Here is a 56,439-nt window from a genome sequence, read left to right on the forward strand (position 1 = left end):
TAGCGCACCTTGAGCGCGCGGCTATCCACCACCGGATCGCCAAAGCCGCAGCGCTGGAGCAACTGTCCGCCCGCGCGCACATCCACTTGCGGATGGATCCGCGCCGCCGGCCGTTCGCCATCGGCTTCCAGCATGATCGCGCGCAGCGTGGCGAGGCTGCCCGCACCCGGAAAGCTGATAATCGCCAGCCCGTCGGGTCGCAGTGCGCGCCGCAGGTGGACCATCGCGCCGGGCAGGTCGTTCACCGTGTCGAGCGTGCCGAGGCTGGCGATGAAATCGAATCCTTCCGCGAAGGGCAGGGGCTGTTCCTCGTCGACCCGTATTTCGCCCGGCATCGGCAGCGGATCGGCGCGGACAACTTCGGCGCCCTGCGCGGCAAGGCCGGCCGCGACAGTTCCGGTCAGGTCGCCGATCACCAGCGCGCGGCGCGGCTCGTGGCGCAGGAAGGAAAGGCGGTCGAGCACGTCCTCGGCCATGTCCTCGGCCAGGAAGCGCGCGGCGCCGGGCCGCGTCTGGAGCACGTGCATCCGGCGGCGGAGTGCAAGGCGGCGGGCGGGCGAGAAGATCGTGGGGGGAGCGGATGCCATCGCCGCTGCCTGCCCGCCCGCGGCGCACTTGCCAAGAGGGCGCGTCAGGCGGACACTGCCTCACGATGGTCAGGATGTCCGCTCTGGAGCCGGTGGTCGATCTGGTGTTCCCACCGCGCTGCCCGCTATGCGGCGCGGCGCTGGCGTCGCAGGGTGGCTTATGTGCCGAATGCTGGCACACGCTCGTCATTCCGGGGGAGCCGAGTTGCGCCCGCTGCCAGCGCCCTCTCGTGGACCGCGCGGAAGGTCAGGATCACGAGCCTGAGGATCACAAGGCTGAGGATCTCCAGGGGATGGGAAGCGCCTTGGTTTGCGCCCCGTGCCTCGCCCATCCGCCGCGCCACGACGGTATCAGTGCGGCGACGCTCTACAACGATGCTTCGCGCCGGCTGGTGCTGGCCTTCAAGCATGGGCGCCGCGTGGCTCTGGCCGGGCTGCTGTCGCGCCTGATCGTGCCGCGCATTCCGGTGCTGGAGGGCGAATGGCTGGTCGTGCCGGTGCCGCTGCATCGCTGGCGGTTGTGGACGCGTGGCTACAACCAGTCGGCGCTGCTGGCGGCCAGGATCGGCAAGGCGCTGGGCCAGCCCGTGCTGGTGGATGGGCTGGTGCGGGTGAAGCGTACACCTTCGCTGGGCGGGCTGGGGCGGAAGGCGCGGGCGGCGGCCCTGTCGGGTGCGATTCGCGCAAAACCCGCATGGGCCGCGCGACTCAACGGCGCGCGGATCCTGCTGGTCGATGACGTGCTGACCAGCGGCGCAACGACCGATGCCTGCGTGCGCGCCTTGCGCAAGGCGGGGGCGGCGCGGGTGCGCATCGCCTGCTTTGCGCGCGTGCTGGACGAGTCGCTGGATGATGCCGCGAAAGGTGGCTCGGACCTGGGGGCGTGACGGCAGGGATCGGGAAAGGACCGGAGACTGAAAAAGGAAACGCCCGGAACCGAAGTCCCGGGCGTCCTCGTGACGAATTCGTTAGCGTTCGCGTTATCGCGATTTCAACAGTCCCCCCGACTGTCACGCCATGACCCTCATCATCCGATGCCGCGCCGCCCGGTGTTACCTCGGGATCGGCACAGCAATCGGCCCCTCATTTTTTCCCTGAACTTTGGCGCTTTTGCGCCGCCTTGCGGCGGTTCAGCTGCGGCTCCCTCAAACCGCAGGGTCTTAATCGGACATCATCGCCCCGGACGGAAGGGTCTTGTGAACGCCCCATGGATTTTGCACCCCATCTGTGGTTATCCTGCAACAAATGGCCGCAGGTTGCGGCGCTACCGGAAAGGTTCGACCGATTTCCGCCTCCAGTTCCGACACCGCCCTGCGCGAGCAGGGCACCGCGTTCATGCCGAAGTTTGACGCCGCCGGCCTTGTCACCGCCGTCGCGGTCGAGCACGCCACCGGGCAACTGCTGATGCTGGCGCACATGGATGCCGAAGCGATCGCTAGGACGGTCGAAACGGGCTTTGCGCACTTCCACTCGCGCTCGCGCGGACGTCTTTGGATGAAGGGCGAAAGCTCCGGCCACGTGCTCAAGGTCATCGAGATTCGCGTCGACTGCGACCAGGATGCGCTCGAACTGCGGGTCGAGGCGGCCGGGCCGGCGTGCCACACACTGGCGCCGACGTGCTTCTACCGGCGCCTTGCGGCGGATGGCACGCTCGAGCGCATTGCTGGTTGACGCTTACGTAAAGGTTAGTTAACTTCCGGGGCATGTCGTCGCAGCCCCTGGCCCCCAATTCCGATCACACCGGCCATCTCGATCAGCCGGATGCGCTGGCGCGCGAGCACTTCACGATCTCGGACCTTTCGGCCGAGTTCGGCGTCACCGCCCGCGCCCTGCGATTCTACGAGGACGAGGGCCTGATCGCCCCGACGCGGGTCGGCCTGTCGCGCATCTACAGCAAGCGCGACAGGGCGCGGCTCGCATGGATCATGCGCGCAAAGAACGTGGGCTTCAGCCTTTCCGAAATCCGCGACATGATCGACCTCTACGATCTGCACGATGGCCGCGCCGAGCAGCGCCGCGTGACCATCGCCAAGTGCCGCGAGCGGATCGAGAACCTGCAAAGGCAGCAGGCGGACATCGCCGCGACGATCGCGGAGCTGACCAGTTTCGTCGACCTTGTGATGCAGCGCGAACGGGCCGACGGCCGCGACGCCGACTGACCCTTTCATTCAAGGACAAAGCCATGCCCGTTTACAAGGCACCCACGCGCGATACCCGCTTCGTGCTCAACGAAGTCGTCGGCCTCGACAGCTACAGCCATCTCCCCGGATTCGAGGGCGCCACCCGCGACATGACCGACGCGGTGATCGAGGAAGCCGGCCGCTTCACCTCCGAGGTCCTGGCGCCGCTGAACCAGGTGGGCGACCGCGAGGGCTGCACGCGCCATGCCGATGGTGCGGTGACCACGCCAACCGGGTTCAAGGCTGCGTATGACCAGTTCCGTGAGGCGGGCTGGGGCACGCTGACCGCACCGGCCGAGTTTGGCGGACAGGGACTGCCGCACGCGATCGGCTTCGCGTTCGAGGAATACATGGGCGAGGCCAACCAGGCTTTCGCGATGTATCCGGGCCTTGCCGCCGGCGCGATCTCGGCCATCCTCGCCAAGGGCTCGCCCGAGCAGCAGGCGAAGTATCTGCCGAAGATGGTGTCGGGCGAATGGTTGGGCACGATGAACCTGACCGAGCCGCAGTGCGGCACCGACCTTGGCCTGATCCGCACCCGCGCGGAGCCCAATGCCGACGGTTCCCATGCGATCACCGGCACCAAGATCTTCATTTCGGCGGGCGACCATGACCTGACCGAAAACATCATCCACCTTGTGCTGGCCAAGACTCCGGGTGCGCCGGATTCGACCAAGGGCATCTCGCTGTTCATCGTGCCGAAGGTGCTGGTGAATGACGATGGCTCGCTGGGCGCACGCAATGCCGTGTCGGTCGGCTCGATCGAGCACAAGATGGGCATTCACGGCAATGCCACCTGCGTGATGAACTACGACGGCGCGACGGGCTGGCTGGTGGGCGAGGAGAACAAGGGCCTTGCCGCAATGTTCATCATGATGAACGCTGCGCGCCTTGGCGTGGGCATCCAGGGATTGGCGCAGGCCGAAGTCGCCTACCAGAATGCGGTGATCTACGCCGGTGAGCGGCGACAGGGCCGTTCGCTGACGGGTGCCAAGGATCCCCAGGCCAAGGCCGATCCGCTGTTCGTCCACCCCGATGTGCGGCGGATGCTGATGGACGCCAAGACCTTCATCGAGGGGATGCGCGCGCTGTGCCTGTGGGGCGGCTTGCAGGTTGATCTCGCGCACAAGGCTGCGACCGAGGAGGAACGGCAGGAAGCCGACGACCTGATCGGCCTGCTGACCCCGGTCATCAAGGGCTACGGCACCGACATGGGCTACAAGACCGCGACCGATATGCAGCAGGTCTGGGGCGGTCACGGCTACATCGTAGAAAACGGCATGGACCAGTTCGTGCGCGATGCGCGCATCGCCATGATCTACGAAGGCGCGAACGGCGTGCAGGCGATGGATCTCGCCGGGCGCAAGCTGGCGCAGAACGGCGGGCGTGCCATCCAGCGCTTCTTCAAGCTGGTAGACGATGAATGCGCTTCGGTGGGCGATGACCCCACGTTGAAACTGGTGGCGGAACGGCTCGCCAAGGTGAACGGCGAACTGAAGGCATCGACCATGTGGTTCATGCAGAATGTCATGGCCACTCCCGACAACCTCGGCGCCGGTGCCTATGCCTACATGACGCTGGCCGGGATCGCCTCGCTTGGCCTGATGTGGCTGAAGGTGGGCAAGGTCGCGGCGAAGGCCCAGGGCGGCGAGGACGCTCTGTTCTATCAGGCCAAGCTGACCTGCGCGAAGCACTGGGCGCTGCGCTTTGCACCGCAGGCGGGCGCGCTGCGCCGCGAGATCGAGGCCGGCGCCGAAACGATCATGGCGCTGCCGCCGGAGGCATTCGCGGCCTGATCCTCGCACAGAACCTAAGGGGAAGGGCGGTCCATCGCGGGCTGCCCTTCGCCGTTTGTTCATTGGTCGGCATTGACCATACCGGCGTTTCCCGCTTAATCGCGTGATTAAGAACGGGAGAGAAGAATGGCGCACCGCAGCCCCAAGGAGCTGATCGAGCTTTACTGGACCGAGGTCTGGAACAACCGCCGGACCGAGATGATGAAGGAACTGTGCGCCGATCCGATCATCCGCCACGATCCGGGCAGCGTGACTGCGCTTTCGCTTGAAGACCAGATGGCGCGGGTGCGCCAGCAGTCGGAGCGGCTGGAACCCTATTTCGAGCACGAGGTGCTCCATGCCGACGATACCTACGTCACCTCTGTGTGGAACATGCACACGCGAAAGGGCGAGCGTATCGAACTGTGCGGGATCGAGGTGTTCAAGGCGGTAGACGGCAAGTTCACCGATTGCTGGAATTCGAGCTATGAACCGGGCCGGTGGGGCCGCGAGGGTGATGCGGCGGTGCCGGACAACCTGCCCGAGCCGGCCATGATCGCGGGCGCCGACCAGATCACTGCGCCGTGGGTGCAGGCGATGTTCCAGCACGCCGGGGTCGATGCGCCCCGCGTGAGCATGGTGTCCACCCGCGCGATCGGCCACGGCAACATGTCGCAGACGATCCATGCCCAGATCACCTACAACGCCAATGCCGCCAATGCGGTGAACTCGGTGGTGTGCAAGCTGACCTCGGCCGTGCCGCAGGCGGTGGAAATCGCGGGCGCGCACAATGTCTATGGCCGCGAATGCGCGGTCTATGAATACCTGGGCGATACGCCGCCGCTGTCGGTCCCGCGCGCGTTCTGGCGCAACGTTGGCGCGGAGGGCCGCGCGATCAACCTCGTCCTCGAGGACCTGACCGAGCGGACGCGCGCCGGCGACCAGATCGCCGGATGCTCCGTGGCCGAGGCCGAAGCGGTGGGTGCGGAACTGGCCAAGCTCCATGCCGCCAGCTGGAAGGATGCACGGCTCGACAACGCGGACTGGCTCTACGACCGGCGCGGCGGCGCGGCGCAGGCGGCCGAAGGTTTCGCGCTGGCGGCGACCGAATGGCGGCGGCGCTTTGCCGGGCGGATCGATCCGGCATTGCTGGACGCGATCGACGCCTTCGTGCCGAAAATGCACGACGCAATCATGGCCGCATCCGATGGGCCGACGCTGATCCATGGCGAGCCGCGCGTGGACAATATCCTGTTCGAGGACAGCGCCCAAGGGCCGCGTGCCTGGCTGATCGACTGGCAGTTCGCCGACCGGGGAAGCCCGATGTTCGACCTCGCCTATTTCCTTTCCGGCTCGCTTTCGCCGGAAGACCGGCGTGCCTGCGAGGCAGGGCTGATCGAACGCCACGTGGCAACCATCGCGGCGGTTGATCCGGCCTATGGCGTGGAACAGGCACGGGCCGAATACGCAGCATCGCTGCCGGTGGCCCTGCAGTTCACCGTGGGAGCGGCGCTGGCGATGCCGGAAACCGATCACAACGACCGGCTGCTGCTGGCGCTGGCCGAACGAAACGTCGCGGCCCTGCGCGACTGGGGGCTGGTCTAGGCCAGCACTTCGTCGAGCAGATTGACCAGCGCCGACCACGATTGACGGTCGGCGCTGGCGTCATAGCCGATGGCGGGAACGCCGCGTGCGTCGCTGCCGGGATCGGTGAAGCCGTGCTTCACGCCGCTGTAGCTGTGGAAGTGCCAGTTGGCGCCCGCCGCGTCCATTTCCTCCCAGAAGGCCAGCACCTGGTCGCGCGGGGCGAGCGGGTCGGCATCGCCGTGGCAGACGAGGATACGCGGACGCACCGGAACGTCGGCACTGGCCTTGCGTTCGGTGTTCAGTAGTCCGTGGAAGCTTGCCACCGCGACAAGGTCCTCGCCTGCGCGCGCCGCTTCGAGAACGGCCTGCCCCCCCTGACAATAGCCGATGGCGGCAATCGGCAGCCCTTGCGCTTCCGGCCGCGCGCGCAAGGCGGCAATGCCCGCCGAAATACGCGCGCGATAAACGTCGACCTCGGCCTTGAGCGCGGCGGAAAGCTGCTGCGAATGGGCGAAGTCGGCCACGGGCGTGCCGTAGAAATCGGCTACCATCGCCAGATACCCGGCGTCCGCGAGCATCTTCGCCCGTCGTTCCATCGGCGGGTTGAAGTTCATGATCGTGGGGAAGATCAAAACGGCGGCGCGCGGCGCGCCTTCGGGGCGGGCAAGCCACCCCGTCAGCGCGGTGCCGCCATCGGCATAGGCGATCTTCTCCAGCGCCATGGTCCGCTTACTCCGGCAGGAAGTCCGGCACCGAGAGGTAGCGCTCGCCGGTGTCGTAGTTGAAGCCCAGCACGCGGCTGCCCGCGGGAAGCTCCTTCAGCTTCTGCGCGATGGCTGCCAGCGTCGCGCCCGAGCTGATGCCGACAAGCAGCCCTTCCTCGCGCGCGGAGCGGCGTGCCCATTCCTTGGCGTCGGCGGGATCGACCTGGATCGCGCCGTCGATGGACTGGGTGTGGAGGTTGCCGGGGATGAAGCCCGCGCCGATGCCCTGGATCGGGTGCGGCGCCGGCTGCCCGCCGGAAATGACTGGCGACAGCGTGGGTTCGACCGCCCAGGCAGTGAGCTTGGGCCACGACTTCTTCAGCTCCTCGGCGCAGCCGGTCAGGTGACCGCCGGTGCCCACGCCGGTGATCAGCGCGTCGATGGGCGAATCGGCGAAGTCCTTGAGGATTTCCTGCGCCGTGGTGCGGACGTGGACCGCGATGTTGGCCGGGTTGTCGAACTGCTGCGGCATCCATGCGCCGGGCGTGCTGTCGACGATTTCCTGGGCGCGGGCGATGGCGCCCTTCATGCCCTTTTCGCGCGGGGTCAGGTCGAACGTGGCGCCATAGGCGAGCATCAGGCGGCGGCGCTCGATCGACATCGAATCGGGCATGACGAGGATCAGCTTGTAGCCCTTGACCGCCGCGACCATGGCCAGGCCGATACCGGTGTTGCCCGAGGTCGGTTCGACGATGGTGCCGCCGGATTTGAGGCTGCCGTCGGCTTCGGCCGCTTCGATCATCGATAGCGCGATGCGGTCCTTGATCGAGCCACCGGGATTGGTGCGCTCGCTCTTCACCCATACCTCGTGGTCGGGAAACAGGCGGGACAGGCGCACGTGCGGGGTGTTGCCGATGGTGGCGAGGATGGATGCCGCTTTCATGTCGCTTGCTCCTTAGGTGTGAGCTTCAGGTGTACTTTGCGGAAAAGGTCCGGGCCCGGCGAAGTTCCGGGTACCAGACTGCCCACAATATGGTGACGACTATCGCACCCACGCCGCCGAATACAACTGCGCCCGTTGCACCGATCAGCGCAGCGGCGACGCCGGACTGCATTTCGCCGAGTTCGTTCGAGGCAGAGATGGCGAGGCCCGAGATCGAGGACACGCGCCCGCGCACCGCGTCGGGTGTATGCAGCTGGACCAGCGTGTTGCGAATAAAGACGGAAATCATGTCCGCCGCGCCGATCGCCGCAAGCAGCGCCAGCGAGAGGAAGAAATTGCGCGAGAAAGCGAAGGCGACCGTAGCCGCGCCGAAGGCCGCCACTGCGACCAGCATCTTGGTGCCGACGTCGCTCTCGATGGGCTTTCTGGAAAGCATCGCCGCGACCAGCGCCGCGCCAAGGCCCGGCATCGCGCGCATGAAGCCGAGGCCATAGGAGCCGACCGCATGACCATCGATGGTGAGGATGTCGCGCGCGAAGACCGGCAGCAGCGCGGTGGCCCCGCCCAGCAGCACGGCGAACAGGTCGAGCGTGATGCAGCCCAGCAGGAACCGGTCGTTCCACACGAAGGACAGGCCCTCACGGATCTGGCGCACGGGGTGGACGTTGCGGTTGCCTTCGGGCGGGGGCAGGCGGCGGATACCGAACACGCCCACGGCCGCGACCGCCAGCAGCACGGTCGAAAGCCAGTAGGGCAGCGAATCGTGCGCGGCGAACAGCAGGCCGGCGATGGCCGGGCCGCCGACCGAGCCGGTCTGCCACGCCATCGAGTTGATCGCGATGGCGCGCGGCATCAGCGGCGCGGGAACGATATTGGGCGCGATCGAGGCCAGCGCCGGCCCGATGAATACGCGCGCCGTGCCGTGCAGCGCACCCAGCCCGAACAGCAAGGGCAGCGTGAGCAGGTGCATGGTCGTTGCCAGTGCCAGCGTGAGCGCCACGGTCATGTCCAGCAGGACCGCCACGCCTGTCACCGTGCGCCGGTCGAAGCGGTCCGCCACGACGCCGGCCACCGGCGTCAGCAGGAACAGCGGCAGGAACTGCGCGAGGCCAAGCAGGCCGAGTTGGAACGAAGCCTCGCCGATGCTCATCCCGTAATGGCTGCGGGCGACGTCGTAGAGCTGGTATCCCAGGATCACGACCATGCCGGTGGTGGCGACGACCGAAGTAAATCGGGCGAGCCAGAAGCGGCGATAGTCAGGGATCTGGAGCGGCGAGGTGGGTTCGGGAGCAGACACGCGCCTTACGTGGCAGCGCGCCGCTCCCTTGCCAAGCAAGCAATTCTAATCGGTTCTCAAATCTTCAGCGAGACCGTGAGGCGCACATCGCGGCCCGCGACGGGGACGAAATCGCGCGTTTCCGAAGTGGCGAGGCGGCCTGTCACGTCGAGCAGGTTGTCGCCCGACAGGATGAGCGAGAGCGGGCCGTCCTTACCCTGCGGCCGCCAGGTGAGGCTGGCATTGACGAGCGTGAAGCCGTCCACGCGGTTCTCGTTGGCGGCGACGCGGTTCTGCGCGGCATTGCGGATCACTTCGCCGCGCGCGCCGAACCGGTCGCTGTCGAACTCGATCCCGCCGCGCAGGCGCATCGGCGGGATGCGCGGGGCGGGGCCAATGTTCTTCAGCTGCGCATGGACATAGTCCAGCCCGCCATCAAGCGAGACCGAATTGCCGTCGCCCCATTCCAGCGCCTTGACCGAAGCTTCGGCCTCGATTCCGCGGAAGTTGGCGGGCACCTGCACGAACTGGTAGACAGGATAGCCCTCGATCGCGTCGCCGGTGGGAAGCGGTGCGATGTAGTCCTTGAAGCGCGTGGCGTAGGCAGTGACCGATCCGGCGAAGCGGTCTCCGTGGAAACGCACGCCGCCTTCGACCGAATCCGAACGCTCCTTGCGGAAGTTCGGGTTGCCGCGCTCGTAGGACTGGGTGGCATCGTGGATGCCGTCGATGAACAGTTCCTCTGCGCTCGGCGCGCGTTCACCGTGCGTCGCGGACAGGCTGACGGTGACGGATTCAACCGGGTGCCAAGCCAGGCCGAGGCCGGCGGAATACTGGTCATAACCACGATGCAGGCCGTCCTTGGTGGCGATCTTCGTGTTTTCGTAGCGGGCGCTGCCTTCCAGATCGACCGGGCCGAGCGAGACCTGCTGCCGGGTGAAGGCAGCGAAACGGTCGGTCGTCGAATCCGGGATCAGCCGCTCGTCGCCCACCACTGTCAGGTCACGGGTGGAGAACTGCACGCCGCTCTGGCCGCGCCATGCCCCGTGCTTCGCCTGCACCAGATCGAGGCGGCTTTCGATGGCCTTGTTGAAGAACTGCGTGGCAGGCACGCCGCCGTGAATCTCCGCGTGGGTGTAGTCGCCATAGGCCGCGCGCAGGTCCAGCCGGTCAAGGAAGCCGGTGAGGTTGACGCTGCCGCGCAGGTCATAGCGGGTCTGACGCAGCGAGATGGAAACCGGGTCGGGATTGCCCACGGCGGGGCGCGGCGGAATGCCGTAGTCGCTGGCCAGCCGTTCTACCGAGATGCCCAGGCTGCCGCCCGCGTCGATGAAGGCGAGGCCGCCGCCCACGGTATAGCCATGTGCCCACGAATTCGACAGGCGCCCGCGCGCATTGACCTGTGTGGTAAGGTCGGCCGCGCCGGCAAGGTCGCCAGTGTCGGCAAGGTCCGCGGCGGCGACCAGCGTGCTCGCGCGCAGTTCGGGCGAGAGGACGTTGCCGCCCACGCGCAAGTCATTGGCGTGATTGTAGCTTGCGTCGAAGTGGGCCGCGAGGCGCGGGGCCAGTGCGACATCCACCGCGCCGCCCACGTTCACCGCGTCGGCCGCCGTGCCGTAGGAGCCAAGCGCTGTGACGGAGACGGGCTTGTCCGGCATGGCGCGCGGGATGCGGCGGTCGATGGCGTTAACCGCGCCGCCCGCCGGGTCGCTTGCGTAGAGCAGCACGGCAGGGCCGTGGAGCACATCGATGTGATCGACGTTCAGCGTATCGAGCGCGACGCCGTGGTCGGAGGAAACCGAGGAAGCGTCGAGCGAGCCGATGCCATCGGTCAGCACCTGCACGCGCGGGCCGTCGAAGCCGCGCAGCACCGGGCGCGAGGCCCCGGGGGCGAAACCGCTGGTCGATACGCCGGGCAGCTTGGCCAGCATGGCGCCGATCTGCGGCTGGGCGTTGCGGGCAAGCTGGTCTCCGGTCATCACCACGGGTGCGGAAATGCTGTCACGGTCGCCGGTGATCAGCCGCCCCGAAACGATGATCGGCGTGTGGCCAGCGTCATCCGGGACGGCAGGATCGGGGTGTTCCGGGCTTTCGCCGGTGGTCGGCGCAGGCGGCGGCGCATCGGCCGCGAAAGCGGCCGTGGGAAGCATGGCGGGGGAAAGCAGCAGGCCGGCAAGCGCGGTGCTGCGAAGAAGCGAGCGCATCGTGAGCGAGGTCAAGGGAGGGGCACCCGTTGTTGATGTTGTGATGCCGCTCTAATGACATGATATAATATATCAAGCCCGATGCGACGTCAGGCATCAAAAAGGGTGGCGCTCGCCTGCAGTGGGGCGATCAGCGTCCCGTGCGCAGGCGTGGGTTGGGCTGTAGTCCCTTGATCAGGCGCATGAAATCATCCTGCCGGATGATCCGTTCGAACTGGAATCCCGCGCGTTCCCCGTCATTCCAGACAAGAAACGCTTCGATCCGTCCGATGTGCTGGAGGCGAATGGTGATGCGCTCCCCACGGCCCAGCTCGGTCGCGCCCCTGATCATGAAGCCCGTGGTCGACAGGTTGGCGATGTTCATCATTACGTCGCCCAGGACGCGATGCTCGGCGATGACCGGCAGGTTTACCGGGTGGCGCGCTGCATGGCGCTGGTCGGTAACGGAAAGCTGGGCGCCGCCGGACATCATTGCTCCTTGCCGAATGGGGTCTTGGAGGCGTTTTGATCCGAAATGGCTTATATTTCGTAAAGTTGCGGCAACGGACTGCCGGGCAGGTGACGGAGCCCGGCAGGAATTTTCCGTTAAGCAGACCTCAGGATGCCGTGCTTCTTCTTGCCCGAAGAAACGCGGATTTCCTTGCCTTCCAGCACGATACGATAGGCTTCGTCGGTCACCGCGGAGCCATCGACGCGCGCGCCGCCGCCAGCGACCAGCCGCTTGGCCTCGCCCCGGCTTGCCGCGAATCCTAGTCCGATCAGCGCATCGACAATGGAGATATCCGCTTCCGCAATGTCGAGCGTAGGCAGATCCTGCCCCAGTCCGCCGCCGGCGAAAGTGGTCGAGGCGGTGGCCTCGGCCGTCTTCGCAGCGTCCTCGCCCCGCACCAGCTTGGTCACTTCGTTGGCCAGCACCACCTTGGCGGCGTTGATCTCGCTGCCTTCGAGCGATTCGAGCCGGGCGATCTCGTCCAGCGGCAGGTCGGTGAACAAGCGCAGGAACTTGCCCACGTCGCGGTCGTCGGTGTTGCGCCAGTATTGCCAGAAATCATAGGCGGGCAGCGCATCTTCGTTGAGCCAGACGGCGCCAGCGGCGCTCTTGCCCATCTTCTTGCCATCGGCCGTGGTCAGCAGCGGAGTGGTCAGGCCGAACACCTCGACCCCGTCCTTGCGCCGGGTCAGTTCGATCCCGTTGATGATGTTGCCCCACTGGTCGGAGCCGCCCATCTGCAAGCGGACCGCCGCCGTCTTGCACAAATGGCGGAAGTCGTAGCCCTGCAGGATCATGTAGTTGAATTCGAGGAAGGTCATCGGCTGTTCGCGTTCCAGCCGCAGCTTCACCGAATCGAAGGTGAGCATCCGGTTGACCGTGAAATGCGTGCCGACTTCCTGAAGCAGCTCGATGTAGCCCAGCTTGCCCAGCCAGTCGTGGTTGTTGACCATCACCGCGTCGGTCGGGCCGTCGCCGAAGGTCAGCAGGCGTGAGAACACCGTGCGGATCGAGGCGATGTTGTCCTCGATCGTCTGGTCCGAAAGCATCTTGCGGCTCTCGTCGCGGCCCGTGGGGTCACCGATCCGGGTGGTACCGCCACCCATCAGCACGACCGGCTTGTGCCCGGCCTGCTGGAGGCGGCGCAGCATCATGATCTGGACGAGGCTGCCGACGTGCAGCGATGGCGCGGTCGCGTCGAAGCCGATATAACCCGGCACCACGCTCTCGTTCGCCAGCTTGTCGAGCCCTTCGGCGTCGGTCAGCTGGTGGATGTAACCACGCTCTTCGAGCAGGCGGAGCAGAGTGGACGTATATTCGGTCATAGCGCGGCGGCGCGTAGCACGGAGAATGGCGCTTGGAAACGTTCGAGCTTGCGGCCCATCCGGCACATCCGCCGCTGGCCGTGCGCGGCGTGGCGGCGCGGATCATCGGGGTGGATGCGCACTGGATGACGGTCCGCTGGCGTGTGGAAGGCGCGGCGCGGCTGGTGGTGCCGCCGTTCGCCGGAAAGGCGCGGGCGGACGGTTTGTGGCAGGCGACCTGCTTCGAGTTGTTCGTCAAGCCAGGGCACGGCGACAGCTATACCGAGTTCAACTTCTCACCGTCCGAGCAGTGGGCCGCTTATGATTTCGCCGGATACCGCGAGGGCATGGCCGAGCGCCCCATGCCGCGCCAGCCCGTCTGCACGCCCCGGCGCGGGCGCGATGTGCTGATCTTTGACGCCGCCGTGCCGGTGGGCGCGCTGCCCGCGTTGCCGTGGCGTTATGGGCTGACGGCAGTGATCGTGGAGGAGGGCGGACATACGTCGTACTGGGCCATCGCGCACCGACCCGAGCGGCCCGACTTCCATGACGAGGCTTGCTTCGCCGCGCGCCTTCCGGCACCGGATGGGCCATGAAATTCGGTATCGATCGCCTGCTGGCGGACCCCAATCTTCGCGCGCCGCTGGCCGGCAAGCGGGTCGCTCTCGTCGCCCATCCGGCCTCCGTCACGGAAGGGCTTGTCCATTCGCTTGACGCGCTGGCGGCCTGTCCGGACATCGCGCTTTCCGCCGCGTTCGGCCCCCAGCACGGGCTGAAGGGGGACAAGCAGGACAACATGGTGGAGACCGAGGACTTCATCGATCCCGCGCTCGGCATTCCGGTGTTCAGCCTTTATGGCGAAGTGCGCCGGCCAAGCGCGCGGATGATGGACAGTGCCGACGTGTTCCTGTTCGATCTGCAGGATCTCGGTTGCCGCATCTACACTTTCGTCACCACGCTGCTTTACCTGCTGGAAGCGGCGGGCGGCACCGGCAAGGCGGTGTGGGTGCTCGACCGGCCGAACCCGGCAGGGCGCCCGGTGGAGGGCACGACGCTGCTGCCCGGCTGGGAAAGCTTCGTAGGCGCCGGGCCGATGCCAATGCGCCACGGCCTGACGCTGGGTGAAATGGGCGCGTGGTTCGTGGACCACTTCAATCTCGACGTCGATTACCGCGTGGTCGCGATGGAGGGCTGGCAGCCTGAGTCCGGACCGGGTTTCGGTTGGCCCGAGAGCCGGATCTGGATCAACCCGTCCCCCAATGCCGCCAGCCTCAACATGGCCCGCGCCTATGCAGGGACGGTGATGATCGAGGGCGCCACGCTGTCCGAAGGGCGCGGCACCACGCGGCCGCTCGAAGTGCTGTTCGGCGCGCCCGACGTGGATGCGAACGCGGTGCTGGCCGAGATGAAGCGGTTCGCGCCGCAGTGGCTGGCGGGCTGCGCGATCCGCGAATGCTGGTTCGAGCCGACGTTCCACAAGCACGCCAAGACGCTGTGCAGCGCGCTGATGGTCCATGCCGAGGGCGGCTTTTACGACCACCATGCCTTCCGGCCGTGGCGGCTTCAGGCGTTGGCGTTCAAGGCCATCCGTCGGCTTTATCCAGATTACCCGATCTGGCGCGATTTCCCTTACGAGTATGTGTTCGACAAGCTCGCGATCGACGTGATCAATGGCGGCACCGCGCTGCGCGAATGGGTGGACGATGCCGGCTCGGTCCCTGCGGACCTCGACGCGATTGCAGGGCCAGACGAAGCCCGCTGGCTCGAAACGCGGAAGCCCTATCTGCTGTATTGAGCGATTGCCGGCGGGCGGCTGCGGTGTGCCAATACGGCAGCGGTAACGTTGCAAAGGCACGTCCAATGCGAGTCGGGGCGTCGTCGGTTCGCCCCGGAATGGCGGCAGTCAGGCTTTTTGATGCGATCCGTTCATGGCACGTATCAGGCTGTGTGCGGGACCGCTCACATCTGTTCGTCGCATACTATGCTCGAACTGACTGCCCGGCCGATCCCCCTGCGGCGCATGTTCATCTGCGAGCAAGGTCAACCTGAACACCCGGGGAGCGGATTTCTTTTATGAGGGATAGCTAAATGGGTGTCGTTTCCAAGAAGTCGGGGGTTCTCGCCCTGATTGCCGCGCCGGTCGTGCTGGCATCGGGCAGTGTCTTCGCGCAGCCGCAGGACCCTTCGCAGAGCCGGATCACAGTTAATGGCGTGGTTCCGGCCCAGGCGGCGGAAGCAGCCACGCTGACTGCCGGCCCCGAGATCAAGGGCAACATTTCGGCCCGCAGTGGCGACCGGATTCAGGTCACCGCTGCCGATGGCACCAACACGATCATCGCGGTCAACGACGCGACGCGGATCAAGGCCAGTTCGGGTCTCTTCAGCAAGAAGGGCAAGCTTGACCGCGGATCGCTGCTCAACGGGCTGCCGGTGACCGTCAAGACGATGCAAGCGGGTGAAGGCCTGGTGGCCAGCCAGATCACCTTCCGCAACAACGACCTGAAGACCGCAGCCATGATCCGGACGGGCACGGCGCAGGGCTTCGCGGAACAGACGGCGGCAACCGAAGCGCTGCGTGGCCGCATGGGCGACATCGACAAGTACAACGTGAAGAACACGACGAACGTCTATTTCGACACCGGCAAGTCGGCTCTGTCCGCCCAGGCCAAGACGGAACTGTGCAGTGCTGCGGCCCAGGCGGAAAGCATGGACAACGCGCTGATCCTCGTGGTCGGCTATACAGATTCCACCGGCAGCGAAGAATACAACCAGCAGCTCAGCGACAAGCGCGCTGGAAGCGTCATCAACTATCTGCAGCAGGCTTGCCACTGGAAGCCCTATCGTATGCTCACCCCCACGGGCATGGCGGAAGCGGACCCTGCTGCGAGCAACGACACGTACGAAGGCAAGGCGCAGAACCGCCGCGTTGCGGTGAATGTCCTGGTGAGCAAGGGCCTGGACGGTATCTGACCTGGCAAGGGCCGGTTTGTATTTCCCCGCAGGCTTCGCGCTGCGGGGAACGGGCCGACCGGCCCTTACCGACGGCGCTGTTGGCGAGGATTGCCAAGGGATGTGCGCGGATAGGCGCCGTTCCGCGCTGCTCCAGCGGTGATGTCGCAGTTATTGCTTTGACCGGCAGGTTCCACGCCGCAGCCGGGGGCCAAGGCCGTCAATCCGGGAACGCGACATTGCGCCCCGAAAAGTACCAACCTTGCCATCCTCGCGCGGTTTGGCGGCCTCGCCTCAGTGCTTCTTGCGTGTGAGTTCGCGCATGGCAGCGTCGAGGCCATCTAGCGTCAGCGGGAACATCGAGCCATTCAACAGGTCGCGGATCATCTTGGTGGACTGTGAATAGGTCCACTGCTTTTCCGGTACGGGGTTGAGCCAGACCGTGGCGGGATAGGTCTGGGCCACGCGCTGAAGCCAGACGGCGCCGGCTTCCTCGTTGAAATGTTCGACGCTGCCGCCGGGGTGGCTGATCTCGTAGGGGCTCATCGCGGCATCGCCGACGAACACGATCTTGTAGTCGTGGCCGTACTTGTGCAGCAGATCCCACGTCTTGGTGCGATCGGACCAGCGGCGCTTGTTGTCCTTCCACACGCCTTCGTAGAGGCAGTTGTGGAAATAGAAGAACTCCATGTTCTTGAACTCGGCCGTGGCCGCGCTGAACAGCTCCTCGACCAGCCGGATGAACGGATCCATCGAGCCGCCGACATCGAGGAGCAGCAGCAGTTTCACGGCGTTGCGCTTTTCAGGGCGCATCCGGATGTCGAGCCAGCCCTGCTTGGCGGTGCCTTCGATCGTGCCGTCGAGATCGAGTTCGTCGGCGTTGCCTTCACGCGCGAAGCGGCGCAGGCGGCGCAGCGCCACCTTGATGTTGCGCGTGCCCAGCTCGCGGGTGCTGTCGAGGTTCTGGAATTCGCGTTTTTCCCAGACCTTGATCGCGCGCCCGTGCTTGCTTTCGCCGCCGATGCGCACGCCCTCGGGGTTGTAGCCGGCGTTGCCGAACGGGCTGGTGCCGCCGGTGCCGATCCACTTGTTGCCGCCCTGGTGGCGCTTTTCCTGCTCCTCCAGCCGCTGCTTGAGCGTCTCCATGATCTCCTCCCAGGAGCCCATGGCCTTGATCTTTTCCATTTCCTCTTCGGTGAGGAACTTCTCGGCAACGGCCTTGAGCCAGTCCTCGGGAATGTCGACCGGGCGCTGGCCGTAGTCGGTAAGGATGCCCTTGAACACCTTGTTGAAGACCTGGTCGAAGCGGTCGAGCAGACCCTCGTCCTTCACGAACGTGGCGCGGGACAGGTAATAGAAGGCTTCGGGCGTCTGCTCGATCACGTCCTTGTCGAGCGCTTCGAGCAGCACGAGGTGCTCCTTGAAGCTGGCCGGAATACCGGCGGCGCGCAGTTCGTCGACGAAGTTGAAGAACATGGGTCAGGTCCCTGAAGGGGAAGGGGGCGGCGCGGGCGGCTGCCGGGGCCAGGATTCGAGCGCCGGGTCGATCACGGCCCATTCCGGTGCGTCGTCGGTCCAGATCGCGACCTGCGGACGAAGCCCGTGGCCCACATCGAGTGCGCCGAAGCGCACCGTCTTGAGCTGCGGGCGCGCCGAGCTTTGCGCGTAGATCTGCGTGCCGCACGCGGGGCAGAAGTGGAAGGTGAGCGTGTTGCCGCTCGCCGCCCGCCAGCTGCCGTGGGCAAGCGTGCCGTTCAATTCCACCGCAGCGGCCGGAAAGATGGCGTTCTGCGTGGGGCCGCCTGCGGCGATCTGCTGGCACTGGCGGCACCAGCACTGGCGCGTTGCGGCCGGTTCGGCGGAAATCGCCAGCGTGACCGCGCCGCAGGCGCATCGCCCGGTGTAAGGTGCGGTCATTCTGGCGGCTCCTTCCGTTTCGATCAGCTCGGACGGCGCGACATGAATGCCAGCCGTTCGAACAGCATGATATCCTGCTCGTTCTTGAGCAAGGCCCCATGCAGCGGCGGAATCGCCTTGGTCGGGTCGCGGTTCTGCAGGACGTCGAGGGGCATGTCCTCGTTCAGCAGCAGCTTGAGCCAGTCGAGCAGTTCGCTGGTGCTGGGCTTCTTCTTGAGACCGGGCACTTCGCGCACTTCGTAGAAGACTTCCATCGCCTTCGCGACGAGCGTCTTCTGGATGCCGGGGAAGTGGACGTCGATGATCGCCTGCATCGTGTCGCGGTCGGGGAACTTGATGTAGTGGAAGAAGCAGCGGCGCAGGAATGCGTCGGGCAGTTCCTTCTCGTTGTTCGAGGTGATGACCACGATCGGCCGTTCCTTGGCCTCGATCCGCTCCTGCGTCTCGTAGACGTCGAAGCTCATGCGGTCGAGTTCCTGAAGAAGGTCGTTCGGGAACTCGATGTCGGCCTTGTCGATCTCGTCGATCAGCAGCACGGGCAGCTTCGGCGCGGTGAAGGCTTCCCACAGCTTGCCCTTCTTGATGTAGTTGCGGATGTCGTGCACCCGCTCTTCACCCAGCTGGCCATCGCGCAGGCGGGCCACGGCGTCGTATTCGTAGAGACCCTGCTGCGCCTTGGTGGTCGACTTGATATTCCATTCGATCAGCGGTGCGCCGACGGCCTTGGAGATTTCATGCGCCAGCACGGTCTTGCCGGTGCCGGGTTCGCCCTTGACCAGCAACGGGCGGCGCAGCAGCACCGCGGCGTTGACCGCGACCTTGAGATCGTCGGTGGCGACATAATTCTGAGTGCCTTCGAAGCGCATCGGCTGCCCCTTGTGAGTCTTGTCTCTGACCGGATTATTAATCGATTGGTTAAACGATAGCAGCCGCGTGGCCGCTGGCAAGTCTCTCTTGCGCGTCATGCACCGACCATTGTCCTGTCACAAAGGCGGGGGTAGGCACGCGGGCGATGGAACCCTCTCAGCTGCCGGCATCCCCTTCGCGTTATGGCGCTTCCCCGCGCAACCGGCCGGTGTCGCTTGCGCTGGCGGTGGCGATCACCCTGCTGCTGGCGCTCATCGTCGTGCGGATGGGCGACTATACCGAATTCGGTGCGCCTGGGCGCGGGCATCTGGTGGCGATCAGCTTGTCGAAGGGCGCGGGCGAGGAGGCGAAGGCCAGCCGCGCGCCGCAGAAGCAGGACGCAGCGCACGACACCGCCCGGGCGACGCGGGCAGTGCCGCACGTACAGCCGCCGCGAATCGTCATTCCGACGCCGCATGCGACGCTGCCGCCCGATTTCGTGGTGATGAGCCGCAAGGACTTCGCCTCGAACGATATCGGACGTATCGCGCCGGCGCAGGGATCGGCGGGGCAGGGCGGCGCGGATCGCGGCGGCGGCGCGGCGGGCGGCGTAGGTGAGGGGCCGGGCGGTGCGACGCTCTATGCCGCGCAATGGTACCGCGAGCCGAACAATGCCGAGATCGGGCCTTATCTGCCCACCTTCCGCGAGCCGGGATCGTGGGCGATGATCGCCTGCCGCACGATTCAGGCTTATCATGTGGAGGACTGCCGCGAGATGGACGAATCGCCGCGCGGATCGGGATTGGCTCGTGCGCTGCGGCTGGCCTCGTGGCAGTTTCTCGTTCGCCCGCCGCGCATCGACGGCAAGCCGCAGCTTGGCACTTGGGTGAAGATCCGCTTCGATTTCAACAAGGCGAAGGGCGAGGACGCCGGCTAACGCCGGCGCAAAAACCGGGCGCTCAGACGGGCGCGAAGCGGTTCGTCCCACAGCTTGAGGCCGGCCCAGCCGAGCGCGACCAGCGCGAATGGCAGGGTCAGGGCGCCGACAAGAATGCCCGTATCGCTCGGCTTTCCGAAGATCGCATAGTCCGCGAACTTGTAGATGAACGGGTAGTGCAGGATGTAGAGCGGATAGGAGAGCCGGCCGAGCGTGCGCGCGGCGGATAGCGTGCGCGGTCCGACTGACGAATGCGCGCCGAGCAACACGATCGCGGGGAACAGTGCGATCACCAGCGCTGCATCAAGCGCGCCATTCGCCATTGCGTTCTTGCCCGCACCGGCCACGGGCAGTGCCAGTGCAGCGGTCATCACCAGCGCGAGCGGGACGAGGCCGACGCGCCACCTGGGCAGGGCGGGCAGCGCGCGGTGGAGCCACAGCCCGAAGATGAAGGGGAACGCGAGGCGGACGAAGGCCATCGCCCAGGTGTCCCAGCCGAAGCCCAGCGAGAGCGTGCCGTGCCGTGTCGCCGCCCACGCGAGGAGAACGCCCGCCACGGCTGCCAGCATGAGCAACGCCGCGTTGCCAAGGCGGCGCAGCACGAGCGCATAGGCGAGGTTGCCTACATATTCCTGGAACAGCGTCCAGGTGGGGCCGTCGAGCGAATGGGTGTCGGTCCAGCGGCCCGGCAGCGTGGGATAGGGCAGCACCAGCAGCGCGAGCGCGACTGTCGTTGCGGCCTGCACGGGGCTGACGTGCCAGTCCGGCCCGCGCCACGGACCGAGGAAATAGGCGGCCGCGCCGATAACGGTCGCCAGAACGACCAGCGGATGCAACCGGATCAGGCGCCGCAGTGCGAATTCGCGCAAAGTCATGCCCTGCGCCCAGCGACGGTCATAGGCGTAGGACACGACGAAGCCCGAGAGGCAGAAGAAGAAATCGACCGCCAGCGCGCCGTGCGGCAGCAGGTTCCTTGTCGGATCCCCCATCGCAAGGATTTCGCTGACGTGGAACACCAGCACGAGCAGCGCCGCCACGCCGCGCAATCCGTCGAGCACTTCGAAGTGTGGTCTTTCCTGCATCCCGGTCCCGCCCCTATTTTTTGACAGCGTTAGACAAAATGGTCCGGTGCGCAAGGGGGAGCCGGGTGGGCGTTGGGGCGTTGAGCGGGAAAGGAGATTGCCGTCATGGCCAAGGCGTTCAAGTTGCCGAAGAAGATCAACGGGTTCCGTTTGCCCAAGGGCGCGCGCAAGGAAGCGAACAAAGTGCTGGGCCGGCTTCAGGGAGAGGACCTTGAAGCGTTGATCGTTGCGGTGCTGGCGGCAGCGGTGATGCATTTCGCCCAGCGCGGCAAAGCCGGGGGCGAGCCGCTATCGCGGCGTTTGGTGATCGCGGTGGGCAGCCACCTGAAGCACTAGTCGCTCAGGCGTCGATCAGTTCGGGGTCGATTTCGCTGGCTCGGTTCTGGATGAACATGAAACGCTGGGCAGGATCACGGCCCATCAGGCGGTCCACCAGATCCTTCACTGCCGCGCGGCCTTCGTATTCGGGCGGCAGGGTGATGCGGATCAGACCCCGGGTGGCGGGCGACATCGTGGTTTCGCGCAGCTGCGCAGGGTTCATTTCGCCGAGGCCCTTGAAGCGCGAGACCTCGACTTTCTTGTTCTTGAACTTGGTGGCTTCCAGTTCGGCGCGGTGCGCGTCGTCGCGGGCATAGGCGGAGGTGCTGCCCGAGGTGAGGCGATAGAGCGGCGGCTGGGCTAGGTAGATGTGTCCGCGCCGGACGATGTCGGGCATTTCCTGGAAGAAGAAGGTCATCAGCAGCGTGGCGATGTGCGCGCCGTCGACATCGGCGTCGGTCATGATGATGATGCGGTCGTAACGGAGCGCGTCAGCGTTGCATTCCTTGCGCATGCCGCAACCGAGGGCGAGCGCAAGATCGGCGATTTCGGAATTGGCCCGAATCTTGTCCGCCGTGGCGCTGGCGACATTGAGGATCTTGCCGCGGATGGGCAGGATCGCCTGCGTCTTGCGATCACGCGCCTGCTTGGCGCTGCCGCCTGCGCTGTCGCCTTCGACGATGAACAGTTCGGTTTCACCGCTGCCTTCGCCCGAACAGTCGGTGAGCTTGCCCGGCAGGCGCAGCTTGCGCGCGTTGGTGGCGGTCTTGCGCTTGACCTCGCGCTCGGCCTTGCGGCGCAGACGATCGTCCATGCGTTCCATCACCGCGCCCAGCAGAGCGCGCCCGCGCTCCATGTTGTCGGTGAGGAAATGGTCGAAGTGATCGCGCACCGCGTTTTCGACGAGGCGCGCGGCCTCCGGGCTGGTGAGGCGGTCCTTGGTCTGGCTCTGGAACTGGGGGTCGCGGACGAAGACCGAGAGCATTACCTCGCTGCCCGTGATCATGTCCTCGGGCGCGATGTCCTTGGCCTTCTTCTGGCCGACGAGTTCGCCGAAAGCGCGGATGCCCTTGGTCAGCGCTGCGCGCAGACCTTGTTCGTGGGTGCCGCCATCGGGCGTGGGAATGGTGTTGCAGTACCAGCTGTAGGACCCGTCGGACCACAGCGGCCAGGCGATGGCCCATTCGACGCGGCCCATTTCCTCTCCGCCCGGGCCGAGCGGGAAGTCCTGCCGCCCGGCGAACGGCACGCTGGTGACGCATTCGCGACCCGCCACCTGCTCGGCGAGGTGATCGGCAAGGCCGCCGGGGAACTGGAACACGGCTTCCGCGGGCACGTCGTCGCTGGCGAGACTGGGCGCGCACTTCCAGCGGATCTCCACCCCGGCGAAAAGGTAAGCTTTCGAGCGGACGAGGCGGAACAGGCGCGCGGGTTTGAACCTGGCGTCGGCACCGAAGATTTCGGCATCGGGGACGAACGTGACCTGCGTGCCGCGCCGGTTGGGCGCATTGCCGATTTTCTGCAGCGGCCCGGTGGGAAGCCCGCGCGAGAATTCCTGCGCGTAAAGTTCCTTGTTGCGGGCGACTTCGATGCGGGTGAGCGTGGACAGCGCGTTGACCACCGAGACCCCGACGCCGTGGAGTCCGCCCGAGGTGGCATAGGCCTTGCCCGAGAACTTGCCGCCAGAGTGCAGCGTGGTGAGGATCACCTCGAGCGCGGACTTGCCCGGATATTTGGGGTGTTCGTCGACCGGGATGCCGCGGCCGTTGTCGCTGATCGTCAGCCGGCCGGCGCTGCCGGGCTCTTCCTCGAGCAGGACTTCGATGCGGTTGGCGTGGCCGGCCACGGCCTCGTCCATCGCATTGTCGAGCACTTCGGCGGCGAGGTGGTGCAGCGCGCGTTCGTCGGTGCCGCCGATGTACATGCCCGGGCGACGACGGACCGGTTCGAGCCCTTCGAGGACTTCGATCGCGGAGCCATCGTAGCTTTCGGCAGGATTGCTGGCGGGCAGCTTGTCGAACAGGTCATCGGACATGGGAACGGGTATAGAACACGGACGAATCCGCACGCAAGCACGCAGGCGTGCTTATCCGCGTCCTTTTGGCGGCTGGGTGCCCTTCAGAAGCGTGCTGGCGCCGGGCTGACGGTGGTGAAGGTGCCGCCCGACACTTCGCGCACTTCCATCGCGCGTTCGGCGGCGCCGAACTGGTTGAAGCGGAACACCCCGTCGAGCCCGATGAAGCCCTGCGGATCGTAGAGCTTGCCGGTCGGGAACAGCGTGCCGGGCTTCCAGTTCCGCGCGACATTGAGCGTCAGTAGCACGGAATCGTAGCCGAGCGTGGCCAGCCGTGCGGGCGTGGCGCCAAAGCGCTTCCGATAGGACTGTTCGAATTGGCCGAACCGCCTGTCGGACACGGCGGCGAACCATGCGCCCTTCATCGCCGGGCTTTTGGCGATGGCTGCTTCGCCGCTCCACAACTCGGTACCGAGCAGGCGGGTGCCGCCCGCCTGCGGTGCGGCCTGGAGCGCGATGCGCGCGCCGTCCGCGATCAGCAGCGCATCGACCGGCCCCTTGGCCTTGACCCGGCGCACCGCGCTGGCGACCGAGGTGTTGGCGCGCTCGTAGGTCTCGACGCCGGTGACGGTCATGCCTTCGCGGCGGGCGACGTCCGCCAGTGCCGTGGTGACGCGCTGGCCGTAGACGCCGCTGGGTATGATTGCGCCGACGCGCGAGACCCCGTGTGCCTTGGCATAGCCGAGCACGCGCGCGACCGACTGTCCCGGCACCTGGCCCAGCACGAACACGTCGCGGTCGGCCACGCCGACATCGTTGGAATAGGTGATCATCGGCACGTGCGCGGACCGCGCGACCGATGCCACGGCGACCACGTCGTCCGACAGAAGTGGGCCGAGGATCAGACGGTTGCCGTCGGCCACGGCCTTGCCAGCCGCATTGGCGGCGCCGGTGGCGGTATCATAGGTGGTGATGCGGATGGTCTGCGCGTTGGTATCGAGCAGCGCCATGGTGGTGGCATTGGCGATGGCCTGCCCGACAGCGGCGTTGGGGCCGCTCATCGGCACCAGCAGTGCGACGCGGTGGCGGTCGGCATCGGTGGGCAGGACGTTGGAATCGGGCGCGGCTTCGCTGGGGGCGGGGGCGGGGCCGGCGGGGCCGCCCTTGGGGATCACGGTACAGCCGGCAAGCAACGCCAGCGTGGTCGCCACGGCGACGCGCCGGGTGATGCCGCCTGCCTGCCAGAGATTGCCCTTCATCATGCTCTTGCCGCTCCCCGAGACCCGGTCCATTGGGAGGCGCATGGACACGCCTTCGCTTGAACCCGGCCTCTATATTGTTGCCACGCCGATTGGCAATCTTGGCGACCTGACGCGCAGGGCCGTCGAAGTGCTTTCGGCGTGTGCGGTGATAGCGTGCGAGGATACGCGCGTCACTGGCAAGTTGTTGAATCATATCGGCATAAAACGACCGATGCGGCGTTATGACGATCATGCCAGCGATGAGGCACGCGAGAAGCTGCTCGCCGAAATGTGCGAAAAGCCGGTCGCTTTGGTTTCGGATGCGGGCACGCCGCTGATTTCGGACCCCGGCTACAAGCTGGTGCGGACCGCACGTGATCGCGGCATTCCCGTCACCAGCCTGCCCGGACCGAGCGCGCTGGTGACCGCGCTGACGCTGGCAGGGCTACCAACCGACCGCTTCATGTTCGCGGGCTTCCTGCCATCGAAGGACAAGGCGCGCGGCGATGCGCTGGCGGGGCTGGCGGCGGTGCCGGTGACGCTGGTGTTTTACGAAACCGGGCCGCGGCTGGTCGACAGCCTGGAGGCGATGGCGCGGATCATGCCGGGGCGCGAAGTGGCCGTGGCGCGCGAGCTGACCAAGCTGCACGAGGAATGCCGCACCGGCACGGCGGAAGAACTGGCCGCGCATTACACGGCGCATCCGCCGCGGGGCGAGATCGTGCTGCTGGCCGGGCCGCCGCCCGCGCCCGGCGCGCCGGACGAAGCCGATGTGGATACCGAGCTGCGCGCGGCGCTGGCGGAAATGCCGCCCTCGCAGGCTGCTGGCAAGGTGGCCAAGGCGCTGGGGCTGGACCGCAAGACGCTTTATGCGCGGGCGATGGAGCTGAAGTGAGCGCCAGCCGGGCCGAAGCCGAGCGCCGGGGTCGGCGCGGTGAGGCTCTGGCGGCGCTATGGCTGCGGCTGACCGGGTGGCGCGTGCTGGCGCGGCGCCAGCGCGTGGGGCCGGGCGAAGTGGATATCGTGGCACGCAAGGGCCGGACGGTGGCCTTCATCGAAGTGAAGTGGCGCGCGAGCGGCGCGGCGCTCGATCTGGCGATCGATGCGCGGCGGCTGCGGCGCGTGGCGCGGGCGGCGGAAGTTCTGGTGCCGCGCTACGTTCGATCGGGAGATGACGTGCGGATCGATGTGATCCTGATTGCGCCAGAGCGCTGGCCGCGCCGGATCGTCAATGCATGGCAACCCGGCGCGTAGGCGAAATGATCAGTGCGGCTTGTGCTCGTCCTTGTGCTCGCCGTCCTTGCCGTGATCGTCCTTGGGGTGTTCGGTCGGGTGCGGCTCGGGATTGGCGACAGCGGCGGCGCTCCAGCCGAGAACGACGGCGGTGCAGGCGATGGCAGTAAGAGCTTTGCGCATGGAAGGTCCCTTTCCGTTAGCGTGCGTCATCGCATTTGCGGCGCGCCTCGCGAAAGTGGTCGCTCTCCCCATAAATCGGCTTTAAAGCGCGGCTCAGAGAAAACACCTGAGGTTGGATAACCTATGACGCTTCGTGTCGCGGTTCAGATGGACCCGCTCCAGTCGATCAAGATCGCCGGAGATTCGAGTTTTGCGCTGATGCTTTCGGCTCAGGCGCGCGGGCACGAGCTTTACTATTACGACGTGAAGTCGCTGGCGTGGAAGGCTGGCCGTGTCACCGCCGAAGGCGCGCCGGTGACGGTGCAGCGCGTGGAAGGCGATCATTACCGCATGGGCGAGGTGCGCAAAATCGATCTCGGTAGCGACATGGACGTGGTGCTGATGCGCCAGGACCCGCCGTTCGACCTGGGCTATATCACCGGCACCCACCTGCTGGAGCGGCTGGAGGGCGAGACGCTGGTGGTCAACGACCCGCGCTCTGTCCGCAACGCGCCCGAGAAGGTTTACGTCCTCGACTACGCGCGGTTCATGCCGCCCACGCTGATCACGCGCTCGGCCGCCGATGTGCGGGCCTTCCAGCACGAACTGGGCGAGACAGCGGTGGTGGTGAAGCCGCTGCACGGCAACGGCGGCAAGGCGGTGTTCAAGGTGGAAGCCGATGGCGGTAACCTTTCCGCGCTGGCCGAGCTGTTCGGGCAGGTGTGGCCCGAGCCGTTCATGGTCCAGCCGTTCCTTCCCGAAGTGGCCGAGGGCGACAAGCGCATCGTGCTGGTGGACGGCGTGGTCGCGGGCGCGATCAACCGCAAGCCGGGCGAGGGCGAGTTCCGCTCCAACCTCGCGGTCGGCGGTTATGCCGAAAAGTGCGACCTGACCGCGCGCGAGCAGGAAATCTGCGAAGTGCTGGGGCCTGAGCTGAAGAAGCGCGGGTTGATCTTCGTTGGCATCGACGTGATCGGCGGCAAGTGGCTGACCGAGATCAACGTGACCAGCCCGACGGGCATCGTGGCGATCGACAAGTTCAACGGCACCGATACGCCGGGCATGATCTGGGATGCGATCGACGCCCGGCTTTGATGCTTTTCCCCCTCCTCTGAAGGGGGCTTCAGGAGCCGGTCTCCTCTTTCAGCGTTGCCCATGACATGAACGACTGGATTATCCACCTCATCGAGGGCGGCGGCTATTGGGGCATCGGCTTCCTGATGCTGCTCGAGAACGTGTTCCCGCCGATACCTTCGGAACTCATCATGGGTATCGGCGGCATCGCCGTGGCGCACGGGCGGATGGACGTGGCGCCGCTGATGATCTTCGGCACGATCGGGTCGACGCTGGGCAACTACGCTTGGTTCCTGCTGGGGCGGGCGCTGGGCTACCAGCGGCTCAAGCCGTTCGTCGATCGCTTCGGGCGGTGGCTGACGCTGGACTGGCAAGACGTGGCGAAGCTGGTGGTGTTCTTCCAGAAGCATGGCCAATGGGTGGTGTTCGTCATGCGCTTCTCGCCGCTGATGCGCACGATGATCTCGCTGCCGGCGGGGCTGGCGGAGATGGGGCACGTGCGCTTCCTGGTTTTCACGCTGGCGGGCGCGGCGGTGTGGAACGCGATCCTGGTCTGGGCCGGATGGCACCTTGGCAACAACTTCGGCCACCTGGAAAAATACACCGGACCGGTAGCGCTGGCGGGCATGGCGCTGATTGGCGTGCTTTACGTATGGCGCATCGTGCGGTGGAAACCGCGCGCGGAGTGAGGCTTTTTGCGGGGTGCCAATAAAAAAGCCCCCGCCGAGGCAGGGGCTTTCTTGTCCGGTCATCCCGAAGCGATCAGGCGTCCTTTGCCAGCCATTCTTCCAGATACTTGATGGTGTAGCCGCCATCGAGGAAGGTGGGGTCGGTCAGCAGGCGCTGGTGCAGCGGGATCGAGGTCTTGACCCCGTCGATCACCATTTCTTCCAGCGCGCGCTTCAGGCGCATGATGCAGCCTTCGCGGGTGCGGCCGTAGACGATCAGCTTGGCGATCATCGAATCGTAGTAAGGCGGGATCTTGTAGCCGGCATAAAGCCCGCTATCGACGCGCACGTGCATGCCGCCGGCCGCGTGGTAGCTCTTCACAAGACCCGGCGAGGGGGCGAAAGTGAAGGGATCTTCCGCGTTGATGCGGCATTCGATGGCGTGGCCCTTGAATTCGATCTCGTCCTGCCGGACCGAGAGCGCCTTGCCATCGGCGATGCGGATCTGTTCGCGCACCAGATCGACGCCGGTGATGGCCTCGGTCACCGGGTGTTCAACCTGGAGCCGGGTGTTCATCTCGATGAAGTAGAACTCGCCGTTTTCCCAAAGGAACTCGATCGTGCCCGCGCCGCGATAGCCCATGTCGGCCATGGCATTGGCGACGATGCCGCCCATGCGGTCGCGCTCTTCGGCCGAGATGACCGGCGAGGGCGCTTCTTCGAGCACCTTCTGGTGGCGGCGTTGCAGCGAGCAATCGCGCTCGCCGAGGTGGATCGCGTTGCCGTTGCCGTCACCGAAGATCTGGAATTCGATGTGGCGCGGGTTGCCGAGATACTTCTCGAGATAGACCGTGGCATCGCCGAAGGCGGCCTTGGCTTCCGAGCCGGCCTGCTGGATCAGCGTTTCCAGCTCGTCCGGGCCGTTGCACACCTTCATGCCGCGGCCGCCGCCGCCCGATGCGGCCTTGATGATCACCGGATAGCCGATTTCCTCGGCAATGCGACGCGCTTCCTCGATTTCCGAGACCGCACCGTCAGAACCGGGAACCAGCGGCAGGCCAAGTGCGCCGGCAGTGCGCTTGGCTTCCACCTTGTCGCCCATGGTGCGGATGTGTTCGGGCTTGGGGCCGATCCAGGTGATGCCGTGGGCTTCGACGATCTCGGCGAACTGGGCGTTTTCCGAGAGGAAGCCGTAGCCGGGATGGATCGCGTCGGCGCCGGTGATTTCCGCCGCCGAGATGATTGCCGCCACGTTGAGGTAGCTGTCCTTCGCCGCCGGCGGGCCGATGCACACCGCCTGGTTGGCGAGCCGCACGTGCATGGCATCGGCATCGGCGGTGGAGTGAACCGCCACCGTCTCGATGCCCATTTCATGCGCAGCGCGGTGAATGCGCAGCGCGATTTCGCCGCGGTTGGCGATCAGCAGGCGCTTGATGGCCATCCGGTGCCCCTCAGCCGATCACGATCAGCGGCTGGTCGTATTCGACCGGCTGCGCGTTTTCGACGAGGACCGCCTTGACCGTGCCGGCGTTGGGCGCGGTGATAGCGTTCATCACCTTCATCGCTTCGACGATCAGCAGGGTTTCGCCCGCCTTGACCGTCTGGCCGACGCTGACGAACGATGCCGCGCCCGGTTCCGGGCACAGATAGACGGTGCCGACCATCGGCGACTTGACCGCGCCGGCGTGATCGTCGGCAGGGGCAACAGGCGCGGCAGCGGCCGCGACCGGCGCCGCAGCGGCGGCAGGCGCAGCAACCGCGACTTGCGCGTAGGGCGCTGCCGTCAGCGTGCGGGCGACGCGGATCTTGCGTTCGCCGTCCTCGACTTCGATTTCGCTCAGGCCCGTATCGGCGAGCAGTTCGGCGAGTTCGCGCACCAGCGCGCTGTCGATCGCCATCATACCGGCCTTATCGCCGCGGTCGTTCCCCATCTGTTATCCTCGCGGGTAGTCAAATTCCAAGTTGCGCGCCATGCCCGCGCCGGGCCTAGCTGGCAAGAGGAACTGCTTCGCGTGCGTGGAAAACTCGCGCTGGAAGGCACGATTCAGAGCCGAGCGGCGGCTTCCAGTGCGAGTAGATAGCTGTTGGCGCCGAAGCCAGCGATCGAACCCTTGGCCGCCATGCCGACATAGGACGTGTGGCGAAACGCCTCACGCGTGTGCGGATTGGAGAGGTGCACTTCGATCACCGGGGTGCGGATTGACTTGATCGCGTCGTGCAGCGCGACCGAGGTGTGGGTGTAGGCTCCGGCGTTGAGCAGGACGGCTTTCGCGCCGGTGCCCTGCGCCTCGTGCATCCAGTCGATCAGATGGCCTTCGTGGTTCGACTGGCGCATGTCGATTTCGAGCCCGAGTTCCTGCGCCCGGTCTTCCAGCAGGCCGGCGATGTCGTCCAGCGTCTGCGTGCCATAAATCTCCGGCTCGCGCAGGCCGAGCAGGTTCAGGTTCGGGCCGTTGAGAACGTAGACGATATTGGACATGGATACCCCGGCAGTTGCTGGGGGCCTGTCTTAGTGCGCCGGCATAACGGCGCAAGGGCGCGCGATCAGGCGCTACCGTCCGGGTTGACCACCGGGGCGGGCGGCGGTGCCACCGGTGCAGAGACCGAATTGTCGTATTGCGGATCGTCCGCGCTCTGGTCGGTCACTTCGTTGACGTCCGGGTCCACTTCGGGCGCCGAGAAGTCATCGTTGGTGACGTAAGGGCTGGGCGCGGCGCGCTGGGCGAAGGCTTCGGCCTGCTTGGCCCGCTTTTCTGCCGCGGCGGCCTTGGCTTCCACTGCGACGAGCCGCTGTTCCAGCGCCTGCACCCGGTCGTCCGAGCCGCAGCCGCCGAGCGGCAGCGCCAGCACGCAAAGCGCGAGGAGAGTGCGGCGCGGAAAGGCGCGGGGCTGAGGGCGGGGATGGCGGTGGCTGTCCATGCTGCCTGTGGCTGTAGCAGGCAAAAGTTACCTGAAGCTAACCAAGGCGGTGCATTTCGCCGAAAGGAACGTGCTTCTCGTGCGGGTCATCAGGCCTCCGTGCCGCGCGCCTTGCCCCACTGCCGCGCCACTGTGTAGCCGACGTATCCTGTACCGAAGAGCGCGTAGAGCGGTTCTGGAAGGCCGGCGAAATAGGCGGTCATCGCCGCTGATATTGCCTGCGCGACGTGGGGCCGCACCGCGCCGATCAGGCCGAGCGGGATCGACCACAGGATCAGCGCATACATCACGTAGAGAAAGGTGGGACGGGCGCGGGTAACGAACGGGTCGCGGGCGTTGGCAGGCGAGGCGGGTGCGTTGCTGATGGGGGGCATGGGGCGTCCTTGGCCGGGGAGCGGAACGCCGAACCAGATAGCCGCAAGCCGCGATGTAGGAAAACGGTTTGCGAAAGCGCGGCAGGAGGCTCGGCCCGTAGTGAGGACCTCGATCCCGGCCCTGCGAAATCAATGTGGCGGACAGCACGCAGCGGCTGATTCGCGCCCATCAGTTCTGTCGCTGTTTTATCGCGTTATCGGTTCGCGAGGATCGATCGGTCGATCTCTGCAATGGAGCGCACGCCGGTGAGCGTCATCGCGACGCGCATCTCGGCCTCGATCAGGCGCAGCATGTGTTCGACCCCGGCCTGCCCGTGCGCGGCGAGCGCGAAGGCCCAGGCGCGTCCGAGCAGAACGCCCTTGGCGCCGAGCGCCAGCATGCGGACCACGTCCAGACCCGAGCGCACGCCGCCATCGGCAAGCACGGTCAGCCGGTCGCCCACCGCATCGACGATGGGCGGTAGCGCTCGCGCCGAAGATAGTACGCCGTCGAGCTGGCGGCCGCCGTGATTGGAAACCACGATGCCGTCGGCGCCGAGCGCGGCGGCCTCTTTCGCGTCCTCAGGATCGAGCAGGCCCTTGATGATCAGCGGTCCCTTCCATTCCGAGCGGATGAAATCGAGATCGCGCCACGCGATCGAACTGTCGAAGTTTTCGCGCATCCACGCGAAGAAGTCCTCGATACCGGTCTTGCCTTCCAGCTTGCGCGCGACGTTGCCGAGCGCGTGGGGGCGGCCCATGACGCCCACGTCCCACGCCCAGTCGGGCTTCATCGCGCCCTGCAGCGTGCGGCGCAGCGCGCCCCTCAGTCCCGCGGCGCCGGCAAGGCCGGAGTGATAGTCGCGGTAACGGCTGCCCGGCACCGGCATGTCGACGGTGAACACCAGCACCGAACACTTCAGCTCGGTCGCCTCTTGCAGCAATTCGCGCACGAAGCCGCGATCGCGCACCATGTAGAGCTGGAACCAGAACGGGCGGCCGGCGGCGCTGGCGACTTCACCCAGCGAGCAGGCGGAGACGGTCGAGAGCGTGAAGGGCACGCCTGCGGTCTCTGCCGCGCGCACCGCCTGGCATTCGCCCCGCCGCGCGTTCATGCCTGCAAGCCCGATGGGGGCGAGCGCGACAGGAAGCGCCTGGCGCTGGCCGAACAGCTCGGTGGAAAGATCGAGGCCGGAGATATCGCGAAGCACGCGCTGGCGCAGTGGGATGTCTTCCAGGTCGCGGATGTTCCGCCGTAGCGTGACTTCGGCGTAGGAGCCGCCGTCGATATATTCGAACAGGAACCGCGGCAGTCGCCTGCGGGCAAGCTCGCGGTAATCGGTAATTGATGCGGCAATCACGCAGGAGCCTCCACGTCGGCCTTTCGGCGGCAACCATCAGATATCGCGATCGATGTCCAGCTGTTGGACGTGGACGAGTCTAATCTCGCGCACGCAGGGTCCAATCGAACTTGGCTTTCCAGTCGATGCGCCGGGCGTATAACGGCCATATCGCGCCTGATTTTTGCCAAGGCTCGCACGGAAGCGGTGAGCACGGTTCACGTGCGAGGCCGCCCGCGTGAGCCAGGGCTGTTGCCGCGCAACGTAGGGGCTCGGCGACGGAATTCTTTGATCATAATTTCAACAAAAACAACGACATCGAAAGTAATCTGCATGACGATTCGCCGGGGCCTTTCGGTCGTAGCCATTCTCGCCAGCTCCACGCTGCTCACCCCGGCCGCCTTTGCAGGACCGGAAAATCAGGTGCCGTCAGCGGAGCCTGCAGCCGCCACGCTCGAACAACAATTCCAGGACCCGCCGATGGATGCGCGCCCGCGCGTGTGGTGGCACTGGATGAACGGCAACGTTTCCAAGGATGGCATCGCCAAGGATCTCGCGTGGATGAAGCGCGTGGGGCTGGGCGGCTTGCAGAACTTCGACGCAGGGCTTTCGACGCCGCAGATCGTGGACAAGCGATTGGTCTACATGACGCCCGAATGGAAGGATGCCTTCCGCTTTGCCGCGAGCGAAGCGGACAGGCTGGGGCTTGAGCTGGCCATCGCGGCCTCGCCCGGCTGGTCCGAAACCGGGGGGCCATGGGTCAAGCCTGAGGACGGTTTGAAAAAGGTGGTGTGGAGCGAGACGCTGCTGGCGGGCGGCAAGGGCTTTTCCGGCAAGCTGCCGCCGCCGCCGCGCGTAACCGGGCCGTTCCAGGATGTGCCCATCGAAGATCCCATCGCGAAGATGTCGGGCGAACTCGCCTTCGCCGCGCCGGAACGCTATGTGGACATTGCGGTGCTGGCGGTGCCCGATCTTGCTGCGGTGGACGGGGTGCCTTCTCTTAGCGGGCCCGACGGCAAGCCGCTTGATGCCGGCCTGCTCGCCGACGATAGCCTGACGACCGGGGTGACGCTGCCGCGCGGCAGCGTGGAGGCGCCGACCTCGCTGGTCGCGCGCTATGCCCGTCCGCAGACAATCCGCGCGGCCACGCTGTTCATCCCCGGCGCCAAGGGCATCTTCTCTGGCGCGACGGTGGAGCCGCTTCTGGAAGCGAGCGACGATGGCAAGTTGTGGCGCAAGGTGGCAAACATTCCTGTCACCGCCGCGCCCACTACGGTCGGTTTCGCTCCGGTCAGCGCGCGGCTGTTCCGGCTGGTGCTGGTGCCAGCGCCGTTTCGCGGATCAAATCTGGGCGATCCCGCGCCGGGTGCCGACACTGGCGGCGGCTTCATGGACATGATGGCCAATGCGGCAAAGGCTCCGTTCGAGATCAAGCAGTTCCGCCTCTCGGGCGAAGCGCTCATCGACCGTTTTGAGAGCAAGGCGGGCTTTGCCATCGAGCGCGATTACTATGCGCTCGGCGCGTCCGACGCGGGCGCGTTGGGCACCGACCCGGCCAGGGTGATCGACCTGACCGCGCGGATGCGGCCCGATGGCACGCTGGACTGGACGCCGCCCAAGGGCCGCTGGAAAGTGATCCGTATGGGCGCCAGCCTGCTCGGCACCACCAACCACCCGGCGGCTCCCGAGGCGACCGGGCTTGAGGTCGACAAGTTCGATGGCGCGGCGGTGCGAGGCTACCTTGAGCACTATATCGCCATGTACAGGGACACGGTCGGGCCGGAACTGGTGGGCAAGCGCGGGGTGCGCGCGATCCTGACCGATTCCATCGAAGTCGGCGCGGCCAACTGGACGCCGAAGATGATCGCGCAGTTCAAGCGCCTGCGCGGTTATGATCCAACGCCGTGGCTGCCCGCGCTGACCGGAACACTGGTTGGCACGCGCGCGCAGTCGGACGCGTTCCTGCGCGATTATCGGCAGACGCTGGCGGACCTGATGGCATCGCAGCACTACGGCACCATCGCCGATGTCGCGCACGAGAACGGCCTGAAGGTCTATGGCGAGGCGCTGGAGGACAATCGCCCTTCGCTGGGCGACGACGTGGCCATGCGCAGCCATGCCGATGTGCCGATGGCGGCGCTCTGGGCCTATTCGCGCAATAGCGGGCCGAACCCCAGCTATATCGCGGATATGAAAGGCGCCGCCTCGGTCGCGCATATCTATGGCCAGAATCTCGTCGCGGCGGAATCGATGACCTCGGCGCTGGCGCCATGGGCCTATGCGCCCAACGAACTGCGGCGCATCATCGATCTGGAGTTTGCCAGCGGGGTGAACCGCCCGGTCGTCCACACTTCGGTCCACCAGCCGGTGGACGACAGGAAGCCGGGTCTTTCGCTGATGATCTTCGGCCAGTTCTTCAACCGGCACGAGGCCTGGGCCGAACTGGCGAGGCCATGGGTGGACTACATGGCGCGCTCGTCGCTGCTGCTTCAGGCCGGGCGCAACGTGGCGGACGTCGGCTATTTCTATGGAGAGGAAGCGCCGCTCACCGGGCTTTACGGGCAGGCTCCCGTCGCTGATGCACCGAAGGTCCACGCCTATGACTTCGTCAACCGCGATGCGCTGTTCGAGGCGTTGGAGGTTCGCGGGGGAGAGATCGTGAGCAAGGGCGGCGCGCGCTACAAGGCGCTCTACCTTGGCGGATCGTCGCGCAGGATGACCCTGCCGACCTTGCAGCGCATTGCCGCCCTGGTCGAAGCGGGCGCAACCGTGGTCGGCACGGCGCCCGAAGGCTCGCCCGCGCTCAATGATGATGCGGCGGCGTTCAAGGCGCTCGCGGACAAGCTGTGGCACGGCGGTGCGGTGACGAAGCTGGGCGCTGGGCAGGTCATCGCCAGCCGGGATATCGACGCGGCGCTGGCAAGCACGGGCATGGCGCCCGATTTCCGCATGGACGGTGCGCGGGCCGATGCCGAAGTGCTGTTCGTCCACCGGCAGATCGCGGATGGTGACCTGTGGTTCCTGAACAACCGCAAGGGTGAGGACGAGCGTTTCGACGCGCGCTTCCGCGTCAGCGGCAAGCAGCCGGAATTGTGGCACGCCGATACCGGGCGGGCCGAGCCGGTGTCCTACCGCATCGAGAACGGCGAGACGGTCGTGCCGATGACGCTGGCGAGGGAGGATTCGGTCTTCGTGGTGTTCCGCAAGCCGGCGCCAGCCGAGGCGTTGGCGATCAAACCGGTCGTACCCGTCGAAGTGGGCAGGCTCGACGGCGCGTGGACGGTCGGCTTCGAGGCGGGGCGCGGCGCGCCCGCCACGGCCGATCTGCCCGCGCTCCAGCCGCTGAACGAGAATGCCGATGCGGGCGTCAAATACTTCTCCGGCGTTGCGACCTACACCCGCTCGTTCGTCCTGCCCAAGCACGTGAATCCGGGCGCGCCGCTGTGGCTCGACCTGGGGGCAGTGGGCGAAATCGCGCAAGTCAGCGTGAATGGCAAGGCGGCGGGTTACGCCTGGCACAAGCCTTACCGCGTCGACATCGGAGGTGCGGTGAAGAAGGGCTCGAACCGGCTGGAGGTCAAGGTCGCGAACCTGTGGGTCAACCGCCTCATCGGTGATGCCCAGCCTGGTGCTGCCAAGGTGACGTGGACCGCGATCCCCAACTACAGGGCCGATGCTCCGCTGCGGCCGTCGGGCCTGATCGGCCCGGTCACGCTGTGGGCGCAGGGGCGCTAGGCGGGTTCCTTCCTTTCCGAGTCGCCGGCTGGCCGGGAGCGGCTTTGGCCTGCCGGCGGAGAGCGAACGCAGCAATGTGCTGACCGGCAATTTCGCGCGGATTTGTGCGGCTTGGCCGCGGTCCGGCCGCGCGCCGAGGACGGCTCGATGACGTTTTGCGCTTTACAGATAAGTCAATTGACCTAGCCTTTCCGTCAGGTGGCGGCGCCAGACCGTCCGAGGAGAGGCAGATGAGCTTGTTCGACATGACCGGCCGTGTGGCGGTCATTACCGGTTCGACGCGCGGTATCGGCCGCGCCATCGCCGAGGAAATGGCGGAGCAGGGCGCTCGGGTGGTGATTTCCAGCCGCAAGCAGGATGCCTGCGACGCGGTGGCGGCAGAGATCAACGCGCGCTTCGGCGCCGGCACCGCGACACCGATTGCGGCCAGCATTTCATCGAAGGACGCGCTCGAAGCGCTGGTCGCACGAACCGAGGCCGAGGTCGGCCCGATCGACGTGCTGGTCTGCAACGCGGCGAGCAATCCTTATTACGGTCCGATGAGCGGGATCGCGGACGAGCAGTTCCGCAAGATCCTCGACAACAACATCATCTCGAACCACTGGCTGATCCAGATGTGCCTGCCGGGCATGATCGCGCGGCGTGACGGTGCGGTGATCGTGGTGTCTTCGATCGGCGGCCTGCGCGGATCGCCTACCATCGGCGCCTATTGCATCTCCAAGGCGGCGGACATGCAACTGGTGCGCAACCTCGCCATCGAGGTCGGCCAGCACAACATTCGCGTCAACGCCATCGCCCCCGGGCTGATCCGCACCGATTTCGCACGCGCGCTGTGGGACAATCCCGAGGCGGAGAAGGCCTACAATTCCAACCACCCGATGCGCCGGATCGGCCTTCCCGAGGAAATCGCCGGGGCGGCGGTATTCCTGGGTTCCAAGGCCGGCAGCTACGTCAACGGCCAGACGATCGTGGTCGACGGAGGATCGACGATATGAGCGATGCGAACACCGCCAGCGACCTGGGCTTCGACCCCGCCGCGCTCAAGGAACGCTATCTTGCCGAGCGCGACAAGCGCCTGCGTGTCGACGCCAATGAGCAATACGTCGAGATGGCGGGCAAGTTCGCCCACTTTCTCCACGACCCCTATGTCGAGCAGCCCATCGAGCGCGAGGCGCTGGCCGACGAGAAGGATGTGGTGGTGATCGGCGGCGGCTTTGGCGGTCTGCTTGCGGGCGCCCGCTTGCGCGAAGCCGGGATCGAGGACATCCGCATCATCGAGAAGGGCGGCGAGTTCGGCGGGACGTGGTACTGGAACCGCTATCCTGGCGCTGCCTGCGACATCGAAAGCTATGTCTATCTGCCGCTGCTTGAGGAGACGGGCTTCATGCCCGGCCGCAAGTATTCGGGCGCTGACGAGATCCGTGCCTATTCACGGCACATCGCCGAGCACTTCGACCTCTACCGCGACGTGCTGTTCCAGACCGAAGTCACCGACATGACCTGGGATGAGGGCACGCGGCGCTGGACCGTTTCGACCAACCGCGGCGACCGCATCCGTGCGCGCTTCGTGGTCATGGCCAACGGGCCGCTGCATCGGCCCAAGCTGCCAGGCATTCCCGGTATCGAAACGTTCGAGGGGCATACCTTCCACACCAGCCGCTGGGACTATGACTATACCGGCGGCACATCGGCCGGCGGGCTCGATCGGCTGGGCGACAAGGTGGTGGGCATCATCGGCACCGGGGCGACCGCGGTGCAGGCGGTGCCGCATCTGGGCGCGGGGGCGAAGCAGCTTTATGTGTTCCAGCGCACGCCTTCGTCCATCGATGTGCGCGGCGACCGGCCGACCGATCCGCAGTGGGCGGCATCGCTCCAGCCGGGCTGGCACCGCGACCGCATGGCGAACTTCAACACGCTGGTGTCGGGCGGCTGGGCCGAGGAGGATCTCGTCAACGACGGCTGGACCGACATCATCCGCAATCTTGGCGTGATCGCTCGGATGCGTGCGGAGCAGGAAGGCGCGACCAACCCGGATGAGCTGGTGCAACTGGCGGACTTCAAGAAGATGGAATCGATCCGCGCGCGCGTGGACGAGAAGGTGGCCGACCCGTCCACGGCCGATGCGCTCAAGCCGTGGTACAACCAGTTCTGCAAGCGGCCGTGCTTCCACGACGATTATCTCGATACGTTCAACCGCCCCAATGTTTCGCTGATCGACACCGATGGCAAGGGCGTGGAACGGATCACCAGGGACGGGGTCGTCGCCAATGGGCGGGAATACAAGCTCGACTGCCTCATCATGGCCACCGGCTTTGAGGTCGGCACCAGCTATGCCCGCCGCGCCGGATACGAGATCCACGGCACGGGCGGACGTACTCTGGAAGAGAAGTGGGCGCCGGGCGCACGCACGCTGCACGGGATGACCGTGAACGGTTTTCCCAACTGCTTCATATTCTCGATCATCCAGTCGGGGTTCACCGCCAACTATCCCCACGCGCTGGCCGAGCAGGCGGGCCACGCGGCGCACATCATCGCCGAAGCGATGGGCCGGCAGGCGACACGTGTGGAGCCGACCGAGGAAGCCGAACAGGGCTGGACGCGCGAAGTTCTGGAATCGCTAATGGATCGGCGCAAGTTTCTCGAGGAATGCACGCCGGGTTATTACAACGGGGAAGGGCAGCTCAGTCCGGTGGCGGCCAGCTTCGCCCCATATGGCAAGGGATCGGATGCGTTCTTCAGCGTGATCCGCGATTGGCGCGAGGCGGGCGATCTGGCCGGGTTGCGGTTGGACTGACAGCCACCCCGCCGGGCGGACCGCTGCTTTGGCGGCGGTCCATTGCGTGCGCGTGTTGCGGAATGGGAGGCGCTGCTGCCGTTGATGCCGGCAGAGCGTGTGAGCGTCAGGTCTTCGATAGACTGGCGTCAATGGCGGAAAGTTCGCCATTGACGCCCAGCGCGGTCCCAACCGTCCCCGGCTGCCGCATCGCCAGATGCTTGAGCGACTGGGCCAGCACCAGGTAGATGGCCGCCAGCCCGGCCACGGCCAGCAACAGCCGGCCGGGCAGGGGCGCGAAACCGAACACCCCGGCGAATGGCCCGAGCGCGGCGAACAGCGCGACCGCCAGCGCGCTCAGGCTTGTCACCGCCAGCATCGGATGTGGCCGGCTGCGCCATGGCAGTGCACGCGTCCGGATGATGAAGATCACCAGGATCTGCGTGACGATCGATTCCACGAACCACGCGGTGCGGAACTCGGCGGGGCCGGCGTGGTAGGCGAGCAGCAGGATGCCGAAGGTGGCGATATCGAACAGCGAGGAAAGCGGCCCCATCACGGCGGTGAAGCGCATGATGGCGCGCATGTCCCAGTTGTGCGGCGCCGCGATCTCCTGATCGTCGACATAGTCGAACGGAATGCCGATCTCGGAAAGATCGTAGAGCAGGTTGTTGAGCAGGATCTGGATCGCGGTGAGCGGCAGGAACGGGATCACCAGCGAGGCCAGTGCCATCGACAGCATGTTGCCGAAATTGGAACTGGTGCCCATGCGCAGATACTTGGTGATGTTGGCATAGGTCCGCCGCCCTTCCTCCACGCCGTCGGCCAGCACGCCCAGGTCCGGCGCCAGCAGGATCAGATCGGCGGCGGCGCGGGCGACGTCGGTCGCGCTTTCCACCGATATGCCGGCATCGGCGGCCTTGATCGCCGGAGCATCGTTGATCCCGTCGCCCAGGAAACCCACGGTGTGCCCGCCTTCGGACAGCGCGCGGATGATCCGCATCTTCTGGTCGGGCGATACGCGGGCGAACAGATCTGTGTCCTTGACCCGGGCGATCAGCGCTTCGTGCGAAAGCGCGGCGATCTCGTCGCCCGTCAGCAGGCCGCGGCTGTCGAGTGCGAGGGCCTGCACGAGGTGCCGCACCACCGGGGCGGCATCGCCCGAGATGATCTTGACCCGGACATTGAGGGCCTGAAGCCGCGCGATGGCAGCAGAGGCGGACGTCTTGGGAGGATCGAGGAAGGCGCAGAAACCGACAAAGACGAGCTCGCGTTCGTCGTCAGGACTGACCTTGCCGTCGTCTGAGGTCCACGGCCGCATGGCGATGCCGAGCATCCGAAAACCTGCGGCGGCCTGTTGCTCGACCATCTGTTCCAACTGCGCGTGCAAGTCCGCATCGAGCGGGTGGACTTGTCCGTCCGCACCCTCGGCAAACCTCGACACCGCCAGCATCGCTTCTGGCGCGCCTTTGACGATGAGTAGCCGCTGACCGTCCTTTTCGGCGACGACCGCGGCGCGGCGACGCTCGAAATCGAAAGGAAGGTCGGCGATTCTGCGCCAGGAGCCGGTGATCGCCTCATTCGCGCGGGCCAGGATCGCTTCGTCGAGCGGGCTGCCCACGCCGCTGTCGAAGCGGCTGTTGACCCCCGCCAGTTCCAGCACGTGCGGCGATGTCTGGCCGTCGATCCCGGTCCAGCTCGCCATTTCGATGCGCGCCTCCGTCAGTGTGCCTGTCTTGTCGGTGCAGAGCACGTCCATCGCGCCAAGATCGTGGATCACCGCGAGTTTCCTGACGATGACCTGCCGTTTGGCCATCCGCACCGCCCCGCGCGAAAGGGTGACCGTTGTTACCATGGGCAGAAGTTCGGGCGTCAGCCCCACCGCAAGCGCAACCGCGAAGAGGAAGGATTCCAGCGGCGGGCGGTGAAACCCGATCTGCGCCAGCAGGACGAACAGGACGAGAAACACCGTCAGCCTGACGATGAGGATGCCCAATGCGTGAAGGCCTCGCTCGAAGGCGGTCGGCGGTTCGTCCGCTCGCAGCGCGGCGGCGATGCCGCCGAGCTGGGTCTGCCGGCCGGTCGCCGCGACCAGCATCCGTGCGCTGCCGCTGACCAGTGCGGTTCCGCCGAACAGGGCGTCATGGGCGTCCGCAGGATCGGCCGCGCCGCTGGGGCCGGCGCGCTTCTCCACCGGATAGGGCTCGCCCGTCAGCAGGGCTTCGTTGACCCTTGCCGAGCGGCTTTCCAGCACGATGCCATCGGCGGGAACGAGATCGCCGGGAGACAGGTCCACGACATCGCCCGGCACGATCTCACCGACGGCAAGCTCCTGAACGCGGCCATCGCGCAGCACTGCAACCTTGATCGCGATTGACTGGCGCAGCGCGGCGGCGGCGCGCTCGGCGCCGCTTTCCTGCACTACGTCCAGTCCGATCGAGACGAGCACGATGGCAAGGATGATGATCACGCTCGCCGGATCATGGGTCAGGCCCGAAACGAGCGCCGCGACCAGCAGGATCAGCACCAGCGGCTGTGCGAACTTGCGCAGGATCTTGACCAGCCAGCGCGTTGGCGCGGATACGTCGAGCGTGTTGGGTCCGAAGCGGGCCAGGCGCTCCCCAGCCTGCGTGGACGTCAGCCCTTGGCTGGCTGGGCCGTCATGGCCGGCAATGTCGGCGGCGCTTGCCGCCCAGAAAGGCCTGTCCTGTTTCCCGGCGGTTTTCGTTGCGGTCATGGCGATGGCTTTCGTTGACGCCTGATGAGGATCAGACCCAGAAACAGCGGGAGCCACAGCGTCAGACCCCGAAGCAGCAGCGTTGCGGCCACCGCCGGTTCCAGCTTGACGCCGAGCAGGGTCAGCATGGCTATGCAGCTTGCCTCGAAGCTGCCGAGGCCCAGCGGAATGGGCGTGAGTGTCATGGCGATCGAGCCGCTCATCAGCGCGACGAAGGCGATCGATGGTTCGAACGGATCACCCACCGCGCGCAGGCAGGCGGCAAGCGTCGCCGCATCGGCGAGGAAGATCATGGCATTGAATACCGCCACGCGGCCGATCAAGTGGCGATCCTTGACCAGCGCATCAGGTGCTTCGCTGATTGCCGCGAGCAGCCGGCGCAGCGGCCCGATGCCTTCCAGCCGGGGCGAAAGCGGCTGGCTGCCACGGTGGCGGAGCCACAGCGCCAAGGATGGGATCGCGAGTGCGACCAGCAGGAACGTGGTGACCACGCCCGTCAGCAGCGGCGTCGCCTGCCGATGCGACCACAAGGTCAGCAGCATGACCACGGCGAGCGCGGCATAGGCGGCGTAAAAGCCGATCATGGAGACCAGCAGCGCCGCCATTGCCGGGGCGCGGGGCGTTCCGAGCGCGGTGAGCCGGTCGATCAGTAGCACATTCCCGCCCATGCCCGCCCCCGGCACGGCCTGATCGGCGAACAGCTTGGATACGGCGATCGGGATCAGCCGGCGCAGCGACTGGGCGTGGCCCGCGCGGCCCAGCACCGCGTTCCACCCCGATACCACGCTGACATAAGTGCTGAATTGCAGCACCAGCGCAGCGATCAGCCAGGCCGGCTGTGCACGCCGCGCCAATGCGATGAACTGTTCCAGCTGCACGAAATGGCGGATCAGGAACACCGCGCCCGCAAGCAGCAGCACCGCGAGGAGCCACCGCCGGAGGGCTCCTGTGCGCGGCGTCAGCGGCATGGCGCGAAGCACCCAGTGCCGGGATCGCGCGTGATCGTGGACATGGCCGACCGTTCGCCCTTGCCAATCGTCCGGCCATGTGACCGGCGCGATGATCGGGAGAGCGTAACGGCGCGATCGCTTCCTGGCCAGCGCGGTTTCGGTACGGCGGCGTCAGGCCGTCAATTGTTCACGCAGCGCCGCTTTCAGGATCTTGTTTGCGCCGCTGAGGGGGAGGGGATCGGCGCGGATGTCCACACTCCGCGGGCACTTGTAGTGCGCGAGAAGATCGCGGCAGTGATCGATCAGCTCCTGTGCGCTGGCCGCGTTCCCGGCCTTGAGCGTGACGACCGCGTGGACGGTTTCGCCCCAGTGCGCGTCCGGCTTGCCGATGACCGCGCATTGCGCGATCGCGGGATGCGCGGACAGGGCGTTTTCGACTTCCTGCGACCAGACGTTCTCACCGCCGGTGATGATCATGTCCTTCAGCCGGTCGACCACGAACAGGTAGCCGTCGCCGTCGAGATAGCCGATGTCGCCCGTGTGCATCCATCCGCCCCGCAGCGCTTCGGCGGTGAGGTCCGGGCGGTTCCAGTAGCCCTGCATCACCATGGGCCCGCGCGCGACGATTTCGCCGGCTTTGCCGATCGGGAGCGGGCGGTCGTCGGGGCCGACCACGGCCACTTCGGCAAACATCGCGGCTCGTCCTGCCGAGCGCAGCCGGCCATTGGCGGCGGCGCCCGGCAGGTGGTCCTGCCAGCCCAGGATCGTCGTCACCGGAGACAGTTCGGTCATGCCATAGGACTGCACGAAGCGGACCTGCGGCAGGCGTTCCATGAACTCGCGCAGCAGCGGCTCGGGCATGGCCGCCGAGCCATAGGAGACATAGCGCAGGCTCGACAGGTCGGCGGCGGCGAAGCCCGGCTCGTCGAGCAGCATCCGCACCATGGTCGGGACGAGCGTAAGATGCGTGATGCGTGAGCGTTCGATTTCGGCGATCACTTCGGCCGCGACGAACCGCGGCAGGATGACATGGCAGCCCGCGACATGGCTGGCCGAAAACAGGCGCGCGGCCGATGCGATGTGGAACAGCGGGCCGTGATGCAGGTCGACGGTTGCCTCATCCATGCCCAGTTCGCCGATTACGTTTGCGGTGTTGGCGCAGAGGTTGGCGTGGCTGAGCATCACGCCTTTGGCGGCGTTGGTGGTGCCGCTGGTATAGATCAGGCAGGCGAGATCCTCGCCGCAGCGCAGCGCGTCATCGACCGGATCGGAACGGGCGATCAGGTCTTCGAAGGCGGCCAGTCCTTCGGGCGCGGGTCCGGATGCGCAGTGGACCAGCGCCGGGGGGCGTTGGTCCGCGCGTTTGGGCAGGCCTCGGACCTGCTCCACGAACTCGCTGCCGACCACGATCACGTCCGGGTCGCAATCGGCCACTTGCGCGGCGATCTCCAGCTTGCCCAGCCTGTGGTTCAACGGCACGATAACCCCGCCGGCGTGCATCGCGGCGAAGAAGCATTCGAGCGAGCGGTGCGAATTGAGCGCCAGCAGCACAACGCGGCCACCGGAGGCGAGGCCAAGCGCCTGAAAGCCGGCCGCCAGCCGGGCAACGCGGTCGCCGAATTCGCGCCAGGTGAAGCGCGTGTCGCCATCGACAACAGCGGACGAGGCGCCCTTGATCCTGACGGCGCGATCGATCGCCTGGGTGAGACTGAATGTGGCCGCCACCGGTTTCCTCTCCTCACGTGAATCTTTTGATTCTTCGCACGTGGCTGTCTGCGAGAAATGTCGCCTTGTCCATCGGTCCGGGCGCTGCTGGGCAATTCGACGTGATGTGTGTAATACGCTGCCCATGCCGATCATTGTGGACAGGGAAGAACGGCGGGCGAAGGTCGTCTCGATCGCGTTCGACCTCGTGGCGGATCACGGCGTCGAAGCGCTGACCTTTCGTGAGATCGCTTCGGCGGCGGGATGCAGCACGTCGATCGTCTCGCACTATTTCCGCAACAAGAACGAACTGCTGTTCCGCGTCTACCAGGTCGCCAATGAGCGGGCGACCGAACGGTTGCAGGAGGAACGCGGACGCGGTCGCCCGCTCCACGCCTGCCTTGACGCGATCCTGCCGGTGAGCGCGGAATCGCGGCGCAACTGGCGCGTGTGGCTGGCATTCTGGGCGCGCGCGCATCTTGAACCGGCCTATCTGGAGGAACGTCGCCGCGCGGCGGAGGCCAGTCTGGACCTTTATCGCGCGATGATCGCGCTGCGGCTGGGCGATGCGGACGCTGCGCGGATTGAAATGGCGGCGCGCAGGCTACTCGCAGCGGTCGCCGGGATCGGGCTGGAATCCTGCTTCGCACCGGACGATTGGACTCCGGCGCGGATGCGCGAGGTGCTGCGGGCAGAGATCTCCGACCTTGGCCTTGGGCTGGATGAATGACCTGTTTAATATGACAGGCATCAGAAATAGGGGTGCGAGCTAGGTTCCCGGCAAGCACAAGCCGCTAGCCTCTCAAACCGGGGCGGCGGTGATCGGAAGGGAGAAATACGATGATCCGCCATGTGGTCATGATCAAGTTCAAGCAGGATGCCCCGCAGGAGAAGATCGACACGTTCCTCACGGAAGTGAAGAAGCTGTCGCATCTCAACCGCGAAGTGCGCGACTACAGCCACGGCCTTTGCGTCAAGACGCGCTATCACTCGGGCGATTTCGATTTCGCCAACTGCTGCGACATCGACAGCTACGAGGCGATGGACCGCTACATGTCGCACTGGTCGCACCTGCGCATGACGCCGTATCTGCCCGACATCCTGGAGAACATGATCTCGTTCGACTGGGAAATCGACTATCGCGGCCCGGAATTCGACGAGAAGCTGGCCGCCGAGGAAGCCGAGCGCGAATCCGCGCGCGTGCTGCCGATCCATGCCGATCCCGCCAAGGCCTATGTCCCCGAAGTGCGCGGCCAGACCCGCGAACGGGCCCGCGAGATGTGCGAAACGGTCGGCCTGATCCTGTCCGATGACGAGGAGGAGATCATCGGCTCGGTCTGGGCGCCCAACCGCATCATGTTCGTGACGCCGGACGCCGGGACCGAAGTGGCGAAGGGCAGCGAAGTGAAGATCGGCATCACCGGCAACTGGCTCACCGGCCCGGCCGTGCCCGCCGGCGACGGCCCCGCCTGGTAAGGCCCACGCATCGCATCGGCCTGTCCGGCATCGTGCCGGGCAGGCCCAGTGCTTAAGGGTAGGCTAGTGCTTGGTGACCGACTATCGAGGGTCGGTGCGCCGGGCTGTTGCCTGCTTCAAATTCTGCGCATCGCGCCAAGGAAACCATGCCATGATCATCCTCGCCGGACATCTCAAGACCAGCCCTGAACACGTCGAGGAACTGGCGGCCGCGCTGCAGTCGCTCGTCGCCGATACGCTGCTGGAAGACGGCTGCCTCGACTACAACTTCGCCATTCAGGACCGCGCGGCCGGTGCTATCCTCGTTTACGAACGCTGGCGCGACCAGGATGCGCTCAATACCCATCTCGCGCTCCCCGCAATCGGCGCGGTGCTGGGTGGCTGGGCCGATCGCATCGAGATCGCCGTCCGTAAGTTCGATGCGGCGAACGAGCGCGGCTTTACCGAATAAGGTTCCGTCTCCCGACCCGACCGACGTGACCGGCGCGGAAAATGCCCGCCCGGTCCGTCTGCAAGGGGGACAGTCCGTTCAAGCGCCGCTATGGCGCTCCGGCTCGATGGATCGAGCGTCTGGAGTGGCAAGGTGGCGCCGGCCGAACCTTTGAAGCAAGAGCGTGCAGTAGTGCCGATGGTGCGCCGGATCGTCCAGCGTGCAGGCACCGTGCTGCGCCGTGTTGCAGGGCCGGCCATATCTGTGGCGGTGCTCGTGGCGGCCGTGACCGCCTTGCGGCACGTCGATTTCGCCCAGGCCCGCGCGCTGGTGCCGCATGGCATCGGCTTCTGGATCGTCTTCGTGGCCGGTTACCTGGCCTTGCCCGTCGCGGACTGGGTGATCTTTCGCAGACTGTTCGACTTGCGGCTGTCCGGGTTGCTGCCGCTGCTGCGCAAGCTCGTCGCCAACGAACTGCTGCTGGGCTATTCGGGCGAAGTCTATTTCTACGGCTGGGTTCGCGCCAACGTGCCGGCAACTGCGGCTCCGTTCGGGGCGATCAAGGATGTCAGCATCCTGTCCGCGCTGGTGGGGAACGTCGCTACGCTGCTGGTGCTTTGCGCCGGCCTGCCGTTCGCCAACCGGGTAGGGATCGACCGGCTGGGAGCGGGCACCACGGCCGCTTCGGCCGCTGTGCTGCTGGTGGTGACGCTCGTATCGCTCTGGCTGGGAGGGCGTATCTTCAGCCTGCCCACGCGGGATCTGCGCTTTGTCGCGGCCGCGCATCTGGTCCGCTTCACCGCGGCCAGCGCATTGACGGCAATCCTGTGGCATCTGTGCCTGCCGGCCGTACCTGTATCGGTATGGATCGTCCTGTCCGGCCTGCGCCTGCTGCTGGCGCGTCTGCCGTTCGTTTCCAACGCCGACCTCGTCTTTGCGGGATGTGCCGCCGTTGTCCTGGGCCGGAACGTGCCTATCACCGGTGTTATTGCGATGCTGGCCACGATCACGGTCATTGCGCACGTTGCTGTCGGTCTTGCGCTGATCGCATCGATGGCGATCGACCATGCGCGCAAGGCGGCTGCACAACGCAGCGTCAGGTAATCTCCCGGAGGCCGTAGGCTTCCAGCCTGTCCCGCAGCGGCAGGGTGCGCAGGACTGCCGCCTCGGCGATGCGGGCGGCGGCGATCGTATCGCCCTCCAGATGACCCGCGCCGGGATGGCACATCACGAGATGGCCCCGGCCCGCCGCCGTGAAGAAGCGCGGGAGCAGATCCGCGTAGTCAGCCCGGAAATCGTAATGGCCGGCGAAGCTGTCATTTGATGAGAGGCCCGCGCGCGCCAGTCGGTCCTTCATGCCCAGAGCGTGGAGGCTGGATCCGAACGCCTTGCCCGCGAAAGGGCGCCGCATCATGGAGCCTGGACGGTCCGCCGGGTTGCGTACCCAGGCGCGCGGCGCATGAACCTGCGTTGCTGCGATCACCAGCCTCCGCAACTGCGGATGGACGTGGACGTGCTGGTGGGCATCGACGAAATCGGGCCGGCGCCCGGTCATGTGGCGGAATGCGGTGAACTGGGCATCGATCTCGCGCGCAAGTTCACGCGGATCGAGCCGGCCGAGATAGGCAAGGACCATCATCTGGTCCGCCGACGGCAGGCGGCCGTCCGGGCCCCTGATTGCCATGTCGGTGAGCGGACGTTCGCCCGACAATACCAGGTGCAGCCCCATCTGGACGCCCGCGCGGGCCCCCATCAGCGGCGCCAGCAGGGCGGCATCGTCGATCCAGCCGGGTAGCGCGGCCATGCAGCTGATCGCGTTGATGCAGCCCGCCAGCGCCAGTTCGGCGATGGTTTCGCTGATTGGCCGCGATAGCGCGAAATCATCCGCGCAGAGGGTGTAGCTGTGCAATTTCGCTTGAACCTCGCGAATGGGCCGGATCGCGGCGCAGGCGGTCGCTGCTGAGCGCGCGCTCGCGCAGGCGGGGCGCCAGGTGATGATGGAAGAAATCGAGCCGGTTATGCGACCTGGTCGCGTGATAGCGCAGGCGCTCGGCGAGATTCCACCCCACCGTGCTCGCCGTGCGCGGCCGGCTGATCGGCGCGCACTCGAACCGGGGGTGATAGGCGATACGCCCATGGCGCTCGATCCGGGCCATCACCTCGTGGTCCTCCAGCACCCAGTTCCACACCGCGGGATCGAAACCGCCCGCCTGTTCCAGCGCCGTCCGGCGAAAGACCTGACCGGCGCCGCCATTCAGGCATTGCTGCGGCAGCAGGCGCGCCAGCACGGAGAGCCTCATGCCAGCCATGCGCCGTGCCAGCGTGGAGGCACCCGGAGCGGCCGTGGCTGCCACGGCGGCGGCGACGCCCGGCTGGTCGAGGAGGAGTTCTGCGCGCGCGAGATAGTCGTGCGGGTAGATCGTATCTGCATCGCACGTCGCCACGAGATCGGTCCTGGCATGCGTCAGGCCAAGATTGAGCGCCGCTACCTTGCCGGGCTGCATCTCGCTTGCCAGCGTGACCATCATGCCTGCACGCCGCGCGAGGTCGAGAGCTTCGGCGGGGCCTCCGTCGGAGGAATTGTTGTCGACCAGCACCAGGTGGAACGGAACTGTTTGCAACGCGAGGCTGCGCACGCTGAGCGGCAGGAATTCCCGCTCGTTATGGAACGGTAGCACCACCGTCCAACGGGGAAGCGCGGCCGGTCGCAGCGATTCGATTTTCGCCGTCGGCCACGGGATGATGGTGCCTGCCGTCTCATTGGGCATTTTTCCGGTCATTGCATTCACGTTCCAGTCCCCCATCCCTGCAGCGCCCGCACCACGATCTCCTGCGCGTCCCGGCCAGCGGCCACCGTTCCCGAAAAGTCCGTGACGGGCCCGCCGCGTATCGGGAATGGGTGGCAGGGCACGGCGCCGAGCAGGTTTCCGGCCCGATCACGCGCCTCGACGAAGCAGCGCCCCGGCGGGCTGGACGGATTGCGGCTCACGCGGCCCGACAGCCAAAGTCGGCCCGAACGCCGCGCGGCGTGCGCCCACTCGATGCGAAACGCGGCAAGGTCGGAGGAATCGACGATGACCTGCGGCGGGGGCACCGAACCGGGTGGGAGCCTGCCGGCCGCGTGCGCCATTGCAGGGATCGCCAGCAAGCCAAGCACGACGAGCAGGGCGGGCTGCGTCTTCACTGGGGCGCTCCCCCGCGCAGCGATACGCCGCCGCCCAGTGCGGTGAACAGGCCGACAGTATCGGACAGGCGCATGGTGCGCGCGGCGAAGAATTGGCTGCGCGCTGCCTGGGCCATCGCGCCGGCGTTGAGTACGTCGAACGTGCCGGCGCTGCCCAGTTCCAGCTTGCGCTTCGTGAAGCCCAAGCTGTCCTGCGCGGCCTTGTCGGCGCGGGCGGCGGCATCGAGCGTTGCAGCGTCCGAAGTCAGCGCGCCGAGCGCGTTGGACACATCGGCGAAGGCTTGCAGCGCGACGGCCCGATAGCCAGCCTTCGCGCCGTCCAGCGCGGCTTCCGCTGCCTTCTGCTGGTGGCGCAGGGCGCCGCCGTGGAACAGCGGCGCTGCAAGGCCGCCGATCAGCGTCCAGAACGGATTGCCATCGCGAAACATCTGCCCGAAATCCCGTGCCGCTCCGCCGGCTGCGGCGCTGAGGGTGATCGAGGGCAGCCGCGCTGCCATGGCAGCCTTGGCATCGGCGGCGGCACCTTCCATCGCTTCGGCCGCGGCCGCGATGTCAGGGCGCTGCACAAGCAGATCCGATGAAAGCGACAGCGGCAGTTCGCCGGGCAAGGTAAGATCGTCGAGCGAGGGCAGGGCGGGCAGCGCCGATCCCGGCGCCTGACCCAGCAGCACGTCGAGCGAGGCGAGATTGGCCAGCCGCGCCCGCTCGATAGGGGGAAGCGCGGCTTCTGCTGCGGCGAGGGCAGCTTCTTGCGCCGCGACGTCCGATTTGCCGGCCGCGCCGAGGGCTTCACGGGCCTTCAGCAGGCGCAGGATCGTCCGGTTGCTGTCGATGGCGGCGCGGGTCGTGGCGGCCTGGGCCTCCAGCCCCGCGTTCTGGATCACCGCCAGCACCACGTTGCCGCTGACGATGTTGCGCACGCCCTGAAGACGCGCCGCGGTGGCGCGCTCCGCTGCGCGGGCAGAGCGGATGTGCGCGGCATTCCCGCCAAACAGGTCGAGCGAATAGGCGATGCTGACTTGCGCCGTGTGCAGCGAGAATACCGCCGGGAGGGGATCGACCAGCGGCGACGACAGCGTGCCGGACACGCGCTGGCGCTCCACCGAGTATCCGGCATCGACTTGAGGAAACAGAACGCCGCGCGCCGCGCCGGCCAGTTCGTGCGCCTGCCGCAGATTCGCGGTCGCGGCGGAGATGTCGGCATTCGCTGCCAGCGCCTTGTCGACCAGTGCATCCAGCGTGGGGTTGGCGAAGGCGTGCCACCATGCGGGCTGGACCGCTGCGCCCGGATGGACGCTTTGCGGCTCGGCATATGCGGTGCCACCCAGCGGCCCCCCGATCACGGCGGTGCCGGCGGGGGTGGGCGGCAGCGGCACGCCCACCCTGACGGGGGAGGCCAGCGCCGGGAAGGGAAGCGCCGCGAGCAGCAGCGCGGTGGTGGCTCGCCGGATCATGCGGGTTCTCCCTCAATCGCGTGGCTCTGGGCCGCGGCGTCGGGCTTGCGCGGGCGCAGACGGCTGGAGAAGCGGTTGATGAGCAGCGGCAGCACGAGCAGGATCAGGATCGGGGCGACGGTCATCCCGCCGACCACGACCAGCGCCAGCGGCTTTTGCACCTGGCTGCCGATCCCGCTGGAAAGCGCCGCTGGCAGCAGGCCGATGGCGGCGACAAGGCAGGTCATCACCACCGGACGCAGCGAGTTGGTGGTCGCGGTGCGCAGTGCGGAGACGGGATCGGCGCCTTCGTCCATCGCCTGGTTGAAATTGGTGACGACCAGAATCCCGTCCATCACCGAAATGCCGAACAGCGCGACAAAGCCGATCGCCGCAGAGATCGAGAAGGCCGTGCCGGTCAGCAGCAGGCCCAGCACGCCACCCACGATCGCCATGGGGATCACGCTGAATGCCAGCAGCGTGTCACGCATGTTGCCGAAGTTGGCATAGAGCAGGCCCAGCATCAGCAGCAGGCTGATCGGCACCACGATTTCGAGGCGCGCCACCGCGTTCTGCAGGTTGGCCAGCTCGCCTGCCCATTCCAGCGTGTAGCCCGGCGGCAGCGTGACGTGCTGCGCGATGTTGCGCTGCGCCTCTGCCACCGCGCTGCCAAGGTCACGATCACGAACCGAGAACTTGATCGGGATGTAGCGCGACTGGTGCTCGCGGTAGATGAACGAGGCGCCGGACGTCAGCCGGATATCGGCCAGTTCCGAAAGCGGCACCTGGATGGTCGAGCCATCGGGTGCGGTTGCGCCCACGGTGATGCGGCGGACGGCTTCCAGGCTGTCGCGCTGGTCGGACTTCAGCCGCACCATGATCGGGAAGTGGCGGTCGGTGTGCGGCTCGTAGAGATCGCCCGGCGATGCACCGCCGATGGCGGCCTGCACCGTCTGGTTCACGTCGTCGACCGACAGGCCGTAGCGTGCGGCCTTCAACCGGTCCACGTCGATGCGGACGGTGGGCTGGCCCAGCGACTGGAAGATGCCCAGATCGGTGATGCCGCGCACCTTGGCCATCTGGTCGCGGATCTGTCCGGCCAGCGTTTCCAGCGTGGCAAGGTCAGGCCCGAACAGCTTGACCGAATTCGCGCCCTTCACACCGGAGGCGGCTTCCTCGACGTTGTCCTCGATGATTTGGGAGAACGAGAAGTCGACGCCCGGATACTTGTCCTGCAACTTCTTCGACATTTCGGCGACGAGCTTTTCCTTCGTCATGCCCGAAGGCCAATCGTCGAAAGGCTTGAGCGGGACGAAGTATTCGACGTTGAAGAAGCCGGTGGCGTCGGTGCCGTCGTCCGGCCGGCCGTGCGCGGACAGCACCGAGGTCACTTCGGGATATTGCATGATGTCGCGCCGGATGGCGCGTGCCGCTGGCTCGCCCGCCTCCAGCGAGATCGAGGCGGGAAGCGAGGCGCGAATGTACATGTTGCCCTCCTCCAGATGAGGGAGGAACTCCACGCCAAGCGAGCGGATGCCGATAATGGAGCCTGCTACCAGCAGGATGCCGCCGCCGATGGCCACGATCTGATTGCGATAGGCGAAGGCGGCGGCCGGCTCGTAAAGGTTGCGCATCCGCGCGACGACCCAGGTCTCCACCTCGCTCAGCTTGTCGGGCAGCAGCATCGCGGAAAGCACCGGCGCGACCGTGAATGTCGCGATCAGTCCGCCGATGATGGCATAGGCATAGGTCTTGGCCATCGGGCCGAAGATGTGCCCTTCCACGCCGGTCAGCGTGAACAGCGGCAGGAAGCTGGCAATGATGATCGCTGCGGCGAAGAAGATGCCGCGGCTCACCTCGCTCGACGCGGCGAGCACGGCGGACAGCCGGTTGGCGAACGTGTAGTGGGCGCCGTCATGCGTTTCGACATGGTGCGAGCGTTCCGACATATGGCGGAAGATGTTCTCGACCATGATGACGGTGGCATCGACCACCAGTCCGAAATCGAGCGCGCCCACGGACAGCAGATTGGCGGATTCCCCCTGCAAGGTAAGGATCAACACCGCGAAGGCGAGCGCGAAGGGAATGGTGGCCGCCACGATCAACGCGCTGCGCAGGTTGCCCAGGAAAGCCCATTGCAGGAAGAAGATCAGCAGCACGCCCGCGACGAGGTTTTCCATGACGGTGTGCGTGGTCACACCGATCAGGTCCGAACGGTCGTAGATGCGTTCAAGGCTGACGCCCGGCGGCAGCACGCCGCTGGAATTGATCTTGTCGATCTCTGCCTTCACCGCCTGGATCGTTGGCATCGACTGCGCGCCGCGGCGCATCAGTACGATGCCTTCCACAACGTCGTCGTCCTTGTTCAGGCCGGCGATGCCGTTGCGCGGCATGTTGCCGATCTTGACCTCGGCCACGTCGCGCAGCAGCACGGGTACGGCGGCGTCGCGGCTGACGAGCGTGTTCTGGATCTGGTCGACCGACTGGATCAGGCCGACGCCGCGCACGATCGCGCTTTGCGCACCGAAATTGATCGTCTGGCCGCCGACATTGGCATTGGCGTGGGCCAGCGCGGAAATGACCTGGCCGACGGTGGCATGGTGCGCGGCCAGCTTGTCCCGGTCGACCACAATGTCATAGCTGCGCAGTTTGCCGCCCCAGCCGGTCACGTCGATCACGCCCGGAATGGCGCGGAACCGGCGCTGCAGAACCCAGTCCTGCAAGGTCTTGAGATCTTCCACCGAGTAGCCGGCAGGCGCCTTGATGCGATAGCGATAGATTTCGCCGACCGGGCTGGTGGGTGAAATCGTGGGGATCGCTCCGCCCGGCAGCTGGGGAAGTTGCGCCAGCCGGTTGATGACCTGCTGCTGGGCCTGATCGTAATTGAAGTCGTAGGTGAACTGGATCTTCACGTCAGACAGCCCGAACAGACTGATCGCACGGATCGCCGTCATGTGCGGCAGGCCGGACATCTGCACTTCGATGGGCACGGTCACGCCGCGCTCCATTTCCTCTGCGGAAAGGCCGCTGCCCTGCGTGACGATTTCGACCATCGGCGGAACCGGGTCGGGATAGGCCTCGATATTCAGGTTGTAGAAGGCGATGCCGCCCGCCACGACCATGGCGATGAAGAAGCCGAGAATGGTAAGCCGCTGGCGCAGCGCGAGCCGGACGAGGGAAACCATCAGTTCGCCCCGGCCTCGTTCACGAACAGCGCGCCCGAGCTGACGATCCGCTCGCCCGCGCGCAGGCCGGACAGGATCGTGATCCGTCCGTCGTGGCTTTCTCCTGCGGAGACGTTGCGGGCGACCACCCGGCCCTTGCCGAGATAGACCCACACGCGGGCCGCATCGCCTTCATGGATCACCGCTTCGGCCGGGGCGGAGACCAGCGGCTGGCCCTGTGGACGCGCCGCGCCTTGTGTCACCGCGTTGCGGATCACGAAGCTGGCGAACATCTGCGGCTTCAGCGCGCCGTCGGGATTGGCGATCGTCGCGCGCACGACCAGCCGGTGCGTCGCGGGATCGATCTGCGCGGCGATGTTGTCGACCACGGCATCGAAGGTGCGACCCGGAAAGGCGGTGGTGGTGACGGAAAGATGATCGCCCAGATGGACCCGAGATGCATCGGATTCTGCCACTTGCGCGACGAGCCAGACCTTCGAGAGATCGGCGATGACGAACGCCTGCTGTCCGCTGCCGCCGGTCACGTACTGGCCATCGGCCACAGAGCGGGTGACGACCACGCCGCCGATCGGCGCACGCAAGTTGGTTTCGGCATGAATGCCGGCAATATTGCCCGCTCCGGCAAGGCGGGTGATTTCGGCGGGTGTCTTGCCGAACACGACCAGCTTGTCCTGCGCCGAGCCCACCGCAGAATCCGCCACTCGCATCGCCGCCTCGGCGTTGGCGAGGTCGGTGCGCGCCTGTTGCAGATCCTTGAGCGCGCCGCCTGCGGTGCGATAGACCTGATCGGCGCGTGCGGCGTTCTCTCTGGCCAGCCGCAACTGCGACGTCGCGCTGGCCCGCTGTGCCTCCGCGGAAAACAGCGCGTTGCGGGCATCGACGATATCGCCGGTTCGGATGCGCAGCAGCGGATCGCCCTGCCGCACGTGGTCTCCGTTCTGCACAAAGACTTTAAGCACCTGACCCGAATATGGCAGGAACACGGGCGCGCTGCGCGTTTCGTCCACCGCGATCTGGCCGCTTGCCCCGGTCCGCTCGGCGCCATCGTCAAGCCGTGCGGTTTCGATCGTCAGGCTCGCCAATTGCTGCTGCGTCAGCTGGATCTCGCCGGCAGGGAGCGCGGGCGGCGGCGCTTCGTCATGATGCTGCCACGCCCTTACGGCGAGTACGAGAACTGCCGCGATGGCGACGGCGCCTGCGGCACAGGCAAGGATCTTCAACTGCTGGTGACGGCTCAACGCTGGAACGGCGCGTTCGAAATTCATCTGGCGATCTTTGCTTGCGGCGCGCACCGGGGCGCGTCGGAGAAAACGGCTTCGCCGACGCGCTCCGGGGCGCAGCACAGCGACCACGCTGCACTTGCAAACCGCGCCTGACTGCCGCCTAGCCAGCAGATTAATTTGAGTTAATTGAAGGCCACTGGCCTGATGTGGGATGCGCCCACGAACGACCGCGCCAAACCGCTGGGATCAGCGGTTCGGGCCGATTGCGCGAATTAGGGAGGCGGTGCATGACCGCATATGCCCCATGGGCGCCAACTCGGCGCGGGGCTGTCCGCATGGCAAGGCACACGGAAAAGCAGGGACCAGCGGGTCCCCGCTCATTCAATCGGCGGATGCGGCGCCCGGTGTGCCCGGGCGCCGCGTTCCATCAGCCGTTGATCTTGTCCTTCACCGCCTTGGCGGGGGCAAAGGTCAGCTTGCGCGATGCGGCGATCTGGATGGTCGCGCCGGTCGAAGGGTTGCGGCCTTCGCGAGCGGGGCTTTCCTTGATCTTGAACTTGCCGAAGGCGTTCAGCGAAACTTCGTCGCCCTTTGCGGCAGCGTCGGCGATCGCGGCGAAAACGGCGTCGACCAGCTTGCGCGCGTCAGCCTTGGTGAGGCCTTCGCTGGCGGCAACGGCTTCGGCGAGTTCGGTGGTATTCATTGCAGGCGGTACTCCGTCAAATGGGCCAACCGGGTAGCTTGGCTTGAGGCAGGCGTCCAGTGCGGTTGTCGCGCATATCCGTCCGCAAAACCGTATTTCCGCCCGGCTGGCCGTCGTTGTGGTGCACTTCTGCCGCGTGAGGGGTGCTTTCGCCGGCTTATCCCAGCAGCGGCGCCCGGCGGTACGTGGCGATGTCCTCGATTTCGACGATGGGCGACGTGGTCCGATCCCAGGCTTCGTGGGCGCGCTTCCACACGCCGAACAGGCCCATGATATGCGGCGGGTCGCCGTGGATCTCGGTGAACGCGCCATTGAGCGCACGGGTGTCGAAGTAGGCGGCGTTGACTTCGTCGGCGTAGAGCTCTGTCGCGAGTTCATAACCCATGTCCAGCCACCGCTGACGTTCCGCCGCGAAGTCCGACACTAGGTAGGCAATGTGGTGGAAGCCTTCCTCGCCATCCGCGAACATGTCGCGATAGATCGACGGCTGGTCGTCATGCTGTTCGATGAACTGGATCATGGTGTCGCCCAGATAGCCGAACGCATAGGACACGTCGGCTTCGGTGCTGGTTCCGCGATACCGGAATTCGTCGGCCTTGTGGTGCCGCGCCATGAAAAACGGACCGGCACCGAACGCATCGGCCCAGCGGCGCGCAGCCTCGTCGATGCTGCGCACGAAATAGGCTTGCTGGAACAGCGGGTATGTCGTGGTCATGGCGGCGTGGTCCTCTCAGCGGCGCGTCGGTCACGCGCTCGTTAGCGGACCATCTGGCCTGTCATGAAAGACGCGTTCCACTCATCAT

General features: G+C 66.2%; 52 protein-coding genes and 1 pseudogene (1 of these 53 only partly in view). 22 read left to right on the forward strand and 31 right to left on the reverse strand.

All coding sequences use genetic code 11. The features are described 5' to 3' along the window. Positions 1–587, reverse strand: partial view of a class I SAM-dependent methyltransferase gene (locus OLX02_RS03300; RefSeq protein ID WP_264420180.1) — the 5' portion only. Its footprint begins 217 nt before the window's first position; only the first 587 of its 804 coding nucleotides appear in the window; it begins with the start codon at positions 585–587; its stop codon lies off the left edge, out of view. Positions 588–661: 74 nt separating this feature from the next. Between OLX02_RS03300 and OLX02_RS03305 the strand changes: the two genes are divergently transcribed. The 5 genes from OLX02_RS03305 to OLX02_RS03325 all read left to right on the forward strand — a co-directional run bounded on the left by OLX02_RS03305 (position 662) and on the right by OLX02_RS03325 (position 6,147). Next, positions 662–1,474 carry a ComF family protein gene (locus OLX02_RS03305; RefSeq protein ID WP_264420181.1) on the forward strand — a complete coding sequence of 271 codons (813 nt, stop codon included), beginning with the start codon at positions 662–664 and terminating at the stop codon, positions 1,472–1,474. 448 nt (positions 1,475–1,922) lie between these two features. Continuing rightward, positions 1,923–2,258: a phosphoribosyl-AMP cyclohydrolase gene (hisI, locus tag OLX02_RS03310; protein ID WP_264420182.1), complete on the forward strand. Its 336-nt coding sequence runs from the start codon at positions 1,923–1,925 to the stop codon at positions 2,256–2,258. 32 nt (positions 2,259–2,290) lie between these two features. Further along, positions 2,291–2,746 carry a MerR family transcriptional regulator gene (locus OLX02_RS03315; protein ID WP_264420184.1) on the forward strand — a complete coding sequence of 152 codons (456 nt, stop codon included), beginning with the start codon at positions 2,291–2,293 and terminating at the stop codon, positions 2,744–2,746. Positions 2,747–2,769: 23 nt separating this feature from the next. After that, positions 2,770–4,563, forward strand: coding sequence for an acyl-CoA dehydrogenase C-terminal domain-containing protein (locus OLX02_RS03320; protein WP_264420186.1), 1,794 nt, complete (start codon positions 2,770–2,772; stop codon positions 4,561–4,563). Between the two features lie 126 nt (positions 4,564–4,689). Continuing rightward, a complete protein-coding gene (locus OLX02_RS03325) occupies positions 4,690–6,147 on the forward strand; it encodes a phosphotransferase (protein ID WP_264420188.1) in 1,458 nt (485 codons plus the stop codon). Here OLX02_RS03325 and OLX02_RS03330 read toward each other — a convergent pair. The 6 genes from OLX02_RS03330 to tyrS form a co-directional block, all read right to left on the reverse strand. Continuing rightward, the gene (locus tag OLX02_RS03330) at positions 6,144–6,851 is read right to left on the reverse strand and encodes a dienelactone hydrolase family protein (RefSeq protein ID WP_264420190.1); all 708 of its coding nucleotides are present in this window, start codon (positions 6,849–6,851) and stop codon (positions 6,144–6,146) included. The two genes, OLX02_RS03325 and OLX02_RS03330, sit on opposite strands and share 4 nt — an antisense overlap. A gap of 7 nt (positions 6,852–6,858) precedes the next feature. After that, entirely contained in the window at positions 6,859–7,776 is a 918-nt protein-coding gene (gene cysK, locus OLX02_RS03335; protein WP_264420191.1) for a cysteine synthase A, read from the reverse strand. A gap of 25 nt (positions 7,777–7,801) precedes the next feature. Continuing rightward, positions 7,802–9,073 (reverse strand): MFS transporter, encoded by a 1,272-nt coding sequence (locus tag OLX02_RS03340; RefSeq protein ID WP_264420193.1) that lies wholly within the window; start codon positions 9,071–9,073, stop codon positions 7,802–7,804. A 56-nt stretch (positions 9,074–9,129) separates the two neighbouring features. Further along, the gene (locus OLX02_RS03345; RefSeq protein ID WP_264420195.1) at positions 9,130–11,256 is read right to left on the reverse strand and encodes a TonB-dependent receptor; all 2,127 of its coding nucleotides are present in this window, start codon (positions 11,254–11,256) and stop codon (positions 9,130–9,132) included. Positions 11,257–11,386: 130 nt separating this feature from the next. Beyond that, a complete protein-coding gene (locus tag OLX02_RS03350; RefSeq protein WP_264420197.1) occupies positions 11,387–11,725 on the reverse strand; it encodes a PilZ domain-containing protein in 339 nt (112 codons plus the stop codon). A gap of 116 nt (positions 11,726–11,841) precedes the next feature. Continuing rightward, the gene (gene tyrS / locus OLX02_RS03355) at positions 11,842–13,071 is read right to left on the reverse strand and encodes a tyrosine--tRNA ligase (RefSeq protein WP_264420199.1); all 1,230 of its coding nucleotides are present in this window, start codon (positions 13,069–13,071) and stop codon (positions 11,842–11,844) included. A gap of 32 nt (positions 13,072–13,103) precedes the next feature. Between tyrS and OLX02_RS03360 the strand changes: the two genes are divergently transcribed. From OLX02_RS03360 to OLX02_RS03370, 3 genes are all read left to right on the forward strand, one after another. Continuing rightward, a complete protein-coding gene (locus OLX02_RS03360) occupies positions 13,104–13,646 on the forward strand; it encodes a DOMON-like domain-containing protein (RefSeq protein ID WP_264420201.1) in 543 nt (180 codons plus the stop codon). Then, entirely contained in the window at positions 13,643–14,845 is a 1,203-nt protein-coding gene (locus OLX02_RS03365; RefSeq protein WP_264420204.1) for a DUF1343 domain-containing protein, read from the forward strand. Before OLX02_RS03360 ends, OLX02_RS03365 begins: the two co-directional genes overlap by 4 nt. A 293-nt stretch (positions 14,846–15,138) precedes the next feature. Further along, on the forward strand, positions 15,139–16,020 hold the full coding sequence (locus OLX02_RS03370) for an OmpA family protein (RefSeq protein ID WP_264420206.1): 882 nt from the start codon (positions 15,139–15,141) through the stop codon (positions 16,018–16,020). Between the two features lie 273 nt (positions 16,021–16,293). Here the strand turns inward: OLX02_RS03370 and OLX02_RS03375 are convergent, their stop codons facing one another. The 3 genes from OLX02_RS03375 to OLX02_RS03385 are packed head-to-tail and all read right to left on the reverse strand — an operon-like array spanning position 16,294 to position 18,782. Next, entirely contained in the window at positions 16,294–17,475 is a 1,182-nt protein-coding gene (locus OLX02_RS03375; RefSeq protein WP_264420207.1) for a vWA domain-containing protein, read from the reverse strand. Between the two features lie 3 nt (positions 17,476–17,478). After that, on the reverse strand, positions 17,479–17,916 hold the full coding sequence (locus OLX02_RS03380; RefSeq protein WP_264420209.1) for a GFA family protein: 438 nt from the start codon (positions 17,914–17,916) through the stop codon (positions 17,479–17,481). A gap of 23 nt (positions 17,917–17,939) precedes the next feature. After that, the gene (locus tag OLX02_RS03385) at positions 17,940–18,782 is read right to left on the reverse strand and encodes an AAA family ATPase (protein WP_264420210.1); all 843 of its coding nucleotides are present in this window, start codon (positions 18,780–18,782) and stop codon (positions 17,940–17,942) included. 146 nt (positions 18,783–18,928) lie between these two features. On the opposite strand from OLX02_RS03385, the gene OLX02_RS03390 reads away from it, so the two are divergent. Continuing rightward, complete coding sequence (locus OLX02_RS03390; protein ID WP_264420212.1) at positions 18,929–19,699, forward strand: hypothetical protein; 771 nt, start codon at positions 18,929–18,931, stop codon at positions 19,697–19,699. Here the strand turns inward: OLX02_RS03390 and OLX02_RS03395 are convergent. Continuing rightward, entirely contained in the window at positions 19,696–20,781 is a 1,086-nt protein-coding gene (locus OLX02_RS03395; protein WP_264420214.1) for an acyltransferase family protein, read from the reverse strand. The two genes, OLX02_RS03390 and OLX02_RS03395, sit on opposite strands and share 4 nt — an antisense overlap. Positions 20,782–20,886: 105 nt before the next feature. Here OLX02_RS03395 and OLX02_RS03400 point away from each other — a divergent pair, with 105 nt between their 5' ends. Then, on the forward strand, positions 20,887–21,117 hold the full coding sequence (locus OLX02_RS03400; RefSeq protein ID WP_264420215.1) for a hypothetical protein: 231 nt from the start codon (positions 20,887–20,889) through the stop codon (positions 21,115–21,117). 4 nt (positions 21,118–21,121) lie between these two features. On the opposite strand, the gene OLX02_RS03405 is transcribed toward OLX02_RS03400, so the two are convergent. Next, entirely contained in the window at positions 21,122–23,134 is a 2,013-nt protein-coding gene (locus OLX02_RS03405) for a DNA topoisomerase IV subunit B (RefSeq protein WP_264420216.1), read from the reverse strand. Positions 23,135–23,217: 83 nt separating this feature from the next. After that, complete coding sequence (locus OLX02_RS03410) at positions 23,218–24,417, reverse strand: penicillin-binding protein activator (RefSeq protein ID WP_319641227.1); 1,200 nt, start codon at positions 24,415–24,417, stop codon at positions 23,218–23,220. On the opposite strand from OLX02_RS03410, the gene rsmI reads away from it, so the two are divergent. Both rsmI and OLX02_RS03420 read left to right on the forward strand, forming a co-directional pair. After that, positions 24,416–25,249, forward strand: coding sequence for a 16S rRNA (cytidine(1402)-2'-O)-methyltransferase (rsmI, locus tag OLX02_RS03415; RefSeq protein ID WP_264420218.1), 834 nt, complete (start codon positions 24,416–24,418; stop codon positions 25,247–25,249). The two genes, OLX02_RS03410 and rsmI, sit on opposite strands and share 2 nt — an antisense overlap. Beyond that, positions 25,246–25,608 (forward strand): YraN family protein, encoded by a 363-nt coding sequence (locus tag OLX02_RS03420; protein ID WP_264420219.1) that lies wholly within the window; start codon positions 25,246–25,248, stop codon positions 25,606–25,608. The genes rsmI and OLX02_RS03420 overlap by 4 nt, the downstream gene beginning before the upstream one ends. A gap of 9 nt (positions 25,609–25,617) precedes the next feature. Here the strand turns inward: OLX02_RS03420 and OLX02_RS03425 are convergent, their stop codons facing one another. Beyond that, positions 25,618–25,770, reverse strand: a complete 153-nt coding sequence (locus OLX02_RS03425; RefSeq protein ID WP_264420221.1) for a hypothetical protein — start codon at positions 25,768–25,770, stop codon at positions 25,618–25,620. A gap of 123 nt (positions 25,771–25,893) precedes the next feature. Here OLX02_RS03425 and gshB point away from each other — a divergent pair, with 123 nt between their 5' ends. Both gshB and OLX02_RS03435 read left to right on the forward strand, forming a co-directional pair. Continuing rightward, positions 25,894–26,844 (forward strand): glutathione synthase, encoded by a 951-nt coding sequence (gene gshB / locus OLX02_RS03430; RefSeq protein WP_264420222.1) that lies wholly within the window; start codon positions 25,894–25,896, stop codon positions 26,842–26,844. Positions 26,845–26,909: 65 nt separating this feature from the next. Continuing rightward, entirely contained in the window at positions 26,910–27,512 is a 603-nt protein-coding gene (locus OLX02_RS03435; protein ID WP_264420224.1) for a DedA family protein, read from the forward strand. Positions 27,513–27,585: 73 nt separating this feature from the next. On the opposite strand, the gene accC is transcribed toward OLX02_RS03435, so the two are convergent. From accC to lldD, 6 genes and pseudogenes are all read right to left on the reverse strand, one after another. After that, positions 27,586–28,932: an acetyl-CoA carboxylase biotin carboxylase subunit gene (gene accC / locus OLX02_RS03440; RefSeq protein ID WP_264420226.1), complete on the reverse strand. Its 1,347-nt coding sequence runs from the start codon at positions 28,930–28,932 to the stop codon at positions 27,586–27,588. Positions 28,933–28,942: 10 nt separating this feature from the next. After that, complete coding sequence (gene accB / locus OLX02_RS03445) at positions 28,943–29,422, reverse strand: acetyl-CoA carboxylase biotin carboxyl carrier protein (protein WP_264420227.1); 480 nt, start codon at positions 29,420–29,422, stop codon at positions 28,943–28,945. A gap of 113 nt (positions 29,423–29,535) precedes the next feature. Further along, complete coding sequence (gene aroQ / locus OLX02_RS03450; RefSeq protein ID WP_264420229.1) at positions 29,536–29,970, reverse strand: type II 3-dehydroquinate dehydratase; 435 nt, start codon at positions 29,968–29,970, stop codon at positions 29,536–29,538. Positions 29,971–30,035: 65 nt separating this feature from the next. Beyond that, positions 30,036–30,410 carry a hypothetical protein gene (locus OLX02_RS03455; protein ID WP_264420230.1) on the reverse strand — a complete coding sequence of 125 codons (375 nt, stop codon included), beginning with the start codon at positions 30,408–30,410 and terminating at the stop codon, positions 30,036–30,038. A gap of 89 nt (positions 30,411–30,499) precedes the next feature. Further along, positions 30,500–30,766: pseudogene (locus OLX02_RS03460) on the reverse strand (3TM-type holin); the annotation flags it as partial. Between the two features lie 212 nt (positions 30,767–30,978). Next, positions 30,979–32,124, reverse strand: a complete 1,146-nt coding sequence (lldD, locus tag OLX02_RS03465; protein WP_264420231.1) for an FMN-dependent L-lactate dehydrogenase LldD — start codon at positions 32,122–32,124, stop codon at positions 30,979–30,981. A gap of 312 nt (positions 32,125–32,436) precedes the next feature. Here lldD and OLX02_RS03470 point away from each other — a divergent pair, with 312 nt between their 5' ends. The 3 genes from OLX02_RS03470 to OLX02_RS03480 all read left to right on the forward strand — a co-directional run bounded on the left by OLX02_RS03470 (position 32,437) and on the right by OLX02_RS03480 (position 38,632). Then, the gene (locus OLX02_RS03470) at positions 32,437–35,838 is read left to right on the forward strand and encodes a glycosyl hydrolase (protein ID WP_264420233.1); all 3,402 of its coding nucleotides are present in this window, start codon (positions 32,437–32,439) and stop codon (positions 35,836–35,838) included. A gap of 230 nt (positions 35,839–36,068) precedes the next feature. After that, positions 36,069–36,833 carry an SDR family NAD(P)-dependent oxidoreductase gene (locus OLX02_RS03475; protein ID WP_264420235.1) on the forward strand — a complete coding sequence of 255 codons (765 nt, stop codon included), beginning with the start codon at positions 36,069–36,071 and terminating at the stop codon, positions 36,831–36,833. Continuing rightward, positions 36,830–38,632, forward strand: a complete 1,803-nt coding sequence (locus tag OLX02_RS03480) for a flavin-containing monooxygenase (protein ID WP_264420237.1) — start codon at positions 36,830–36,832, stop codon at positions 38,630–38,632. The genes OLX02_RS03475 and OLX02_RS03480 overlap by 4 nt, the downstream gene beginning before the upstream one ends. A gap of 106 nt (positions 38,633–38,738) precedes the next feature. On the opposite strand, the gene mgtA is transcribed toward OLX02_RS03480, so the two are convergent. The 3 genes from mgtA to OLX02_RS03495 form a co-directional block, all read right to left on the reverse strand. Continuing rightward, on the reverse strand, positions 38,739–41,348 hold the full coding sequence (gene mgtA, locus OLX02_RS03485; RefSeq protein WP_264420239.1) for a magnesium-translocating P-type ATPase: 2,610 nt from the start codon (positions 41,346–41,348) through the stop codon (positions 38,739–38,741). Continuing rightward, positions 41,345–42,268, reverse strand: a complete 924-nt coding sequence (locus tag OLX02_RS03490; RefSeq protein WP_264420241.1) for a lysylphosphatidylglycerol synthase transmembrane domain-containing protein — start codon at positions 42,266–42,268, stop codon at positions 41,345–41,347. The genes mgtA and OLX02_RS03490 overlap by 4 nt, the downstream gene beginning before the upstream one ends. 201 nt (positions 42,269–42,469) lie before the next feature. Continuing rightward, the gene (locus OLX02_RS03495) at positions 42,470–44,023 is read right to left on the reverse strand and encodes a class I adenylate-forming enzyme family protein (RefSeq protein WP_264420242.1); all 1,554 of its coding nucleotides are present in this window, start codon (positions 44,021–44,023) and stop codon (positions 42,470–42,472) included. A 124-nt stretch (positions 44,024–44,147) separates the two neighbouring features. On the opposite strand from OLX02_RS03495, the gene OLX02_RS03500 reads away from it, so the two are divergent. The 4 genes from OLX02_RS03500 to OLX02_RS03515 all read left to right on the forward strand — a co-directional run bounded on the left by OLX02_RS03500 (position 44,148) and on the right by OLX02_RS03515 (position 47,012). Continuing rightward, complete coding sequence (locus OLX02_RS03500) at positions 44,148–44,732, forward strand: TetR/AcrR family transcriptional regulator (protein ID WP_264420244.1); 585 nt, start codon at positions 44,148–44,150, stop codon at positions 44,730–44,732. A gap of 110 nt (positions 44,733–44,842) precedes the next feature. Then, a complete protein-coding gene (locus tag OLX02_RS03505) occupies positions 44,843–45,478 on the forward strand; it encodes a Dabb family protein (RefSeq protein ID WP_264420245.1) in 636 nt (211 codons plus the stop codon). Positions 45,479–45,629: 151 nt separating this feature from the next. Then, positions 45,630–45,929, forward strand: coding sequence for a putative quinol monooxygenase (locus tag OLX02_RS03510; RefSeq protein ID WP_264420247.1), 300 nt, complete (start codon positions 45,630–45,632; stop codon positions 45,927–45,929). Between the two features lie 171 nt (positions 45,930–46,100). Continuing rightward, positions 46,101–47,012 (forward strand): hypothetical protein, encoded by a 912-nt coding sequence (locus tag OLX02_RS03515; protein WP_264420248.1) that lies wholly within the window; start codon positions 46,101–46,103, stop codon positions 47,010–47,012. Here the strand turns inward: OLX02_RS03515 and OLX02_RS03520 are convergent. The 6 genes from OLX02_RS03520 to OLX02_RS03545 are packed head-to-tail and all read right to left on the reverse strand — an operon-like array spanning position 47,005 to position 54,792. Further along, entirely contained in the window at positions 47,005–47,817 is an 813-nt protein-coding gene (locus OLX02_RS03520) for a ChbG/HpnK family deacetylase (protein WP_264420250.1), read from the reverse strand. The two genes, OLX02_RS03515 and OLX02_RS03520, sit on opposite strands and share 8 nt — an antisense overlap. Further along, positions 47,789–48,688 carry a glycosyltransferase gene (locus OLX02_RS03525; RefSeq protein ID WP_264420251.1) on the reverse strand — a complete coding sequence of 300 codons (900 nt, stop codon included), beginning with the start codon at positions 48,686–48,688 and terminating at the stop codon, positions 47,789–47,791. Before OLX02_RS03525 ends, OLX02_RS03520 begins: the two co-directional genes overlap by 29 nt. 5 nt (positions 48,689–48,693) lie before the next feature. Beyond that, positions 48,694–49,092: a hypothetical protein gene (locus OLX02_RS03530; RefSeq protein WP_264420252.1), complete on the reverse strand. Its 399-nt coding sequence runs from the start codon at positions 49,090–49,092 to the stop codon at positions 48,694–48,696. After that, positions 49,089–50,546 (reverse strand): efflux transporter outer membrane subunit, encoded by a 1,458-nt coding sequence (locus OLX02_RS03535; protein WP_264420254.1) that lies wholly within the window; start codon positions 50,544–50,546, stop codon positions 49,089–49,091. Before OLX02_RS03535 ends, OLX02_RS03530 begins: the two co-directional genes overlap by 4 nt. Continuing rightward, positions 50,543–53,710, reverse strand: coding sequence for an efflux RND transporter permease subunit (locus OLX02_RS03540; protein ID WP_264420256.1), 3,168 nt, complete (start codon positions 53,708–53,710; stop codon positions 50,543–50,545). The genes OLX02_RS03535 and OLX02_RS03540 overlap by 4 nt, the downstream gene beginning before the upstream one ends. After that, complete coding sequence (locus OLX02_RS03545) at positions 53,710–54,792, reverse strand: efflux RND transporter periplasmic adaptor subunit (protein ID WP_264420258.1); 1,083 nt, start codon at positions 54,790–54,792, stop codon at positions 53,710–53,712. Before OLX02_RS03545 ends, OLX02_RS03540 begins: the two co-directional genes overlap by 1 nt. Here OLX02_RS03545 and OLX02_RS03550 point away from each other — a divergent pair, their 5' ends adjacent. Then, the gene (locus OLX02_RS03550) at positions 54,793–55,086 is read left to right on the forward strand and encodes a hypothetical protein (protein ID WP_264420259.1); all 294 of its coding nucleotides are present in this window, start codon (positions 54,793–54,795) and stop codon (positions 55,084–55,086) included. A 274-nt stretch (positions 55,087–55,360) separates the two neighbouring features. Here the strand turns inward: OLX02_RS03550 and OLX02_RS03555 are convergent, their stop codons facing one another. Then, entirely contained in the window at positions 55,361–55,636 is a 276-nt protein-coding gene (locus OLX02_RS03555; protein ID WP_264420262.1) for an HU family DNA-binding protein, read from the reverse strand. Positions 55,637–55,793: 157 nt separating this feature from the next. Beyond that, positions 55,794–56,351: a VOC family protein gene (locus OLX02_RS03560; protein ID WP_264420264.1), complete on the reverse strand. Its 558-nt coding sequence runs from the start codon at positions 56,349–56,351 to the stop codon at positions 55,794–55,796. Between the last annotated feature and the right edge of the window lie 88 nt (positions 56,352–56,439).

The sequence above is a fragment of the Novosphingobium sp. KCTC 2891 genome, from assembly GCF_025938155.1.
Classification (GTDB): Bacteria; Pseudomonadota; Alphaproteobacteria; order Sphingomonadales; family Sphingomonadaceae; genus Novosphingobium.

What these genes read in the sequence shown, in the direction of transcription:
- OLX02_RS03560 (WP_264420264.1), bottom strand. Translation starts at nt 56,351, where the DNA reads ATGACCACGACATACCCGCTGTTCCAGCAAGCCTATTTCGTGCGCAGC.
- mgtA (WP_264420239.1), bottom strand. Translation starts at nt 41,348, where the DNA reads ATGACCGCAACGAAAACCGCCGGGAAACAGGACAGGCCTTTCTGGGCG.
- OLX02_RS03400 (WP_264420215.1), top strand. Translation starts at nt 20,887, where the DNA reads ATGGCCAAGGCGTTCAAGTTGCCGAAGAAGATCAACGGGTTCCGTTTG.
- cysK (WP_264420191.1), bottom strand. Translation starts at nt 7,776, where the DNA reads ATGAAAGCGGCATCCATCCTCGCCACCATCGGCAACACCCCGCACGTG.
- OLX02_RS03435 (WP_264420224.1), top strand. Translation starts at nt 26,910, where the DNA reads ATGAACGACTGGATTATCCACCTCATCGAGGGCGGCGGCTATTGGGGC.
- gshB (WP_264420222.1), top strand. Translation starts at nt 25,894, where the DNA reads ATGACGCTTCGTGTCGCGGTTCAGATGGACCCGCTCCAGTCGATCAAG.
- rsmI (WP_264420218.1), top strand. Translation starts at nt 24,416, where the DNA reads ATGGACACGCCTTCGCTTGAACCCGGCCTCTATATTGTTGCCACGCCG.
- accB (WP_264420227.1), bottom strand. Translation starts at nt 29,422, where the DNA reads ATGGGGAACGACCGCGGCGATAAGGCCGGTATGATGGCGATCGACAGC.
- aroQ (WP_264420229.1), bottom strand. Translation starts at nt 29,970, where the DNA reads ATGTCCAATATCGTCTACGTTCTCAACGGCCCGAACCTGAACCTGCTC.
- OLX02_RS03380 (WP_264420209.1), bottom strand. Translation starts at nt 17,916, where the DNA reads ATGACCGCACCTTACACCGGGCGATGCGCCTGCGGCGCGGTCACGCTG.
- OLX02_RS03510 (WP_264420247.1), top strand. Translation starts at nt 45,630, where the DNA reads ATGATCATCCTCGCCGGACATCTCAAGACCAGCCCTGAACACGTCGAG.
- tyrS (WP_264420199.1), bottom strand. Translation starts at nt 13,071, where the DNA reads ATGACCGAATATACGTCCACTCTGCTCCGCCTGCTCGAAGAGCGTGGT.
- accC (WP_264420226.1), bottom strand. Translation starts at nt 28,932, where the DNA reads ATGGCCATCAAGCGCCTGCTGATCGCCAACCGCGGCGAAATCGCGCTG.
- OLX02_RS03390 (WP_264420212.1), top strand. Translation starts at nt 18,929, where the DNA reads ATGGAACCCTCTCAGCTGCCGGCATCCCCTTCGCGTTATGGCGCTTCC.
- OLX02_RS03375 (WP_264420207.1), bottom strand. Translation starts at nt 17,475, where the DNA reads ATGTTCTTCAACTTCGTCGACGAACTGCGCGCCGCCGGTATTCCGGCC.
- OLX02_RS03555 (WP_264420262.1), bottom strand. Translation starts at nt 55,636, where the DNA reads ATGAATACCACCGAACTCGCCGAAGCCGTTGCCGCCAGCGAAGGCCTC.
- OLX02_RS03315 (WP_264420184.1), top strand. Translation starts at nt 2,291, where the DNA reads ATGTCGTCGCAGCCCCTGGCCCCCAATTCCGATCACACCGGCCATCTC.
- OLX02_RS03320 (WP_264420186.1), top strand. Translation starts at nt 2,770, where the DNA reads ATGCCCGTTTACAAGGCACCCACGCGCGATACCCGCTTCGTGCTCAAC.
- OLX02_RS03540 (WP_264420256.1), bottom strand. Translation starts at nt 53,710, where the DNA reads ATGGTTTCCCTCGTCCGGCTCGCGCTGCGCCAGCGGCTTACCATTCTC.
- hisI (WP_264420182.1), top strand. Translation starts at nt 1,923, where the DNA reads ATGCCGAAGTTTGACGCCGCCGGCCTTGTCACCGCCGTCGCGGTCGAG.
- OLX02_RS03370 (WP_264420206.1), top strand. Translation starts at nt 15,139, where the DNA reads ATGGGTGTCGTTTCCAAGAAGTCGGGGGTTCTCGCCCTGATTGCCGCG.
- OLX02_RS03330 (WP_264420190.1), bottom strand. Translation starts at nt 6,851, where the DNA reads ATGGCGCTGGAGAAGATCGCCTATGCCGATGGCGGCACCGCGCTGACG.
- OLX02_RS03505 (WP_264420245.1), top strand. Translation starts at nt 44,843, where the DNA reads ATGATCCGCCATGTGGTCATGATCAAGTTCAAGCAGGATGCCCCGCAG.
- OLX02_RS03405 (WP_264420216.1), bottom strand. Translation starts at nt 23,134, where the DNA reads ATGTCCGATGACCTGTTCGACAAGCTGCCCGCCAGCAATCCTGCCGAA.
- OLX02_RS03535 (WP_264420254.1), bottom strand. Translation starts at nt 50,546, where the DNA reads ATGATCCGGCGAGCCACCACCGCGCTGCTGCTCGCGGCGCTTCCCTTC.
- OLX02_RS03305 (WP_264420181.1), top strand. Translation starts at nt 662, where the DNA reads ATGTCCGCTCTGGAGCCGGTGGTCGATCTGGTGTTCCCACCGCGCTGC.
- OLX02_RS03345 (WP_264420195.1), bottom strand. Translation starts at nt 11,256, where the DNA reads ATGCGCTCGCTTCTTCGCAGCACCGCGCTTGCCGGCCTGCTGCTTTCC.
- OLX02_RS03365 (WP_264420204.1), top strand. Translation starts at nt 13,643, where the DNA reads ATGAAATTCGGTATCGATCGCCTGCTGGCGGACCCCAATCTTCGCGCG.
- OLX02_RS03410 (WP_319641227.1), bottom strand. Translation starts at nt 24,417, where the DNA reads ATGCGCCTCCCAATGGACCGGGTCTCGGGGAGCGGCAAGAGCATGATG.
- OLX02_RS03480 (WP_264420237.1), top strand. Translation starts at nt 36,830, where the DNA reads ATGAGCGATGCGAACACCGCCAGCGACCTGGGCTTCGACCCCGCCGCG.
- OLX02_RS03475 (WP_264420235.1), top strand. Translation starts at nt 36,069, where the DNA reads ATGAGCTTGTTCGACATGACCGGCCGTGTGGCGGTCATTACCGGTTCG.
- OLX02_RS03395 (WP_264420214.1), bottom strand. Translation starts at nt 20,781, where the DNA reads ATGCAGGAAAGACCACACTTCGAAGTGCTCGACGGATTGCGCGGCGTG.
- OLX02_RS03350 (WP_264420197.1), bottom strand. Translation starts at nt 11,725, where the DNA reads ATGTCCGGCGGCGCCCAGCTTTCCGTTACCGACCAGCGCCATGCAGCG.
- OLX02_RS03500 (WP_264420244.1), top strand. Translation starts at nt 44,148, where the DNA reads ATGCCGATCATTGTGGACAGGGAAGAACGGCGGGCGAAGGTCGTCTCG.
- OLX02_RS03525 (WP_264420251.1), bottom strand. Translation starts at nt 48,688, where the DNA reads ATGACCGGAAAAATGCCCAATGAGACGGCAGGCACCATCATCCCGTGG.
- OLX02_RS03385 (WP_264420210.1), bottom strand. Translation starts at nt 18,782, where the DNA reads ATGCGCTTCGAAGGCACTCAGAATTATGTCGCCACCGACGATCTCAAG.
- OLX02_RS03470 (WP_264420233.1), top strand. Translation starts at nt 32,437, where the DNA reads ATGACGATTCGCCGGGGCCTTTCGGTCGTAGCCATTCTCGCCAGCTCC.
- OLX02_RS03325 (WP_264420188.1), top strand. Translation starts at nt 4,690, where the DNA reads ATGGCGCACCGCAGCCCCAAGGAGCTGATCGAGCTTTACTGGACCGAG.
- OLX02_RS03425 (WP_264420221.1), bottom strand. Translation starts at nt 25,770, where the DNA reads ATGCGCAAAGCTCTTACTGCCATCGCCTGCACCGCCGTCGTTCTCGGC.
- OLX02_RS03455 (WP_264420230.1), bottom strand. Translation starts at nt 30,410, where the DNA reads ATGGACAGCCACCGCCATCCCCGCCCTCAGCCCCGCGCCTTTCCGCGC.